Origin of the sequence: Psychrobacter sp. SCQQ22 (assembly GCF_015864605.1) — a bacterium.
In the GTDB taxonomy this organism is placed as follows: Bacteria; Pseudomonadota; Gammaproteobacteria; order Pseudomonadales; family Moraxellaceae; genus Psychrobacter; species Psychrobacter fozii.
In genome coordinates this window covers 1-57671 of record NZ_JADYWZ010000010.1, presented here as the reverse complement: position 1 = coordinate 57671, position 57671 = coordinate 1, and the positions used below count along the sequence as shown (strand labels likewise).

The 57671-nt window shown below is 43.0% G+C and carries 45 protein-coding genes, 2 tRNA genes, 1 rRNA gene and 2 pseudogenes (1 of these 50 running past the window's edge); 18 read left to right on the top strand and 32 right to left on the bottom strand.

The genetic code is table 11. The features are described 5' to 3' along the window. Positions 1-694: the 5' portion of an FAD-dependent monooxygenase gene (locus tag I6E84_RS12510; RefSeq protein WP_197218301.1), read on the bottom strand. 575 nt of this gene lie to the left of the window's left edge; 694 of the gene's 1269 nt are visible here — the first part of the coding sequence; it begins with the start codon at positions 692-694; the stop codon falls past the left edge of the window. A gap of 98 nt (positions 695-792) precedes the next feature. Then, the gene (locus I6E84_RS12505) at positions 793-2127 is read right to left on the bottom strand and encodes an FAD-dependent monooxygenase (protein WP_197218300.1); all 1335 of its coding nucleotides are present in this window, start codon (positions 2125-2127) and stop codon (positions 793-795) included. A 567-nt stretch (positions 2128-2694) separates the two neighbouring features. On the opposite strand from I6E84_RS12505, the gene I6E84_RS12500 reads away from it, so the two are divergent. Together I6E84_RS12500 and ybeY are read left to right on the top strand one after the other, a co-directional pair. Continuing rightward, positions 2695-3786 (top strand): PhoH family protein, encoded by a 1092-nt coding sequence (locus tag I6E84_RS12500; RefSeq protein WP_194197127.1) that lies wholly within the window; start codon positions 2695-2697, stop codon positions 3784-3786. A gap of 190 nt (positions 3787-3976) precedes the next feature. After that, positions 3977-4591 (top strand): rRNA maturation RNase YbeY, encoded by a 615-nt coding sequence (ybeY, locus tag I6E84_RS12495; RefSeq protein ID WP_197218299.1) that lies wholly within the window; start codon positions 3977-3979, stop codon positions 4589-4591. A 26-nt stretch (positions 4592-4617) separates the two neighbouring features. On the opposite strand, the gene I6E84_RS12490 is transcribed toward ybeY, so the two are convergent. Beyond that, positions 4618-5502 carry a mechanosensitive ion channel family protein gene (locus I6E84_RS12490; RefSeq protein ID WP_110922273.1) on the bottom strand — a complete coding sequence of 295 codons (885 nt, stop codon included), beginning with the start codon at positions 5500-5502 and terminating at the stop codon, positions 4618-4620. A 122-nt stretch (positions 5503-5624) separates the two neighbouring features. Beyond that, positions 5625-6512, bottom strand: coding sequence for an energy transducer TonB (locus I6E84_RS12485; RefSeq protein WP_197218298.1), 888 nt, complete (start codon positions 6510-6512; stop codon positions 5625-5627). A gap of 533 nt (positions 6513-7045) precedes the next feature. Between I6E84_RS12485 and I6E84_RS12480 the strand changes: the two genes are divergently transcribed. Beyond that, a complete protein-coding gene (locus tag I6E84_RS12480; RefSeq protein WP_110922271.1) occupies positions 7046-7843 on the top strand; it encodes a hypothetical protein in 798 nt (265 codons plus the stop codon). 108 nt (positions 7844-7951) lie between these two features. On the opposite strand, the gene I6E84_RS12475 is transcribed toward I6E84_RS12480, so the two are convergent. The 14 genes from I6E84_RS12475 to ndhC form a co-directional block, all read right to left on the bottom strand. Then, positions 7952-8785, bottom strand: a complete 834-nt coding sequence (locus I6E84_RS12475) for a ferredoxin--NADP reductase (RefSeq protein ID WP_197218296.1) — start codon at positions 8783-8785, stop codon at positions 7952-7954. Between the two features lie 271 nt (positions 8786-9056). Then, entirely contained in the window at positions 9057-10535 is a 1479-nt protein-coding gene (gene nuoN / locus I6E84_RS12470; protein WP_110922269.1) for an NADH-quinone oxidoreductase subunit NuoN, read from the bottom strand. 3 nt (positions 10536-10538) lie between these two features. Further along, the gene (gene nuoM, locus I6E84_RS12465; RefSeq protein ID WP_197218294.1) at positions 10539-12164 is read right to left on the bottom strand and encodes an NADH-quinone oxidoreductase subunit M; all 1626 of its coding nucleotides are present in this window, start codon (positions 12162-12164) and stop codon (positions 10539-10541) included. A 1-nt stretch (position 12165) separates the two neighbouring features. Then, positions 12166-14040: an NADH-quinone oxidoreductase subunit L gene (gene nuoL / locus I6E84_RS12460; protein WP_197100601.1), complete on the bottom strand. Its 1875-nt coding sequence runs from the start codon at positions 14038-14040 to the stop codon at positions 12166-12168. Between the two features lie 4 nt (positions 14041-14044). Beyond that, positions 14045-14353: an NADH-quinone oxidoreductase subunit NuoK gene (gene nuoK, locus I6E84_RS12455; protein ID WP_197218377.1), complete on the bottom strand. Its 309-nt coding sequence runs from the start codon at positions 14351-14353 to the stop codon at positions 14045-14047. Between the two features lie 98 nt (positions 14354-14451). Further along, positions 14452-15189: an NADH-quinone oxidoreductase subunit J gene (gene nuoJ, locus I6E84_RS12450; protein ID WP_197218292.1), complete on the bottom strand. Its 738-nt coding sequence runs from the start codon at positions 15187-15189 to the stop codon at positions 14452-14454. Further along, positions 15186-15734, bottom strand: coding sequence for an NADH-quinone oxidoreductase subunit NuoI (nuoI, locus tag I6E84_RS12445; protein WP_110922265.1), 549 nt, complete (start codon positions 15732-15734; stop codon positions 15186-15188). Before nuoI ends, nuoJ begins: the two co-directional genes overlap by 4 nt. 55 nt (positions 15735-15789) lie before the next feature. Further along, on the bottom strand, positions 15790-16833 hold the full coding sequence (nuoH, locus tag I6E84_RS12440) for an NADH-quinone oxidoreductase subunit NuoH (protein WP_194196871.1): 1044 nt from the start codon (positions 16831-16833) through the stop codon (positions 15790-15792). Position 16834: 1 nt separating this feature from the next. Next, complete coding sequence (nuoG, locus tag I6E84_RS12435) at positions 16835-19924, bottom strand: NADH-quinone oxidoreductase subunit NuoG (RefSeq protein ID WP_197218290.1); 3090 nt, start codon at positions 19922-19924, stop codon at positions 16835-16837. A gap of 10 nt (positions 19925-19934) precedes the next feature. After that, positions 19935-21359: an NADH-quinone oxidoreductase subunit NuoF gene (gene nuoF, locus I6E84_RS12430; protein ID WP_227681504.1), complete on the bottom strand. Its 1425-nt coding sequence runs from the start codon at positions 21357-21359 to the stop codon at positions 19935-19937. Further along, complete coding sequence (nuoE, locus tag I6E84_RS12425; protein ID WP_197218288.1) at positions 21356-21865, bottom strand: NADH-quinone oxidoreductase subunit NuoE; 510 nt, start codon at positions 21863-21865, stop codon at positions 21356-21358. The genes nuoF and nuoE overlap by 4 nt, the downstream gene beginning before the upstream one ends. 174 nt (positions 21866-22039) lie before the next feature. Next, the gene (gene nuoC / locus I6E84_RS12420) at positions 22040-23815 is read right to left on the bottom strand and encodes an NADH-quinone oxidoreductase subunit C/D (protein ID WP_102092975.1); all 1776 of its coding nucleotides are present in this window, start codon (positions 23813-23815) and stop codon (positions 22040-22042) included. 106 nt (positions 23816-23921) lie between these two features. After that, positions 23922-24590, bottom strand: coding sequence for a NuoB/complex I 20 kDa subunit family protein (locus I6E84_RS12415; RefSeq protein ID WP_110922259.1), 669 nt, complete (start codon positions 24588-24590; stop codon positions 23922-23924). A gap of 164 nt (positions 24591-24754) precedes the next feature. Further along, positions 24755-25378, bottom strand: coding sequence for an NADH-quinone oxidoreductase subunit A (gene ndhC / locus I6E84_RS12410; RefSeq protein WP_110922258.1), 624 nt, complete (start codon positions 25376-25378; stop codon positions 24755-24757). A gap of 773 nt (positions 25379-26151) precedes the next feature. Here ndhC and I6E84_RS12405 point away from each other — a divergent pair. The 5 genes from I6E84_RS12405 to argB all read left to right on the top strand — a co-directional run bounded on the left by I6E84_RS12405 (position 26152) and on the right by argB (position 33282). Next, on the top strand, positions 26152-28185 hold the full coding sequence (locus I6E84_RS12405) for a UvrD-helicase domain-containing protein (protein ID WP_197218286.1): 2034 nt from the start codon (positions 26152-26154) through the stop codon (positions 28183-28185). Between the two features lie 115 nt (positions 28186-28300). After that, a complete protein-coding gene (gene mgtE / locus I6E84_RS12400) occupies positions 28301-29704 on the top strand; it encodes a magnesium transporter (protein ID WP_197218284.1) in 1404 nt (467 codons plus the stop codon). A gap of 105 nt (positions 29705-29809) precedes the next feature. After that, positions 29810-30274, top strand: coding sequence for a dUTP diphosphatase (gene dut / locus I6E84_RS12395; RefSeq protein WP_197218282.1), 465 nt, complete (start codon positions 29810-29812; stop codon positions 30272-30274). Positions 30275-30400: 126 nt separating this feature from the next. Then, positions 30401-32161: a phosphomannomutase gene (locus tag I6E84_RS12390; protein ID WP_197218280.1), complete on the top strand. Its 1761-nt coding sequence runs from the start codon at positions 30401-30403 to the stop codon at positions 32159-32161. Between the two features lie 218 nt (positions 32162-32379). Further along, positions 32380-33282, top strand: coding sequence for an acetylglutamate kinase (argB, locus tag I6E84_RS12385; protein ID WP_197218278.1), 903 nt, complete (start codon positions 32380-32382; stop codon positions 33280-33282). A 102-nt stretch (positions 33283-33384) separates the two neighbouring features. Here the strand turns inward: argB and I6E84_RS12380 are convergent, their stop codons facing one another. From I6E84_RS12380 to I6E84_RS12370, 3 genes are all read right to left on the bottom strand, one after another. After that, positions 33385-33744 carry a hypothetical protein gene (locus tag I6E84_RS12380; RefSeq protein ID WP_197218276.1) on the bottom strand — a complete coding sequence of 120 codons (360 nt, stop codon included), beginning with the start codon at positions 33742-33744 and terminating at the stop codon, positions 33385-33387. Between the two features lie 85 nt (positions 33745-33829). Next, positions 33830-34207 (bottom strand): arsenate reductase, encoded by a 378-nt coding sequence (locus tag I6E84_RS12375; RefSeq protein ID WP_197218274.1) that lies wholly within the window; start codon positions 34205-34207, stop codon positions 33830-33832. A gap of 2 nt (positions 34208-34209) precedes the next feature. After that, on the bottom strand, positions 34210-36960 hold the full coding sequence (locus tag I6E84_RS12370; protein WP_197218272.1) for a pentapeptide repeat-containing protein: 2751 nt from the start codon (positions 36958-36960) through the stop codon (positions 34210-34212). Positions 36961-37133: 173 nt separating this feature from the next. Between I6E84_RS12370 and leuS the strand changes: the two genes are divergently transcribed. The 3 genes from leuS to holA are packed head-to-tail and all read left to right on the top strand — an operon-like array spanning position 37134 to position 41713. After that, on the top strand, positions 37134-39821 hold the full coding sequence (leuS, locus tag I6E84_RS12365) for a leucine--tRNA ligase (protein ID WP_197218270.1): 2688 nt from the start codon (positions 37134-37136) through the stop codon (positions 39819-39821). A 59-nt stretch (positions 39822-39880) separates the two neighbouring features. Further along, a complete protein-coding gene (gene lptE / locus I6E84_RS12360; RefSeq protein ID WP_227669249.1) occupies positions 39881-40582 on the top strand; it encodes an LPS assembly lipoprotein LptE in 702 nt (233 codons plus the stop codon). Positions 40583-40642: 60 nt separating this feature from the next. Beyond that, positions 40643-41713: a DNA polymerase III subunit delta gene (gene holA, locus I6E84_RS12355; RefSeq protein WP_197218269.1), complete on the top strand. Its 1071-nt coding sequence runs from the start codon at positions 40643-40645 to the stop codon at positions 41711-41713. A 359-nt stretch (positions 41714-42072) separates the two neighbouring features. Here holA and I6E84_RS12350 read toward each other — a convergent pair whose 3' ends face one another. Next, complete coding sequence (locus I6E84_RS12350) at positions 42073-43011, bottom strand: 3-hydroxyacyl-CoA dehydrogenase family protein (RefSeq protein WP_197218268.1); 939 nt, start codon at positions 43009-43011, stop codon at positions 42073-42075. A 182-nt stretch (positions 43012-43193) separates the two neighbouring features. Here I6E84_RS12350 and I6E84_RS12345 point away from each other — a divergent pair. The 6 genes and pseudogenes from I6E84_RS12345 to I6E84_RS12320 form a co-directional block, all read left to right on the top strand. Then, positions 43194-43370 (top strand): annotated as a pseudogene (locus I6E84_RS12345) (IS5/IS1182 family transposase); the annotation flags it as partial. A 61-nt stretch (positions 43371-43431) separates the two neighbouring features. Then, positions 43432-43548: pseudogene (locus tag I6E84_RS14295) on the top strand (DNA polymerase III subunit delta); the annotation flags it as partial. Positions 43549-43814: 266 nt separating this feature from the next. Next, positions 43815-45152 (top strand): efflux RND transporter periplasmic adaptor subunit, encoded by a 1338-nt coding sequence (locus I6E84_RS12335; protein WP_197218267.1) that lies wholly within the window; start codon positions 43815-43817, stop codon positions 45150-45152. Positions 45153-45350: 198 nt separating this feature from the next. Next, the gene (locus tag I6E84_RS12330) at positions 45351-47300 is read left to right on the top strand and encodes a MacB family efflux pump subunit (protein ID WP_227681517.1); all 1950 of its coding nucleotides are present in this window, start codon (positions 45351-45353) and stop codon (positions 47298-47300) included. A 357-nt stretch (positions 47301-47657) separates the two neighbouring features. Then, a tRNA-Lys gene (locus I6E84_RS12325) sits at positions 47658-47733 on the top strand. 160 nt (positions 47734-47893) lie between these two features. Beyond that, positions 47894-47969 (top strand) — tRNA-Lys (locus I6E84_RS12320). Between the two features lie 64 nt (positions 47970-48033). Here I6E84_RS12320 and I6E84_RS12315 read toward each other — a convergent pair. Together I6E84_RS12315 and I6E84_RS12310 are read right to left on the bottom strand one after the other, a co-directional pair. Next, positions 48034-48822, bottom strand: coding sequence for an MBL fold metallo-hydrolase (locus I6E84_RS12315; RefSeq protein ID WP_197218265.1), 789 nt, complete (start codon positions 48820-48822; stop codon positions 48034-48036). A gap of 270 nt (positions 48823-49092) precedes the next feature. Beyond that, entirely contained in the window at positions 49093-51180 is a 2088-nt protein-coding gene (locus tag I6E84_RS12310) for a catalase (RefSeq protein WP_197218263.1), read from the bottom strand. A 430-nt stretch (positions 51181-51610) separates the two neighbouring features. Here I6E84_RS12310 and I6E84_RS12305 point away from each other — a divergent pair, with 430 nt between their 5' ends. Continuing rightward, positions 51611-52402: a dienelactone hydrolase family protein gene (locus I6E84_RS12305; protein ID WP_197218261.1), complete on the top strand. Its 792-nt coding sequence runs from the start codon at positions 51611-51613 to the stop codon at positions 52400-52402. Between the two features lie 111 nt (positions 52403-52513). Here I6E84_RS12305 and I6E84_RS12300 read toward each other — a convergent pair whose 3' ends face one another. From I6E84_RS12300 to I6E84_RS12265, 8 genes are all read right to left on the bottom strand, one after another. Continuing rightward, positions 52514-53161, bottom strand: a complete 648-nt coding sequence (locus I6E84_RS12300) for a DUF938 domain-containing protein (RefSeq protein ID WP_197218259.1) — start codon at positions 53159-53161, stop codon at positions 52514-52516. A 78-nt stretch (positions 53162-53239) separates the two neighbouring features. Then, entirely contained in the window at positions 53240-53704 is a 465-nt protein-coding gene (locus I6E84_RS12295) for a flavodoxin family protein (RefSeq protein ID WP_197218258.1), read from the bottom strand. A gap of 1 nt (position 53705) precedes the next feature. Further along, on the bottom strand, positions 53706-54119 hold the full coding sequence (locus tag I6E84_RS12290; RefSeq protein ID WP_197218257.1) for an OsmC family protein: 414 nt from the start codon (positions 54117-54119) through the stop codon (positions 53706-53708). Positions 54120-54149: 30 nt separating this feature from the next. Next, positions 54150-54686, bottom strand: a complete 537-nt coding sequence (locus I6E84_RS12285) for a hypothetical protein (RefSeq protein WP_197218256.1) — start codon at positions 54684-54686, stop codon at positions 54150-54152. Positions 54687-54724: 38 nt separating this feature from the next. Next, positions 54725-55600 (bottom strand): toll/interleukin-1 receptor domain-containing protein, encoded by an 876-nt coding sequence (locus I6E84_RS12280; protein ID WP_197218255.1) that lies wholly within the window; start codon positions 55598-55600, stop codon positions 54725-54727. A 210-nt stretch (positions 55601-55810) separates the two neighbouring features. Then, positions 55811-55925 (bottom strand): 5S ribosomal RNA (gene rrf / locus I6E84_RS12275). Positions 55926-56007: 82 nt separating this feature from the next. Further along, complete coding sequence (locus I6E84_RS12270; RefSeq protein ID WP_197218254.1) at positions 56008-56463, bottom strand: type II toxin-antitoxin system RatA family toxin; 456 nt, start codon at positions 56461-56463, stop codon at positions 56008-56010. Between the two features lie 649 nt (positions 56464-57112). Next, the gene (locus I6E84_RS12265; RefSeq protein WP_227681502.1) at positions 57113-57520 is read right to left on the bottom strand and encodes a hypothetical protein; all 408 of its coding nucleotides are present in this window, start codon (positions 57518-57520) and stop codon (positions 57113-57115) included. Positions 57521-57671: the final 151 nt, after the last annotated feature.

The following is a 57671-nucleotide window of genomic DNA, read 5'->3' as shown; positions in this document are numbered from 1 at the left end:
GCAATAAAGCCAGTGTGCCAGTCGGTAACATCGCCTGTCGCGCCGTCGCCTGATGCGGTTTTTCGGTGTGAATCGCACAGCAAATCGCGGTTTGATTGTAATCGAGCGTGTCCAGTCCAATCGCCGCCTGTTTACGCACAAATGAGCCGCGACCATCCGCGCCCACTAATAATTGAGCGTCAATCACAGTACCATCATCAACGGTAACACGGTATCCTAATGCCGTGCCTAGCCAATCCATGTTTGTGACTTTTTGTCCCGCGATGATGGTCAAATAATCACTGACATCATCCTCACACAGACGTTGCCACAATGCATGCTCAATGACGGCTGGCTCGACCATGCTACCGAGCATTTGCGGCACGACAGAATTAGACGGATCATCGCTACTCTCACCAAATAGCAGCTCGCCCATGCCGTTCAGTTGCCATACCTGCATTTGCGAATAATCAGCCTTACGCTCAGAGCTCACAATCTTTTGCCAAGCACCCACGTCTTTCAGCAAATTAATACTGGCCAAACTCAGCGCATACACTCGAGCATCACGTTTGCTCAGTACACCTTGCCAAGCTAAGGCATCACGAGCCGGACGAGCATCAATCAATGTCACGGGCATTTTTGCTTGAGCCAGTTTTAGCGCAAGCGTTGCACCAACGATACCACTACCGATAATCAGCGTATGGTTGTTTTTCATAAGGTGTCTCTCAATACTGGTCAATATTAGAATACTTGTTATCAATCTTACTTCAAGCAAGATTAACGCTGTCACTCTTTTATAGAGGATTGGCTATACTATGATTTTAAGCCCATCGCGTAGGTCGCAACCAACGGCTTGATATTTGGCAGTTTATCAAAGGCAACTAGAGCCACATTTCTTGCTAGCTTTATGACTGGATTAGGATGGGTAAATCCATGTACCACAGCATCGCAAAAACGAATGACTCGTTTTTGATCGCTTAGACGTGCTTTTTCATAGCGTTTGAGTAGCGTTGGATCACCAATATCTGCGCCCTTCAGTACTTGCGCATTCATCATCTGCGCCAATACATGCGCGTCACGCATACACAGGTTAAAACCTTGCCCTGCTACGGGATGCAGTGTGTGAGCAGCATTGCCCATGACCACGCAGCGACCATCTACTTGCTTGTCTGCTAGCACACGTGTCAATGGATAAGCACCGCGACGACCAGCAGCGATGAATTTGCCAGCTCGTTGACCAAAGGCTTGCTGTAACGTCTGTAAAAAATGCGCATCGTCTTCTAGATAGCGTTTCTCTTCGCCCTTTGGACATACCCAAACGACCGAGCGTCTATAGCCATTCTGATACTCATCATTGCCATCGCCATTTGGATCTGTCAGTGGTAGTACGGCAAGTGGACCTGCTGGGCTAAAGCGCTCAATCGCGACATGCTCATGCGCCTTGTCAGTTTCTACCACACCCACAATAGCTGTTTGTTGATAGTCATAAGTGGTTGTGCCGATATCCAATAGCTGACGCACGGTAGAATCACGTCCATCACAAGCGACCAACACACTGCCCTGCAATTGCTGCGCTTGTTCCTCTTCACCGTAATAACTAAAGCTCAGCGTGACACCATCCGCTTTTTGTGCCACTGCGCTGACATTGGCATTATCAATCAAGGTAATCAACGGCTCATGTTGCGCGGCCAATAAAAGCTTGCGTCCGAGCCATGCATTTTCTATTACTTGACCAAATGACTCTACTTTTTCCTCGGCTTTATTGAGCTGCGCACGGCCAAAGCTGCCTTGTTCGCTAACCTGTACTGCATCGATACGGCAGGCATGGCTTTGTAACTCATCCCATAGGCCAATCTCTTGGTAAATCTGTACAGTGCGGCGTGATAATGCGGTATTGCGACTGTCCAAATAATGGCTGCGATTGTTGTCATCATTTGGACTGATGGTCGGATAGCTGTTTTTTTCTAATAACGTGCTCGCAATGCCATGATTCGCTAGCAGCAGTGCAAAGGATAAACCGACATGCCCGCCACCTGCGATAAGTACTTGCTGCGCCGTGATTGCCTTACTGTTATCAGCTGTGATTCCAACTACATTCTCAACTTTGCTTTGAGCATTCGATAAGTTTACATCAGTATTTTGTATCATTATTATTCCTACTTTATTGTATGGGAAGTGCTTTCTATAATTGATGAATGGGCTATTAATTGCCACTAGCAGCCACTTAAATTTTATAATCCTGCTCATTTTATTCGTGTTTTAAATTTAATTATAAGCGCTATGATATCACTCATAGATTACCACAAATTATCTATCGCTCCGTGCCCTTAACAGTAGACAAAGCGTGTACTAAAAATTCGTGATATCTTGTATTACTGAAGACTAATTTAATATCAGATTGACATGCAAAAGCCATTAACCTCATAAAAGCATTCAATAAAGCATGACCGTTGCAATCACCATACAAAAACAACGTCACGTATATGATGTATGGCTTGAAATTTAAAAACTATCTACCATAATAAAGGCAAGACCGTTACTTATCACCACTCCTAAAACAAACAACAAAACCAACAGCATTGCTACCGTCATTTCTATCTCTATAATTTGAAGCCAAGACAATAACGACCGACTACTTTATCTCTTAAGTCCAAAGCTTAATAAAACAACATCACTTTGGGCACACAATAAAAGGATAATCGCTTGACTGATTCCATGAGCCGCCGTATAAAGTTTGAATCATTGACGCCAGCACAGCTTAAAATCGTGCTAGGTGAATACAACAATCACATGAAATATATCCAAAAACGCCTCGATATCAAAATCATGCAGCGTCAAGGTGACTTTTGCCTGAGCGGTGATGTGACCGGTGTTGAGCGTGGTGAACGTATTATTTACAAGATGGTGGATGAAGCTCAAAACAAAAAAGACATCAGTGCAGAAGAGTTGCATCTCATCATCCAATCCAGCATCTCTCGTGACGAAGACATGGCAGCCGATGCACAACAGGCAGAAGAAGCTGCCAAAGAAGAAGATTTCGATATTGCTAGTGAATTTACGCCCGTTAGCTTGCGCACCCGTAAGGGTCGTATTATTCCTCGCGGTGGCAATCAGCAGACCTATGTCCAAAGTGTGCTGAACTCTGACGTCTCATTTGGTATTGGTCCTGCTGGCACTGGTAAAACGTATCTAGCCGTTGCTTGCGCCGTGGATATGCTCGAGCGTAATGAGATTGAGCGGATTTTACTCGTGCGTCCGGCCGTAGAAGCTGGTGAAAAACTGGGATTCTTGCCTGGTGATTTAACGCAAAAAATCGATCCTTACTTGCGTCCATTGTACGATGCGTTATATGAGATGATCGGTGTTGAAAAAGTAGGCAAGCTGATTGAAAAACAAGTCATCGAAATCGCACCCCTTGCCTATATGCGCGGTCGTACATTAAACAACTCGTTTGTCATCTTGGATGAAGCGCAAAACACCACGCCTGAGCAAATGAAAATGTTTTTGACCCGTCTGGGTTTTGGCTCGCGAGCCGTGATCACTGGTGACGTGACCCAAGTGGATTTACCCCGTGGTCATAAGTCTGGCTTGGCACAAGCGATGGAAATCTTAAGCGGTATTGAAGAGATTCATATCACTAAGTTTGACTCAAAAGACGTGGTACGTCATCAACTGGTGCAAAAAATCGTTGAAGCCTATGATGTGTTTGATGAAGAACAAATCATATTAGAAGAAAAGCGTAAGTTTGAGCGCATCAAAGAGCAAGAGCGTAGACAAGCCATCGCTAATGCCGCAGCCAAGCTATAAGGTGGTAGGTTTGATATTTGCCACCTTAAAAGCGCAAATATAAAAACGCAAAACCGGATTACTGACTAGTAGTCCGGTTTTTTGCTGCTAGACTGATAATTAGCGTCGTAGATTGGGGTTGGTAAGTTAACCTTGGGCAGTTTTAGTAAGTTAGACAAACGACATGACAATATAGTAAGGAGAGAACAACATGAGCCAGTATAATAACGATGACAGTTTTAACCAAAACAAGGCAACGGATGTCACTAATAATGATGAAAGCTTTGAGGTATTAGACATCAGTGCAACGAGTAGTATTGATGACACACTACTCGATACTTTTTATCATCGTGACACGCTACTACCTGTGATGATGGCAACTTTAGATTACATAGATGAGCAAATTAATAGTGGTTTAGTACTGCCTTATTTTGCAGATATTGATGTTGAATTATGGCAAGAAAAAGCCAAATCACTCGATATATATATCACTGATGAGACTGAAGGTCGTGAGTTGAATTTGGAAGCACGAGGCAAGGATTATGCGACCAACATTCTGTCTTATCCTAGTGACTTGCCAGCCGCTATCATCGAGCTGATGCCAACCCTAGCGCTTGGTGAGCTGATTATTTGTCATGATGTGATAGTGCGTGAAGCCGCAGAACAAGAGAAAACAGTCGCACAGCACATTAGCCATCTATTAACACATGGTGTGCTGCACTTGCTTGGATTTGATCATGAGCTTGGACAAGCTGAACAAGATGAGATGGAGCAGTTTGAAATTGAGGTTTTGGCAGGCCTAAACCTACCAAATCCCTATTTATAGTGAATGCGATTTAAACATCTTTATCTTTAGAGGTTTTGATCTTTGTCTAAAGATGGCAATGGCGATTCGTTTTTGTTGCCCATCAACATCTCCAAACCCTTAACATGTACACTGCGCTGCGGGAATGGAATGTCGATTTTATTGTCATCAAGCGCGTATTTAAACTGCTCAAGCAAATCACATTGCATGCTCCACCAATCCGCATTGGTGGTCCAAACGTTTAAGGTCAAATCAACCGAATTATCCCCTAAGTTGGTCACACGGACGATAGGTGCAGGATCAGTAAATGCCAACGGATTATCGGTGGCCAGCTTTATCATGATATCTTTTGCTGTCTTAATATCGGCATCATAGCCAATACCGATAGTGATATCCACGCGGCGATTGGGTAACGACGAATAGTTGATAGTCGCGGTTGTGGTGATGTCACCGTTAGGGATAATAATATCGTGATTGGTGGTCGTGGTCAGATGCGTATTAATCAAACTGATCTCTGTCACCGTGCCTGTGTGACCCAGTATTTGCACGTAATCACCGCGTACAAATGGGCGAAACGTCACAATCATAATACCAGCGGCAAAGTTAGACAGTTGATCCTTTAGTGACAGACCAATCGCAACGGCAGCACCACCTAATATGGCGACAACTGAAGTCGTCTGCACACCAACTTTGCTAAGTGCTGCTAGTGCAACTACTACCAATAGCACGCCGTAGATTAAACGACCCAAAAAGCTAGCAACCGTGTCATCTAAGTGACTACGCAGCATAATTTTTTGTGCGATAGCGACGGCTTTTTTGGCAAGCCAACGTCCTACGACGAATATCAATATCGCTAGTGCTACTTTTATAACCAAACTTACTGCATTACTGGTTAAGGCCGCAATATCTATGGTAAAACCTAAAAATTCCATACTGACTCTTTATTTTATAGCTGTGTTTTATGAATTTGGGTATCTGTCATATAAAAACTAGGGCGTGAATTGTTATGCTAGTTTTCATCATTGATTACATTCGAACCATCTTAAGAAATACCTTAATAAGTCACATTCACTTTATCGCTGTATTGATAAGTACGAATCAAACGTAACTCGACAATATCACTCATATCTTTGGTGAATGCACCAAAAGGCGCGGCTTGTCTAACCGACTGTTTGGCCGCTTCGTCTAGTATCGTTGAGTTTGAGCTCTCAAGTAAGCGAATGGCTTTAATATTACCATCGCTACTAATGATGACCATCAGACGTACTTCACCAGTGATCCCTTGCGCGCGCGCTTGCACCGGATAATGTAGATTGCCGATGCGCTCGACATGCTCACGAAACGTATTGATATAGTCCGCTGCTGCACCGCGTGTCGTTGAATTACTATCGACAGTCACCACTTTCGATTTGGTGGCATACACTTGCTGGCGCTGAGACAACTGAGCTTCCAAGGTAGCGACTTGTTTTCGCAGACGCTCTTCTTGTGCAATCATATCGTCTTGTGCTTCTTTGCTATCATTATCCGACTCTACATTGGCCTGGCGCCAACTTAATGTCGTGCGTAGATAGCTCTCTTGATACTGCTGCTGTCGAACTTGCCGTTGCAAGCTAATCACATCTTGTGTCTCACTCATTTGCTCAGCGGACAACGGGCTAATCTGATCCGTTTCTTGTCTCAGTTGCTCTTGTACCGTACCACCACCTTCTTGGGAGGCATCAGCAATAAAGTGCGCATCCTCATTTGGCTTCATATTGTCAGTCAGTGCTTTTGCGACATCTTGCATCATCGCAGCAGGGTCTTTCCCCATAGAAAAGCTAATGCCAAAAATAATAAGCGCATGTACACCAACTGCGATAACGATAGCAACAGGTAAGCTAATATCTCGCTTAGGTACTTGTGCGGAAAAGTGATAGCTTTGTGAATCTTTAATATAGGCCACAGTCGATCTCAACTTATGGGTACGAGCTTATAAATACAAAACAGCAAATAATAAGCATCATAATGGTATGTATGATTTATTCTGGCGCTATCATACCATGACATAGAATTATGTCGCCACGAGAACCTGTGCGTTAGCAATCTAACCCACCCACGCAAGCTTTACAATTCTTTAGGCAAACGCTTAAAAAAATACCGTCAAACTTAATACAAAACCCATACGCCAGATGAAAGAACATTGACGATTGGGCTGCAAGCACCCTAGATATCAGCATCTATATAGTGAACATAGATAAACCAAATAGGCTTTGTTATTATCCGCGATTCATATTTTCTAAAACATAATCGCTGTCAGTGCTGTCTTCTGATATTCAATATCGACCAAATGAATGACTACAAAGTACATGTGTGCATTTTGAAGCCATCATATTTAATATATACTGTTTAATAAGCATCGTATTATCAAATAAACGTTCATCGACCATTTTTGATTAGCGATTCTGAGCGCGCGCTATACGATGATGCACCCCTATAATGATAAGGATAAGAAGTTTGAGTGATTTTGATAACATGGATACTTCAGACAATTTTGACGAATTCTTTGACAATTTAGGCTATCGATTCGATGAGTCGTTTAGCGGTGGCTGGGAGCGCCTTACCCAATCTATCAGACAGATATATGATAGAACAACGGATAAATTTGAAGATGAACTTGCGCTGCCAGTGACACAAGAGTACGTCAATGACTCGCTACAGAAGTTCGTCACTGATAACGTAAAGGCTATCTTAGAATTGCGTGTTGAGATGCATGACGACTGGTTTCGCTTATACTGTACGATTAACGTGGCAGGCATTTATGTGGAAATCGCGAGTAACTTTGGCTTGATTCATGTTCAGCTCGATCGTAATGTCCAACGTTTTGTATTTGGTCAGCAGACATATACTGACGTACTCAACTTACGCTGCGAGTCTTTTCTCAAACGCCAAGGTGTCAAACTGTTCGTCTGGTTTTATCACAGTATCCTTAAAAAAGATCCATTAGGGTTTCTGCTCTCTTATATCAATATTGCCCGTGCAAAAGATGAAGTCATCTACATTGATATTAATCGCTGGCTAAAAAAGAATAAAAAAATCATGAGTACCTTGCATAAGGTACAAGTGAATTATGGCGAACTTGAAGAAGAGCAAATGATTTTAAAGACTCAGATTAATTATCGTGACTTACTAGCCGCAAGTAGCAACGAAGATATCATTAGTGACGATGATGAACCTGAGTTGATGCAAGGTCCTGTCAATCCCGTAGATGATGCGACTGAACCAAGCCAAGTTTAACTATTTCACCGTATAAAAAACGCTGACCTTCAAAAACAATAGTCTTTGAAGCTCAGCGTTTTTATTTTGTCACAGCAAGTCTATAGAATACTCAAACCAGTTATATGGCTACCAATAGTTCTCTACGGCAATATTACCCTCGCCTCGTCGATTCATCACCAGTCCTAGCGACTTTAATGCTTCTTTGGTGTCATCCACCATATCTGGGTTGCCACACAGCATGACATGGGTAGTATCGATATCTAAATCGATGCCTGCACGCCCTTGTAACGTACCATCCAGTAACAGCTTTGGCAGACGTTCTGTTAATGCGCCTTCAACAGGCTCACGGGTCACGATAGGAATAAATATTAACTTTGCTGGATTCTCAACCAACGAACCAAAATCTTCTTGTAAGCTTTCAATCTTTTCAACATAAGCGAGCTCTTCTATCGAGCGCGCGCTATAAGCCAATACAATGTGCTCATAATCTTCCCATGTCTTCAAATCCTGTAACATGGATAAAAATGGTGCCAGACCCGTACCTGTTGCGAGCAACCATAGATCTTTTGGCAATGGTTTTTGGTAACGCGCCAATGTCAAAAATCCAAATGGCAAGGTATTAAGAAGTAACTCATCCCCTACTTGTAGATGTTGCAACTGTGAGGTAAATCCCCCTTCAGGGATGACGATAGAGAAAAACTCTAGTACTTCATCGAATGGCGAAGAAATAATCGAATAAGCGCGAAAGATATCTTCATCCAAGGCCTCATCAGATATATCAGCATCAGACATACCACTTTGCTCTGTATAGTACTTCAGTCGACTGGGATTGACACCCAAGCGCACGAACTGACCGGCAGTAAACTTAAAGCTGTCAGGACGGCTGACCGTAAAACTAAATAGGTTGGGCGTCCACGTGGTTTTGCTAAGCACGGTTACCGTTTGAATATTGTCACTCATAAGAATTAGCCACTCGCTTTTTATTGTTATAGTCAGAGAACCACTAAATAGCTACGGCGTTACCCTCCTTAGATGTACGACTTGTACTATCTGCAGTCGGCTGCCTTGTAGCTGTTTTAGACTTCTTTGACTATAGTTATTTTTATAAAAATTTTAAACGATACAAAATAAAAGATGCGCCAAGCTTATCACAAAGCTGGCGCATCTTGGTTTTCTAACCGTAATAGCAGATAAGTCACATGCAGTGACTTATCTCACCTTTCTCTCAAGACTACCAGATACGTGCCAAACTTGACCATTCAATCATATTGCTCGGCAAGATACCGAAGAAGATAATCATTGCTGTCACCGCAATAATCATGATACCGCCTGTGCGCATCGCCCACTGTCCAGAGACGTCAAACTCGATAAACTGCTTAGGACGTTTGAACAGCGTAAGCATCACGCGCAAATAATAGAATAGACCAATCGAGCTACCTAAAATAATCATTGCTGCTAAGAACCAGTTGGTTCCTTGTACCGCAGCCAATATGGCAAATAGCTTAGTAATAAAGCCAGCCGTCAACGGAATACCCGCCAGTGACAACATCATGATAGTCATGACAGCAGTCAGCACTGGACGACGCCAGAACAGCCCTTGATAATGAGTCAACTCATCAGCTTCACCAGATAGACGATAAGGACTCGACATGAGAGTCACTACGCCAAAGGCACCGATAGAGGTCAACGCATAAACGGCCATATACATACTAGAGATGCTATCCGCTGCCGTACCAATACTGACAATCACGATCATCACATAACCCATATGGGAAATAGAAGAATAACCCAGTAGGCGTTTCAGACTGGTCTGACGTACGGCTAACAAGTTACCGACCAAGATCGATAAAGTCGCCATTACCATCAATAGCATTTGCACAGATGGCAGTGCTAGCAAAGCGGTATCAATTAAGAAGCGAACCGCAAGCGCCATCATTGCAACTTTTGATACGGATGCCAAGAAGGTCGCGATAGGTGCTGGTGCGCCCTCGTACACATCTGGCGTCCACATATGAAAAGGCGCAGCAGACAATTTAAACGCAATGCCAAACATCATCATCGCCGCGCCCAATATCAACAGTGGCGATTCAAAAAGATTGCTCAATTCTACACTAATAGGCTTAAAGGCCAGTGACCCTACTTCTGCATAAATAAACGCCATACCCATCAATAAAGTGGCCGAGGCCGTTGCAGATAGCACTAGGTACTTTAGACCAGACTCTAGCGAGTTTTTGCGCATATAGGTGTATGACAGCATACCGTACAGTGGTATAGACAGCATCTCTAAGCTCATAAAGAATGACGCTAAATGCTGAGCACTGACCATCAGCAAAGCACCAATCGTCGATAACAACATGAGCAAATACAGCTCTTCTTTATTATCCTTGAGGTTTGCTAAGTACGCATAAGACAGCGTACAACAAGCCAATGCACAGATAAAAATGATTACCATATTAAACTGAGCAAAGTTATCAATCACAAATAACTGTTCAGCACTTGGTATCATGGTTCCACTATTCACGATGCCAGTCATTTGACCAAGCAAAGTAAATAAACCAATGTTTAAGCCAACGACCGTAACTGTACCCGTCACCATATGGGAGCGTTTAACTGCGATGGCAATCATAACCACCAGTACCGTAATCACTACAGTAATGATTGGCGCATAAGGCAACAATCCCATCAAATCATTCATCGTAATATCATTCATGACTTAACGTGCCTCCATTGCATCAAGCAGGTGCGACGCATCTACTTGTGTTACTTGACTATAGGTATATGCATTGTTAATCCACTGCATTGCGTGACTTGAGGTATCAAGGAAAGGCTGTGGATATAGACCCAACCAGACCAGTCCAGCAGCTAACATCAGTAGTAATGACAACTCACGCTTGCCCAAATCTTTGAGTTTGCGCGGTGGCAAACCATGTGATTTGGTTTCTTGCATTGCGACTTCTTCGATGTTGTTTTTACCAAATAACGCGCGATGAATAAGAATCAGCGAGTATAGCCCTGCTAGTACCAAACTGAATGTCGCAAAGACGACAAACACAGGATATTGAGCAAATGAGCCAAATAAAATCATGAACTCGCCAATGAAGTTACCTGTACCTGGGATACCCAGTAACGCTGCGCAGAAGAACATCAATATCGGCGCATAATAACGGAACTGCCCCCACATACCACCCATCAAGGTCAAATCACGTGTGTGCAAGCGCTCATATAACTGACCAGCCATAATGAACAATGCCGCTGAACTCAGACCGTGTGCCAACATCTGAATCATCAAACCTTGTAAGCTGAGTAATGTACCAGCATAGATTGCCAATACCACAAAACCCATGTGCGAGATGCTGGTATAAGCCAACAAGCGCTTCATATCGGTCTGCATAAAGGCTAGCCATGCACCATAGAAGATACCAATCGTACCTAAGGTAATGGCAATCGGCGCAAACTCTTGTGACGCTACTGGGAATAATGGTAAGACAAAACGAATCAGACCATATGCCGCAGTTTTAATCAGTACACCCGCCAAATCCACTGAACCTGCTGTTGGTGCCTGTGCATGCGCATCTGGCAACCAGCCATGGAAAGGGATAATTGGCAACTTCACCGCAAAACCGATAAAGAAACACAGCATGATTGGATATTCCCAACCACCCAACGACGTACCGAGCAAGTCATTATAGTTAAAGCTTACGACACCTTTTTGGGCATAGCTAATAATGACCAACATTAAGATACCAATGAGCATGATAAGCCCAGAAGCTTGGGTATAAATAAAGAACTTGGTTGCTGCATACTCTTTGGTTTTGCCAACCACATCATGACCCCAAATAGCGATCAAGAAGTAGATAGGAACCAGCATCATCTCCCAAAAGAAGAAGAATAAGAACAAATCAATGGCTAAGAAAACACCAATGACGCCGCCTAAGCTCCATAGCAAGTTCAGGTGAAAGAAACCAACTCGGCGTTGAATCTCATTCCACGAACAGGCAACCGCTGCAATACCGAGCAGTCCTGTCAATGCCACCATCATCAGTGACAAACCATCTAACGCTAAATGAAAGCTAATACCAAAGCTCGGTATCCATGGCACACTGAATTCAGCGACCCAAGGCACGTTTGCGCTTGGGGCAATCACTTGCTTACTCATTCCGCTAAAGTCACCGTAATGCCACAATACTAGTGACAATACAAAGGTCAGCGTCATGCCGATTAAGGCAATCCAGCGCGGTAGACGTTTATTAAACCGTTCGACCAACCAACATAGCAATCCTGCAATAAAAGGAATTGCGATTAATGCTGGTAGCATCCACGTTTGTTGTAACTCAATCATCTTATACCACCGTCATCATTACCAGCACCAGCAATACAGCCATACCCAAGCCAAAGCTTGCAGCATAACCTCGAAGTGACCCTGTTTGCGTCGCAGACAACACCTTATTACCTGCTGAAGCCAGCTTAGGTAGGATGAGCCACGTTTTATCAATAGGGTCGGCTTTAAGTAAGCGGCCGATGAACAAAAAGGGTTTTACAAAAATTACATCGTATAGCGCATCAAAACCTAGGCCGTGATAGCACCAGTGATATAGCGCCCCGCCAATACGTGAGCGCTTAAAGCTGGTAAGCATTCTACCTTTATCTACGACGTATAATAATGCTGCCAATATCAAGCCCGCGCCCATTGCACCCATCGCGATATACTCTGCAGTATGCTTAGCATGTGCTTGACCCGCGACTTCTAATAAGTGACCAACACTCTCTGGTAAGACACCATCTAATGGCGGTGTAATCCATGCACCAACGGCGGTAGATAATACTAGCAATACCGTCAAAGGCAACCAATACGACATACCTGATAATTTGTGTGCAGGCGTTTTTTCTTCACCAAAGAAGATAATCCAAATCATACGGAATGTATAAATCGCGGTTAAGAAAGCGCCGAACACACCCATATAAAACAATACTAGATGACCTGTGGCATAAGTCTCCCAAAGAATCGCTTCTTTAGAATAAAAGCCAACGGTGACCCAAGGTATGGCTGCAAGTGCACCACCACCGACGACATAGCACCAAAATACCAATGGTATCTTTTTGCGTAGACCGCCCATCTTGAAGATATCTTGCTCATGGTGTACTGCAAGGATGACCGCACCTGATGATAAGAACAGCAGCGCTTTAAAGAAAGCATGCGTCATCAGATGGAAGATAGCCCCTTGCCATGCCCCCACACCGAGTGCTAGGAACATATAGCCGATCTGACTCATCGTTGAATAAGCAAGGATGCGTTTGATATCCGTCTGTGCCAGTGCACAGAAACCTGCAACGATAAGCGTCAATGCACCGACACCACCGACCCAATACAATAAGATACCAGGCGTTAGCTCAAACAATGGATGTAGACGGGCGATTAAGTAAACACCCGCTGTTACCATCGTCGCGGCGTGAATCAATGCCGATACAGGTGTTGGACCAGCCATCGCATCAGCAAGCCACGTATGTAGTGGTAGCTGGGCTGATTTACCCATCGCGCCGCCAACCAACATCATCGTAGTCAGCATCATCGTTGGATTATTGATATCGAATACTTCTGGGGCGCGCGTAATAATCTCTTGGATATTAAGCGTGCCAAATTCTCGAAATAATAAAAACAAACCAAACGCTAGGAATACGTCACCTACACGCGTGACGGTAAAGGCTTTCATCGCCGCAATACCATTGGCTCGGTCATGGTAATAAAAACCAATCAACAGGTAAGAACAGATACCGACGCCTTCCCAACCGAGATATAGCAAGAACAAGTTATCTGCCAATACCAGCAATAGCATGCTGGCGACGAACAAATTCATATAGCTAAAGAAACGGGCAAATCCAGTGTCGCCTTTCATGTACCAAGCGGCAAACAAATGGATTAAAAAGCCAATACCCGTAATGACACCCGTCATCGTTAGTGCCAAGCCATCAAAACTAAGACCAAAGCTTGGCGCAAAATCACCAACTTGGAACCATGTCCAAAGTGGAATCTCGACCACAGTACCTGCTGGGTTACTGGTTAAAAAAGTATAGCTAACGAATAGCGTACATAGTGCTGATAACAGCATGCTACCCACACCGACAATCGCTGCCACCTGCTCTGTTAGCTTGTCGCGCATAAAGGCTAAAATCAAAAAGCCAACGAGCGGGAATATAAAGGTTAATGGTAATAAACTCATGACATCATCCTTTCATCTCATTGGCGCTATCGACATCTAAATGCCCACGCTGATGATAAAACCGCAATAATATTGCCAAACCAATGGCGGCCTCTGCTGCTGCTAACGTCAAAATAAAGATAAAAATAATCTGTCCATCTGGATCGACCCAGCGACTACCTGCCACCACAAATGCTAGTGCTGCCGCGTTCATCATGATCTCAAGGCTCATAAGCATAAAGAGAAAATTGCGACGTACCATGACACCACATAGACCGATAGCAAATAAAATACCTGCCAAAATCAATCCATGGCTCATGGGTATCAGGCCCAATACCTGTTGCACCTCAACAGCTGGCTGTACTAAGCCTGCTACTTCATGGGCAAACGGCACATTCGCGACCTCTTGTGCCACGCTCGCTGCTAGTACCATTAGTCTGACTCCTTGCGCGTGACTTTCTTCGTACTCATCTGCGTGCCTACATTCATACTTACGTAGTCATGCGGATCTACTTCTTTATATTCGTAGGGCTCAGCTGTTTTCACGGCATCGTTATCTGTGTGTGTACTGTCTGGATGAATGTTATCGTATTGCTTAACACGACTGTTCGAGCGTGCTGTTTGGCTATCATGACTGATAACCTCATCATCTACAGACTCTTTGCCCAAATGATAAGCGGCGACCAGAGCAGCTAGTAATAATAATGCAGCCACTTCTATCAGCATCACGTATTTAGTAAATAATACCGTGCCGACTTCTTTCGCCGAAATTGACGTCACACCAATCATTGCTGCTTCGTCATGATTGAGACCAATCATCGCATATAGCACAACCGCGATAATAATCGTCAATCCTGTCGGTATCGCCCAAGTGCCCGCATCAAGCCAGCGTTCTTCACGCTCATCATTGCTCATGCCCAAGTTCAGCATCATAATGACAAAGACAAATAGCACCATAATGGCGCCAGCGTAAACAACGATTTCTAGTGCCCCTGCAAATGGCGCACCGAGCACAAAGAATATGCCAGCAATCGCTAACAATGACACAATCATCGACAAAATAGCATGCACTGGATTGGCTTGGGTCACCACGCGCAAACTGGCAAATACTGCCACTGCTGCGAGCGAATAAAACCCTGCCAACTCAGGATGGTTCAAAATGTTCATCATGGCAGCAAACTCCTTAGGTCAATAGGTGCAGCTTCATTTTGCGCTGCCCCTTTTGGTTTGTCCGCTACCGCCATACCCGTCACACGATAATAGTTATAATCGGGATATTTACCTGGTCCTGAAATAAGCAAATGCTCTTTTTCATAAACCAAATCTTGGCGCTTATATTCACCCAACTCAAAGTCAGGTGTCATTTGAATGGCTGTCGTTGGACATGCCTCTTCACACAATCCGCAAAAAATACAGCGCGAAAAGTTAATTCTAAAAAACTCTGGATACCAGCGGCCGTCTTCACGTTCAGCTTTCTGTAATGAGATACAGCCAACTGGACATGCCACAGCACATAAGTTACAGGCAACACAACGCTCATCACCATCAGGGTCACGCGTCAGCACAATGCGCCCACGAAAACGCGGTGGTACTGGTACGGGCTCTTCAGGATAAAGAATGGTGTCGCGTGGCCTGAGCGCATGACTATTGACCATCCACATACTGCGAACAATGGTAAATATACCAATGACGGTCTTTTTTATGGTAGTAAACATGGGATTATTATCCTTATCAGCTTTACCCTAGTTCATCAATGATGGCTAGTAATGATTATAACGTTGGGGAAAAGATCAAAATGACTGCAGCAGTAACCAATAGATTAATCAGTGTTACTGGCAGACAGACTTTCCAACCAAAATTCATTACCTGATCATAGCGCGGACGCATAAGTGAGCCACGAGCCAAAACAAACATCGTCATAAAAAACAGTGTTTTAATCATGAACCAAAAAGCTGGTGGAATAAATGGAATATCTAAATTAAAAGGTGCCAGCCAACCGCCAAAAAACAAGCAGGTCATCAAGGCAGAAATCAAGACAACGTTGACATATTCTCCGATAAAGAACATACCAAACTTCATGCCAGAATATTCAACATGATACCCTTCGGCCAGCTCTTGCTCTGCTTCTGGTTGATCAAATGGATGTCTATGCGTAACGGCAACACCGGCAACCACAAAAGTCAAAAAGCCAAAAAACTGCGGAATGATATACCAACCGTCTGCTTGTGCTTCAACAATGGCACGTAAGTTAAATGAGCCTGTCAGTGCAACCACACCCATCAAAGATAAGCCTAAAAAGACTTCGTAACTGATAGTTTGTGCCGCTGAACGTAAGCCACCCAATAACGAGAACTTGTTGGCAGAAGCCCAACCACCGAACATCACTGCATAGACAGCAATACCTGCCATAGCAAAGAAGAACAAAATACCAATATCCCAATCAACCACGCCAAGCGTTGGCGAGATAGGAATGATGGCAAATGAGGCCAAGGCAGTAAACATTGCAACCGCAGGTGCCAACGTAAACATAAACTTATCAGTAAAGTTCGGCGTCCAATCTTCTTTAAAGAAGATTTTGAGCATATCAGCGACCAGCTGCAGTGAGCCAAATGGACCCACACGGTTTGGACCATAACGATCTTGCCATAAGGCCAACATACGGCGCTCATAGATAATCATCATAGCCGCAACCAATACCACGACTAAGAAGATAACCAGTGACTGCCCAACCAGAAATAAGATAGACCAAGCATCAAAGCTCAGGCTACCAGTCAAAAAGCTTGGCACATCAGGGATAATACGGGTAACTTGCATATTACACCTCCTGTGTGGTGATCGGCGCTGTGTTCATTTGCGCAGTATCGTTAATCATGTCATTATTGTTCATCATATCGTTAGCCATACTGCCCATCATCGTCACTGGTGCATCAACTTTACGTACCGACGCTGGCATCGACGGGTGAATGATACTCACCTGCCCAACTGGGTAACCGATACAACCTTCCGCTAAGTAACCGACAATCTGTACTGGCAAGGTGATTTGTTGCTTATCAATCTCAATCGCCAAGTAATCACCAGCAGCAATATTCCAGTCCTTAGCATCATCCATACCGATACGCCATGCAGCAACAGGCAGTTGCTCAGCGACGACTGGACTACGAGAGGCCATCATTGAGCTGGCGTAGATATTATAGATAGGTACTAGTTTCGCTTGGCCTTGCTGCATATCTGTTGTAGTCGCAGACATCGCCTCTGGTGCAACATACTGACGAATAGCTAAACGTTCTAAGTGATCAAATAAGCGTACGCCTGGATCACCATTTTTGAGATGACCGCCGACTTTGTCTTGGTATTTGTTCCACGCTTGCGGTGAGTTCCAGCCTGCCGCATTGGCAAAAGGAATCATTGAGCTTGGCGTTTCTTTACCGCTATAGCCTTCCATTGAGAAAGTTAAACCGGTATCTAAATCTTTTGGTTGCATCGGCTCATGAACTGATATCGGGGCACGCATAGCGGTACGACCTGAATAGCGGCGTGGCTGACGAGCAATTTTCAGACCAGTCATACGGTAAGCAGCATCAGGTGCAGCGCCTTTAATCCCAGCAAGCTTAGGATGCGTAGCGATTAGTGCATTGATGACATCATCTAGCTGCGTCCAATCGACATCACGACCCTCGATGCTGCTATGCACTGCATGTAGCCAGCGCCAGCCTTCTTTAATGCTGCTCATCGGATGGTAATATTCATTATCATAAACTTGGAAGAAACGCTGGGCACGACCTTCAGCCGATACCAATGTGCCGTCTGCTTCTGCAAAACTAGCCGCTGGCAATACAATATCGACATCTTTATGCCAATCAAGTAGCTGATGATCCAATGCAATGACGGTTTTATCAGATAATAACTGCGTCAATTTATTGGCATCGATGGCATCAGTCAGCTGATTTTCAGCGACGATAACCACATCGAAATCAGTCGCCAGTAATTCTTCGACTGACTGTCCGCCCAGCATGCAAACACCCATGCTATTAGCATCGGTAACCGTTAAGTAGATACCTGCTTGTGCCTGATATTTATTGTTCACTTCTTTTAATTCAAGCGGTTCGGCAGGAGCGCGTTCTACATTATCTTGCGCTTCTGTATTCACGCCCGTTTCAGGTTTGTTTGGCTTAGCAGATAAATCTTGGTCTTCTTCAGGCTGGTCATTAGCAGACTGTGATTGAGCTTTTACTTTGGCGTTATGCGCTTCAACTTGCTGCTGCTCAGTGGTTTTGATAGCCGAGCGTTTTTGCGTCAATGCTTGAGTAATCTGCGCCGCTGCTTCAATCAACGCGGTAGACGACAAACTACTGCCCGAAACAACTAACGGCTTATCAGCTTGAATCAAGTCATAAGCGATTTGCTTCGCTAATACTTGCATACCGTCAGTCTCAGTACTGGCATCAGCATTTTGTTCAACTGCTTGTGGATCTGCAATTTCTGCTAAATCATCAGCGAAACTAGCAATCTCATCAGCGACTTTAAAGCCAAGTTTAGTGATGTCTTCAGGTGTCGCTACCACACTCACTTTACTGATGTCTTCTAACTTAGTTTGCGTTACATCAATGACATAGACTGGGCTTAGCGCATCTTGAGCAATACGTTTAACCGGTTCTGCAAGCCAAGGTTGCGTTTGCAATGCCGCTGCCATTTTCAGGCCTTCGTTTTTTGCGGCTTGGCGTACTGACAGCGCGACACGTGATGAGGTTTGCGTGATGTCTTCACCCAATACCAATACCGCATCATGACTTTCAATATCCGTCATACTTGGGTTATAAATGCCATCAGTACTTAATACTTCGATGCATTTATTAACCAGTGCTTGCTGCTGATGGTTCAAACCTGTTGAAAACTTATCAAAGCCAACGAGATTTTTTAGCGCAAAGTTGGTCTCTAAACTGGCACGAGGTGAGCCAATACCAATGACTTTTTTGTCTTTGATACGTTTGATGGTTTCATCGAGTGCATAATCAATATTGATTTTGACATGCTTATCATTGATACGTTCAAGCGCTTGTGTTGGACGATCATCACGATTGACATAGCCGTAACCGAAGCGACCACGGTCACACAAGAAATAGCGGTTTACTTCACCGTTATAACGGTTTTCGATACGGCGCAATTCACCATAACGCTCACCTGGTGAGATATTACAGCCAGCCGAGCAGCCATGACAGATGCTTGGTGCATACTGCATGTCCCATTTACGGTTATAACGTTCAGAATGTGTTTTGTCAGTAAATACACCGGTTGGGCATACTTCCGTTAAGTTGCCTGAGAATTCGCTTTCGAACTGACCATCTTTATCACGACCAAAATAGACGCGATTGTTTGAGCCATAAACACCCAAATCTTCGCCGCCTGCATAGTCTTTATAAAAACGTACACAACGATAGCAAGCGATACAGCGGTTCATCTCATGCGCGATGAATGGGCCAAGCTCTTGGTTGTGATGCGTGCGTTTGGTAAAGCGGTAGCGACGGCGGCTATGACCTGACATATAGGTCATGTCTTGCAGGTGGCAATGTCCGCCCTCTTCACAAGTTGGGCAATCATGTGGATGGTTGGTCATGAGTAACTCAATCATCGACTTGCGAAATGCTTTGGCTTCATCGTCAGTGACCGAGATGTACATGTCATCGCCAGGGGCGACCATACATGACATCACGAGACGACCGCGACCTGCTTCCATATCTTCTTTATTTTGGAATTGCTTGACCGCGCACTGACGGCACGAGCCTACTGAGCCAAGGGCTGGATGATAACAAAAATACGGCACATCAATGCCGAGGGATAAACAAGCCTGTAGCAAGTTATCCGCGCTATCTACTTCGACAGTGGTTCCATCAATATGTATGACTGCCATGCCGCTCTCCTTATTTCACTACTGGCTGTTGATTGGCTGCAGCATCAATGATATCTACACCAACCGCCTGAGTGATTTTTTGATCAAACTCTGGACGGAAATATTTAATCGCACTCATTAGTGGCTCCATCGCACCTGGGGCATGCGCACAGAATGTTTTACCAATCCATAAATCACGCGTGAGGCCCTCTAATTTTTCTACATCGCCCACTTGCCCTTCGCCATCATTGATAGCAGTAAGCAGTTTGACGCCCCACGGTAGGCCGTCACGGCATGGTGTACACCAACCGCAGGATTCGCGTTGAAAGAAAATTTCGAGATTGCGAACGAGTGGCACCATATCTTGCGCTTCATCCACCACCATAATCAGCCCAGTACCCATACGGCTACCTGCTTTTTGAATGGTGTCAAAATCCACTACCACATCTAAATGCTCAGTGGTTAAAAAGTCAGTAGAAGCACCGCCCGGTAGCCAAGCTTTGAGGGTTTTGCCTGCTTGCATACCACCCGCTAAATCTTCAATGATTTCGCGTGCCGTATAACCAAATGGTAATTCCCACAGACCTGGGTCATTGACCAAGCCTGAGCAGCCAAACAGTTTGGTACCTGGCGTTTGACTCTTACCTTTAATAGTAGATAACGACTGATACCATTCGACGCCATGGTTCAAGATAGCTGGCATATTGCACAAAGTCTCAACGTTATTGACAACCGTTGGACGACCCCATGCACCAGAAATTTGCGGGAAAGGCGGTTTGGTACGTGGGTTAGCACGGCGACCTTCTAGACAATTAATCAGTGCTGTTTCTTCACCGCAGATATAGCGTCCAGCACCCGTATGCACATGCAGATTAAAACTAAAGTCTGAGCCTAAAATGTTAGCGCCCATTAGATTGTTGGCCAAGCATTCTTCAATGGCAGCGACCAAACGTTCAGCGGCCAAGATATACTCACCACGGATAAAAATATAACCGTCAGTTGCGCCAATCGCATGCGCGGTAATCAACATACCTTCAATTAACTGAAACGGTAGGCGCTCCATCAATAGACGGTCTTTGAAGGTGCCCGGCTCCATCTCATCTGCATTACAAATGAGATAGCGCGGTAAACCATCTGGCGGTGACATAAATGTCCACTTCAAGCCAGCATTAAAACCTGCACCACCGCGACCTCTGACGTTGGCAGCTTTGATCATATTGCCGACTTCTTTAGGCGATTGACTCAAAGCTTGCTTTAAACCAGTGAAACCTTTTAGAGATTCATAGGTGGCCAAATCAAGCACCGCATCATGATGTGCTAGACGCCATGTTAACGGCTTGGTTTCGCTAGTCGCTGTGGCTTTATCACCATAAATTGGAATGCGCTGCTCATTGAGCTGGCTTGGTGCTTTGCCTTGGCTACGTTGAGCAATTTGCTCTGAAAGTGTTAATCTCATGCGTATAGCTCCAATAATTGCGTTACCTCTTCAGGCTGGACAGGACCATACGTGTCTTCGTCAATCAACACAGCAGGACCCTTATCACAGTTACCTAAGCAGCAAATTGGCAATAGCGTAAAGCGACCATCGGCCGTCGTCTGACCATACTCAATATCCAGCTGCGATCTGATTTCAGCTGATAACGCCTCATAACCTGTCAAAAAACAAGCCACTGAATCACAAATAAGGATGACATGGCGACCAACAGGCTGACGATAAATACGGTTAAAGAAAGTAGCGACCCCATCCATATCTGACATCGGAATGTCTAGAATATTGGCAATGGCATTCACTTGTGCATCATCGACCCAGCCATTGCGCTTTTGCACAATTTTTAGCGCATCTAACGAGGCAGCACGCGCCTGTGGATAATGGTGCATAAACTCATGAATAGCCGCAATTTCCTCGCTAGTGAGGATGCTTGCCACATCTACTTTTGGCATTTTGTCGGAAACAATTTTCATAGTCTTCTATCTGTCCTCACTCATCACGCTTTATCAGCTAATAGCGACAGTCTTACGAGTGTCGCTACATGGCAAGATATCAGCATTTTGGTGTGCCATTTGGCAATGATATATTGATAAACGTATTTCTTTAATAACAATAATTTTCTGATCAAAGCATCAACGATCAAAGTATTAGCGATCACAATCAGCCATCACAATATCAATCGATGCCAGATACATAATGGCATCAGAGACGAGCGAACCATTAATCACTGATGGCATCTGCTGCAAATGCGCAAATGTCGGTGTACGGATACGGGTACGATAGCTCATCGTCGCCTTATCTGAGGTGATGTAATAGCTGTTGAGACCTTTGGTCGCTTCTACAATCGTCGTACACTCGCCCGCTGGCATCACAGGACCCCAAGATACTGAGATAAAGTGATTAATCAACGTCTCAATATCGTTTAAGGTACGGTCTTTCGGCGGTGGTACCGCTAGAGGATGATCCGCTTTATAAGGGCCTTGCGGCATATTGTCCATGCACTGGCGAATGATACGTAACGACTGACGCATTTCTTCGACTTTTACCATACAACGGTCATAAGCATCACCGTTGTAACCGACTGGCACTTCAAAATCGTAATTTTCATAGCCCATGTATGGACGCGCTTTACGCAAATCAAAGTCAACGCCTGTCGCGCGTAGACCTGCACCAGTGACGCCCCAAGCCAATGCTTGCTTGGCATTATATTGAGCAACACCTTGAGTACGGCCTTTGAGCACGCTGTTCTGTAATGCTGCTTTGACATACTCGTCCAAGCGTTTTGGCATCCAATCTAGGAACTCACGAACCAGACGCTGCCAGCCACGTGGTAGATCAGCAGCTGTACCACCGATACGGAACCAAGCGGGATGCATACGATAGCCAGTCACGGCTTCGATGACGTCATAGGCTTTTTGGCGATCGGTAAACATATAGAACACAGGGGTCATACCGCCCGCATCCTGAATGAACGTACCGACGAATAGTAAGTTATTGGTAATACGGAAAAACTCGCTCATCATCACACGGATGGTCTCAGCGCGCGGTGGAATGGTGATTCCAGCCAGCTTTTCGACCGACATGATGTACGGCAGCTCATTCATCACACCGCCGAGATAATCGATACGGTCGGTATAAGGGATAAATGAGTGCCATGTTTGACGCTCAGCCATTTTCTCTGCGCCGCGATGGTGATAGCCAATATCAGGGATACAGTCGACGACTTCTTCGCCATCAAGCTGTAGCACCAAACGGAACGCACCGTGAGCAGAGGGATGGTTAGGACCGATGTTCAAGAACATAAAGTCTTCATCGCGACCCGAACGCTTCATGCCCCATTCTTCTGGGACAAAACGCAAGTTTTCTTGCTCGTATTGTTGCTTGGCGGTATTCAAGAAATACGGGGTAAATTCCGTCGCACGCGCATGATACTCTTTACGCAGTGGATGACCTTCCCAGTATTTCGGCAATAGGATACGGGTCAAATGCGGATGGCCCGTAAAGACGATACCGAACATGTCCCATACTTCACGCTCATACCAGTTGGCGTTTGGCCAAATATTGGTGGCGCTCGGTACGTTGACGTCGTCTTCGCTCAGCGCGACCTTGATACGTACGTCACTATTGCGCTCAAGCGACATTAGGTGATAAAACACCGTAAAGTCACTGTCAGGTAAGCCTTGACGATGCTGGCGCAAACGCTCATCTATCGCTGACAAGTCAAATAGCATGACGTATGGCTGTGGCAATTTACGCAGGAATAAGAGAACATCGAGCAAATCCGCACGCGCAACCCAAACCGTTGGAATCTCATCAACAGTGTGCTGCACGACAAACTTACCGGCATACTTCTGCTCCAGCTCTTTGATAACCGCTGGGACAGGCTTAATCTTAGGATCTATGTTTTCGACTACCGTGACCATGAATGATGTATTCCTTCATTAATCATAACTGATTCATCATAACTACACTGTGATGAGCGTATAAAACGTTGAGGTTGTTACTGTGAATCTAAATGCTATCTAGAATCTAAATACTGTCTGGGCTACGCAAGTTTTTAACAGCAATACGATCTGCTTGCTTACGGTCACGCTCAGGCGTCATTTGTGGCTTATAAACACCCTGCTCATTGACATGGATACCTAATGGACGACGCTCTTTAGTGATAGATTCTTGCAATAACATCAAACCTTGAATCAAAGCTTCTGGACGCGGTGGACAACCCGGCACATAGACATCGACTGGAATGATTTTATCTACGCCTTGTACCACAGAGTAGATATCATACATACCACCAGAGTTGGCACAGGCACCCATTGAGATGACCCATTTTGGCTCAAGCATTTGCTCATATAGACGCTGAATAACAGGCGCCATTTTGACAAAACAAGTGCCGGCAACGATCATGACATCTGCTTGACGAGGCGAGGCACGAATAACCTCAGCACCAAAGCGTGATAAATCATGAACGGCTGTCAGGGTGGTGGCGTATTCTACATAGCAGCAAGAAGTACCAAAGTTAAATGGCCATAGTGAGTGCTTGCGCCCCCAGTTTGCTGTCGAATGGACGAGGTCTTCGAGACGACCCATAAAGACGTTTTTATTCACTTCGTCTTCGATAGGGTCATTGACCGTTTGACTGGTCTGTGCAGGATAGGTATCTGCATCAGGGTTGGCTTTTGTTAATGTGTATTTCATAACATACAACCTTTATATTAGACGTCGCGTGGCAATCGTCTTGCCCTCGCTAGCGCCTTAACTTCTATTATTAACAAGTGATCATTAATCCAAACATACTCGCGTCGTCGTAATCTTACTACTAGCCTTTATAGACTATCGAAAACTAAGACCGTTTAACAAGACTAACGCTTACCGTTATCTTGTCGAGCAGACGTCGCAAAATCTACAGAAGTAACATTACCTGTAGTATTAATATGATCGATATTTTCTAAATGATGACGATTGACTTCAATATTGTTCGAGACGTTGATTTGTCCTGAGGACTGTGCGGGTACTTTGCCTGTCGGATCGACCATCAGCTCGTGAGCACCATCGAATTTGGTGATGTCTGCTAGGTTGAAACCAGCAGGTGCGGCATATAAACGTACTTTTTTGCGCAGTTTATCAGCAGGTGCCCAGTTCATCGCGCCCAAACTTAGCTCATAGATCAAACCGATGATTAAGATGGTGATAAATATAGCAGCAGCGGCAAAACCTAACCAGCCAGCCTCACGTACTGAAACGGCGTAAGCATACAAATACAGCGCTTCTAGATCAAAGATGACGAAGAAGATTGCCACCAAATAGAATTTGGCAGACAAACGAATACGGGCGTTGCCAGATCCGACAACACCCGCTTCAAATACTTCTTCTTTTTGTGAGCCATGAGAGCGACCGCCAAGCAAACGCGGCACGACCAGCATGAAGACAACTAGCCCAATGGCGGCTAAGATAAAAGCGATTGCTGACCAATTAAAAGCAGACATGATAATACGTGCTCCTCACCCAATCGAGTGTTTAGCACAGCGCAAGTACCGACCTATCAAGGTCGTCTAGCCACAGGCATCACACAAACGAAAACACAAAGCGACTGTCATTCAGTCGCTTTATTTAAGCAACTGTTATTAAGTCACATTTTAGGTATTTTGCTAGTAACAACCAATTATCAAGTGTATTGACGACGATGTCAGACATAACCAACGGCAGGGATTCCGATATACGCACGGAAAGATGGCTGGTCGTCTAACGCATCTTCTAAAAACGTAAGATCAACTTATTAAATCAATATCATATTCGATAGTTTACTTAATTGATTTAATAGCTCATTACACGTAGTCAATAATGACGAGACAACTGGCATAAATTATGTACGTACTATACGCATTTCGGTGTCCAAAAGCTAGTTTTTAACTGTATTGGACGGTCATTTTATATGTAATAAAACATGTTTTTTTTATCAAAAATTATGATAGGGGTCTTACCTTATATTAACATCAAATCCATCTTATGAATTATCATAGGCCGTAATTGTAAATATGGTCAAAAATTCAGCCTTTAAACCCCTGCTCTTCACCCAACTCATTCCCCAAAGTTCATGTTTTTGCTTTATAATAACCCACTTAATTTTATTGCCTTTATTGGGTGTTTTTTGATTAAAACATCATCATGACACTCATATTAATAAGGCAATCGGCGTATATTTAATGATGCCGCCATCAGTGCCACTCTCTTTTTTTGCTTTTGTCTTACAGGTTACGTTATGAGTCAACTCAATCCCAAACAACAAGAAGCCATGCTCTACGTATCTGGTCCGTTACTTGTCCTCGCAGGTGCAGGCTCCGGTAAGACGTCCGTAATTACCCGAAAAATTGCCTACCTGATCGAAGAATGCGACATGCCTGCTGAGCGCATCACGGCGGTGACTTTCACCAATAAAGCTGCCCGTGAAATGAAAGCCCGTGTCAGTAAACTGCTACCAAGTGAAAAAATGCGTGGTCTGACCGTGTCGACCTTTCACCAATTCGGCCTACAGTTTTTGCGCTACGAGCTGATTCATACCCCGCTAAAGGGTAACTTCTCTATCATGGACAGCGACGACAGCAAGCGACTGCTGATGGAGCTGATGATGCGTGACAACCTAAGTGGCGCTGAAAGTCGTGAGTTGGTTGGTAAAGCAATCAAAATGATTTCCGACTGGAAAAACGATCTGATTGATCCTGACAAAGCAATGGAAACGTTAGACGATCCAGAAGATATGATTTTTGCCACGTTGTATGCATTATACGAGCGTAATCTGCGTGCTTATAACGCTGTCGATTTTGATGACTTGATTGTCTTACCAACGAAAATATTGCGCGAAAATAGAGAGCTACGTGATAAATGGCAAAACCGCATTCGTTATCTCTTGGTCGATGAGTATCAAGATACCAATACGGCCCAGTATGAAATGATTAAGTATTTGGTTGGCCCGCAAGGTCGCTTTACCGTGGTTGGCGATGATGACCAATCTATCTATGCGTGGCGCGGGGCAAAGCCTGAAAACATGGCACTGCTGAAGGAAGATTTTCCAAAGTTAAAGATCGTCATGCTAGAGCAAAATTACCGCTCAACCACTCGTATTTTGACCTCAGCCAACGCAGTCATTATGAATAATGAGCATTTATTTGAAAAGAAACTGTGGTCAGATAAAGGTCAAGGCGAAAAAATTCGTATTATCAACTGCCGTAATGATGACGATGAGTCCGAACGCGTGGCAAAAGAAATCGTCACTCATAAACTGCGCTTCGGTAATGAGTGGGAGCAATATGCTGTCCTTTATCGCAGTAACTTTCAGGCGCGGATGTTAGAAGCGCAACTGCGTCAGCTACAAGTCCCTTATAAACTGTCTGGCGGCCAGTCTTTCTTTGCACGTAGTGAAATCAAAGATATCATGGGGTATCTGCGTCTGATTTTGAACCCTGAAGATGACAGCGCGTTTTTGCGTATTATCAATACGCCTAAGCGTGGTATGGGACCAGCAACGCTTGAAAAACTTGGTCTGTTTGCGCAAGAGCACAGCATATCGCTGTTGGCCTCTTGTACGCATGCTGGCTTAACCCATGTGTTACCGTCTAAATCTTATGGCACCATAAAAGAGTTTGGTGAATTTATCGAGCACTATACTCGTGAGTTAGACCAACACCCCGACCCTGTGCCAATCGTACGTCAAATGATCGATGAGACAGGTTATATTGACTTTGTGCGCAGTGATGCCAAAACACCGCAGCAAGAAAAAAATCGTATTGATAATATCGATATGCTCTACACCAGTATTCAATCTTTGATTAATCGCGCCGAAGAAGACGAGGATCGCACGATTGATACCATCATTCGTAAGCTGGTATTGCTTGATATGCTCGAGCAGCAGCAAGAAGAAGAAAATACCAACAAGGTCAACTTAATGACTTTGCATGCGGCAAAAGGCTTGGAGTTTGATTTCGTTTATATCATGGGACTTGAGGAAGAGATGCTACCGCACCGCAACTCTATTCTCAGCGAAACCGTAGAAGAAGAACGACGATTGATGTACGTAGGTATCACTCGCGCTCGTCGTGAGCTGACATTGACGCTAGCCACACAGCGCCGTGCAGGTGGTCAGATGCGCGTTACGTCAGAGTCGCGATTTTTAGATGAGTTACCAGAAGATCATATCGACTGGCCAGCCAAAGCGAAAAAGAAAAAAGCCACCAAAGACCCAGAAGCTGTTGCTGATGAGTATTTGGCAAATATTAGAGCGTTATTAGGCAATCGCTAGTCTTAATGAAAATGCCTACATAAGAATGCTTGAAAACACACGCCTGAGACTGGGCGAAAAATGACTATTTTAGTCGTTATTGTTATTTATATTTTTTGAAAACCTTGGAAATTTTATGCCTACCCCTATGCCGAATCAAGAACGACCATCTACGCTACAGGGAGATTACAATCCAGCTGAATATAATGCTGAATATAAGCTGCTGTATCTGCAGGGGCTGGTGGCTGATAAGGCATATGAAGCCATTACCGAGTTTTTAACAAAGCAGTCTGAATATGAGATCGCCAACTTACTAGAGTCTTTTCCGACTCAAAACCGGCTCTTAATTTGGGCGCAGGTTCCAGAGAGTATTAAAGGTGAAGTTCTCGCTGAGCTAGATGTCGATACTCGCCAGCCGTTGATGGAAAACATCTCTTCAAAAGAGATTTCTTTATTTACCCAAGACCTCGATGCACAAGACATCTCTGAGATTTTGGATACTGTGACCGAGAGCGTACGTACCTCCGTCATGGCAACGCTAGACGAAGAGACCCGTGTTCAAGTCAACAAACTCGATACTTATGAGGATTGGGAAGTTGGTAGCTATATGGATCCTGATATTATTCAGGTGCGAGAAGACATTACGCTAGAAAAAGTGCAACACTGGCTACGAGAGAATGACGACTTGCTTGATGATGAGAGTCAGGAGCTGTTGGTCGTTGATCAAAGCCAGCAACTACTCGGTCTACTAAGTTTGGTTGATTTGATTAAACACCATCAAACCACTTTAGTATCCGAATTGATTGACACCGCCATTACGATCAATGATCGCTTAGATATCCAAGATGCCGCTGCGATTTTCCGTTCAGAAGATATTCGCTTCGCCCCTGTAATCAATAGCCATGGCGAGCTGGTCGGTCAGCTAAATGGTGAGGACATCATGGAGATTATCCAAGATGATGTCGACAGCACCATGAAAAATTTGGCGGGTGTTAGTCAAGATGAAGAGCTATTTGCCCCTATTCTAACCAGCGCCAAAAGCCGTAGTGTTTGGCTAGGTATTAACTTGTGTACCGCCCTATTGGCTGCAGCAGTGATTGGACAGTTTGAAGAAGTATTGGCACAAGTCGTGGCGCTAGCGATACTCATGCCTGTGGTTGCCAGTATGGGTGGTATCGCCGGATCTCAGACCCTTACCGTTGTCATTCGCGGTATGGCTATGGGTCAAATAGGTGGTTCTAACCGCGTGTGGCTATTAAACAAAGAGCTGTGGGTCGGCGCGATAAACGGCATCATATGGGCTATAATCATGGCATTTATTGCCCAGCTGTGGTTTCATGATATTAAGATTAGTGCGGTCATAGGCTTTGCCATTGCGATTAATATGACGGCCGCAAACGTTTCTGGCATCAGTATACCGCTGATGCTCAAACGTATGAATATCGACCCTGCGCTATCTGCTTCCGTTATTTTGACCACCGTAACTGATATCGTCGGTTTTATGTCATTCTTAGGCTTAGCCAGCGTATTAATACTATAATCAAATACTGAGCTCTAAAAAACATCGTCATTATTTCAATAATATTGAATAAGCTTTGTTCAAAACCATAATTTAAAAACCATCAAATCGTTAAGTGAGTTCGTTATGCAAGCTGTACAAGTTAAAGTTATCAACCCTAAAATTACTGAAGACGCAGCATTTTCTCTTCCGACTCGTGCCACCGATGGCAGTGCGGGTATCGACTTGCGCGCTTGCATAGATGAGCCATTAACCATTAAAGCAGGTAAAACACACTTAATCGGCACAGGTCTCGCCGTTTATATCCAAGATCCTAATTATGCAGGTATGATTTTACCGCGTTCAGGTCTCGGTCATAAACACGGTATCGTTTTAGGTAATTTGGTCGGGCTGATTGATGCTGATTATCAAGGTGAGCTGATGGTTAGTATTTGGAATCGCAGTAACGAAGACTTTGTGCTTAATCCAGCAGAGCGTATGGCACAATATATCGTTGTACCTGTTGCCCGCCCTGAGTTTTCAGTGGTAACAGAGTTCAGTGATGAAAGCGAACGCGGTGCTGGTGGATTTGGACATTCAGGTCGCCAGTAGTCAATCAGTAACTATTACTGATTTACCGTTTTAACTATTTATTGTTACTCATCACGATAATAACAATTACGATATTAACAATAATAGCCACAACCATCATAACCACGATTATAAGGAGAGTAAGCGATGCCATCTTTTGCTGCGCAGCAATCCTTATTTCGTGCTTATGATATTCGTGGTTCACGCCAGCATTTCACCACTGACTTTATACAAGCACTCGGCCATGCTTTTGCTAACCTTTATAGTGATTTACTCTGCACATCAGAAGATAGCGATTCAAAAGACAGCCTGCTAACGCAATCGTTAACTTCTTTAGAAACCATTATTGTTATTGGTTATGATGTGCGTAATGGTAGTAATGCTATTGCACAGAAACTCGCTGATATATTGGCTCAACGTGGTTTGCAAGTGGTGCAACTAGGTCTCGTTACGACGCCAATGATGGTCTTTTGGGCAGAGCAATATCAGGGGCATGGCATCATTGTGACGGCCAGTCATTCTGCTAAAGAGATTTTAGGCATCAAATGGTTGGTAAACCACCAATCCCCTAGTAGCTCAGAGATTCAATTGCTTTATCATCAGTTGACTAAAAGCAATTCAAAAAATAATAGCGTCATTCAAGCGAATACTCTCAAGCAAAATACTCAGGATACAGGCTTATCTACTGAGGACATAGCAACGGCTTATATTGAAGCAATCGCTCAAGTTTTTCAGCAGATCTATCAATCCAGTAAGCCACATTCAAATAGACCACATTCAAAAGTTACTCAGCAACCCTTATCTAAACTTGATTTTCGAGTCGTTATTGACTGTATGCATGGCGCGACCAGCGCTATTGCGCAGCGTTTATTTGGCCATTTTTGCCAAGATGTCATCATGATGAATGACATAGCAGATGGCAACTTTCCCTCTGGCAATCCTGATCCTACTGAACCTCACCGTCTCACGCAATTACAGCACAACGTAATTCATCATCAAGCAGATATAGGCATTGCCTTTGACGGTGATGGCGATCGATTAATGATTGTCGATACTAATGGTAAAGTCGTCTCGCCTGACCATTTGCTATATCTATTAGCGCAAGTGGCAATCGCGGAACGTCCTGACACTTTATACGATGCAGAGTCAATAAGCTCACAACGCTCACCTCAAGTCCTTTTTGATATTAAGTGTTCACATCATTTACCAAAGCTGTTATCTGACCTTGATGCAACACCCGTAATGAGTAGAACGGGTAGCAGTTTTATGCGCCAACAGATACAGCTCTCTGATTATCAAATTGTCTTTGCTGGAGAGTTATCAGGGCACTTTATCTTTAATGACAGCCGCTTCATTGTTTATGATGATGCGATGTACGCAGCATTACGGCTGTTGCACTGGTTGGCTACTGACAATCTGGTCGATAGTAAACGAGCACTCACAGACATTACGGAAAGTCTACCTGCAATGGTAAGTACAGCGGATCATTATTTACCGATGCCAACAACTTTTGGGGCAGAGTACTCACTCGTAGAACAGTTGGCCAGATTCTGTCGTTACTTACGCCAAATTTTGGAAGCGACAGCAGCAGATTCTGACCATCATTTGATAAATACTGACCTGCTATTAGATTGTCACTGCTCAGTGGTAGAGCCTCACTTAACACTCAAGCAAGCCAGAGATTTAATGCCAGTAGGGACTACGCTGAGCTGTATCGATGGCGTTCGTTTGGATTTTCCACATGGATTTGGGGTGCTGCGCCAATCAAACACCAGTCACCATCTGACGGCACGCTTTGCTGGTAATAGCATCGATGACCTAGCAGATATTCAGGCAAAGTTTGCCGCATTATGTCACCCATTCGATGAAGAGCTGGCCGCCAAAATTGTCGCTATTCCTGCCGAATAATTGTATTAAACACATTGTGACCTTATCAATAATATTGACGATATTGATCTAGTCGATTCAATTTAAAAGTAGTACAAGGCAACCGAGTGCAGATGTATATGTGATACCTCAAGCGAGGTTAACGCTGTAATGCTTTTATAGTGGAATGACTATAGTGGCGATAGATTTGTATCGCAAAAATAACCAACCCGCTCAAAACCGTACTTTAGGAGTTTGTAATGACGCTTAACTTAGATGATGCCAAAAACACCGCTGAAGTATTGACCACGGCACTGCCTTATATCCAGCGCTTTGTCGATAAGATCATCGTCGTCAAATACGGCGGCAATGCGATGACTGATCCTGCGCTAGAAAGCTCATTTGCCCGCGATATCGTCTTGTTAAAAACCGTTGGCATGCATCCTGTCGTCGTACATGGCGGTGGCCCGCAAGTGGATAACTTGTTAAAAGAGCTTGGTCGTCAGTCTGACCGTATCGATGGTATGCGTGTCACTGATAAAAGCACCATGGATATCGTCGAGATGGTGTTAGGCGGCGGCGTCAATAAATCGATTGTTAGCTTAATCAATAAGCATGGTGGACGCGCGATTGGTTTAACGGGTAAAGATGCCAACTTAATCCTAGCCAAAAAGTTAAAGATGGAAAAAATCGGCGAAGATGGCATCGCTGTTCCTATAGATCTAGGGTTTGTCGGTGATGTGGTCAGTGTCAATAAAGACGTGATTAACATGCTCATTGCGTCTGACTTTATCCCTGTCATCGCCCCACTCGGCGTCGATAGCGAAGGCAACACCTATAATATCAATGCTGATCTAGTCGCAGGTAAAGTCGCAGAGTTTTTGCAAGCAGAAAAGTTAATGCTGCTGACCAACATCAAAGGCGTATTGGGTCGTGATGGCGAAGTTGTGACTGGACTGACACCAAAGAAAGTCGACAGCTTAATCGAAGATGGCACCATCTCAGGTGGCATGATTCCTAAAATTCAGTGTGCGCTTGATGCCGTACGTAGCGGCGTAAAAAGCGCTGTTATCGTTGATGGCCGTGTGCCTCATGCTACTTTGCTTGAAATTTTCACCAATGAAGGTGTCGGCACATTAATCAGTCGTGAATTGGATTCATAATTGCGCTAGCAGCCTATAATTATGATCATAAAAAAGCCCGAGCTTGGTATCCAAGCTCGGGCTTTTTAACTAGCTATCAATGCTCATTTAAACGAAAGAAGTTTAATAAGCACAGAACTCAACAGAACTATGGCTACTATTGCCATAAACCTTCATATAATGATTGCCTTTAGTCTCAGTAATGTAAGACGTTTCATTGTCATAGCGGTCACCATCCAAACGACCACTTGGCCCTGAGACATAAGCCATATTGATGCGGTCATCACCGACGTTACGAATCACTAGATTCTGATCTGACGCAAGCCATAGACGAAACACTTTTCCGTTTTTAATATTACCTGTAAAGCTACCACAATAGCTGTCTTTTGCGAAGGTAACCTTAGTAGAGGTTTCCGCCGCTTGCACACTTGTGACCATTAAAGGCGCTACTGCAAGGGTGGCCATTAGTAATAAATTTTTCATGATTTTATCCTTGAACATTATAAACGAGCAAACTTAATTCCATTAATGAAATCATAGTTTATAACGTATCAAAGTGACAGCTTTTTTATGAAAAAGTTGTATCGAATACAGCCTCATCAAAACCGCAAAGCAATATTGGCTGACCTTGGTTTTTCTCGTTGATCTGACTTTCTACAATCGGACGCTTAATCATACTGGTATTTTCTACTATCAGGTCAATCGCGTTATCTATATTGGCATCAGCTGATTGCTTTTGCTCGTCAGTCAACTTGCGCCATGTGGTACCACGCTTGTTCAGTACTTTATCAATACCTAGCCCATCTACCCAACGCTGTACTGTTTCTTTGTCGATGCCTTGTTTTTTATAGTCATGGAAATCGTAACTTATATTCAATTCATCCAACTTGGTAAATGCTTTTTTCATGGTGCTACAAGATTTGATACCGTAAATGGTAATGGTCATTATTATTCCTTTACTTCTTCTTTTGATGGATATAAATTTTCTAAAATAGTACCCTTTAGATTCGCACCTGTGAAAATAGCTTTTTCATGGTTAGTTCCTTCAAGATTAGCACCTTCAAGGTCAGCGTTAGTAAAGTTTGTCCCATTAAGATTAGCATTTTTGAGATTAGCTTCTATAAAGTTAGACCCTCTAAAGTTAGCTGCTTCTAAGTCAGCATTTTTGAGATTAGCATTTTGAAAAGATGCACTTTCAGCTTTAACTTCTGTTAGGTTTGCACGCTCAAAGCTTGCATTCTTAAAATTTGCTACAAAAAAGTCAGAAAATAACAAAATAGCATTATTAAACACTGACGACTCAAAATCACCACCAATAAATATTGAGGACATTTCTATATTTGAAAAACATAAGTGATTTAACTTAGGCATAACCCTATAATCTAATAAATTTAACCATTTAGCAAAAATTTCTTTGTTTTCGAATTTGGTTTTTTCAATTACTTCATTAGTACTCTTAGCACATGATGAATGAATTTTAAGTAGTGCTGTTTCAGCGTTACGGATGTATATCAAATCTTCAGAGAAAGTGGCTAAATTTAGCTTTTTAACAGGCGACTGACCATTCACTGCCATTTGTATCAATTCAATCATTAGCTTCTGATACCGCTTTATTATTAGTAAACCATCCTCTCTTTCAGCTAGTACTTTCATTTCCCCTTCTAAGAAGTTGCTTAAATATCCATCTATTGGTTGTTGACCACAAAGCCTGATCCACTTTTCAAAAGCATCTTCTAACGTCCACCCAGAACCTGGACGCTTTCGACCTCGCTCAACCTCTTCTAACATTATTTCTAGTTCAAGCATGATTCGCCTTGCTGTCAAATACTCACCAAAGCTTTTATGAGTAAACTCAAAGCTTTTATTCCCTTGACTACCATCAAACTCCCTAAAGTAAAATGCCATTAGCAGCCTAACAACTCCTGACTCTGCATCCCCTTTAAACTTTTCAAAGTAACTACCAAGTCCTGCTTCTTTACAGCGTTCCATAATCTTATCGATACTAGCTGTTCGTCCACTTTCATGCCAAACAACCAGTGCGATTTCCTCAAGAATTCTTATAAAGGTTTCTTTTTCAATATTATTAATTCCTGTATGGGTACGACTATCTGTATATTTACGTTCATGTACTGAATCTAGTAGATCTGCATATATTTGATTGAGATTGGTATCTGCTGTGAACGTTATATCTTGTCTTAGATAACTCAGTGATAAAAGATAGTTGAGCAAAGGCTCTTTTGTTATGGGTTCTAAATGCTCTGTTGCTAGTATTTGAGGCAATCCGTTAAAGCTTTTACCTTGTAAACTACCAAATTTATACCACCATTCATCACGTTGATCCTCTAATAATAAGTTGTTTACATCGTAAAAATCGTCTCTATCACTTTCATTTATAAAATATGGAAGTAAATGCAAAATAGTTTTCTGCTTCTTCAACTTAGTTTTCTGCTGCTGTATAGATAATTCACGACCTGTGACAATTGCTTTCCAGTTCAAACTTCTTTTTTCTCTCAATACTTCTTTCAGTTCTTCTGTGAAATTATTTGCCACTTCTTTTGAATTAGATCCTTGCATTGATAGCTCATCCAAGCCGTCAAATATGAGAAGTAATTTTGATTCACCTAATAAATTATCTCGAGTCAAAATACTGTGATTATCAAGAAACTTCTTAATGGCTTCAGGCAAATAATCACTTATTTTAAAACGATGTAGAGGTATAAATAATACAGGCATACCAGACTTCTCAGCCAACTCTGAGGCTAGAATTTTAGCAAAGGACGACTTACCTGAACCAGGTCCCCCACTAATGACTTTCAGGTTGTCATCTGTATCATTTTGGTCGATCCAACTATTAATTTCTTCATGTAGATTGCAAACTGTTTTGACAATATTTTCATTACGATTAGATCTAAAGACATTGCTACTTCCAGCTTCTATCACATCATCATTAAGTGTCTTATCACTACTATCCTCTTCTGTTTGTATATAATAAGCTCTTAGGGGCACGTATATTTGCTTAAGCCCAAACGCTTCTTCAAAGACACGCTCACTAACTTGTTGTTGTAGCCAATAGCGATATTCGGACGCCTGTCTTTGAAGTCTATTCACCGTATTAAACGGTGTATCCAGCTTTTCAACAATTAGAGCATAGTAAGCTGGATTCGTACCCCACTCATGGTGTAACGACATTGGAAATTGTGATTTAAACTGGTAAATAAAGGAACTGGCTTGACTATCATTCAGCCCAAGTTGTTGTAGCCATTCATTTAGGAGGGGCGATAGATCATTTAAAAAAGATAATTGATGCGGATTGTTAAAAAACTCATTCGTTAATGTAATCTCTATTTCATTAACTTGGTTAGTAAGTTGTTCACTAACTGTATTCAGTTGAGACTCTTCAATATTATTGTCAAATAAGTCATTAAAATCTTCTAATACCTTAGCGATAGCATGCGTTAAAGAAGTCACAACAAGCAGCCAAGCTCTCTGCTCTACTGGCACATCCTCCAATGATATTGATTTAGAAGTACTGGATAAGCCTCTAACTATACTCGTTAACGCTCCAATAGGATTAGCAGTAGCAACCTGAATGGCAGTACCTGCCACAGTAGAAGACGCTTGGATAAAGAACTCTTTTAAATCAAACTTAACATTACGATTGAGCATGCTGACAGGTTGCTTAAGAATAATTTCACTCATGTTATATCTACTGTATTAGGTGATTAATAGAACATCTGTCTATAAAAACTAAGCACCTATCTTCAACTATAACAACGTCACAATCAATCGCAATTTTCGCCAAATTACGCTATGCTATGGCATTGTCGAATTCCACCTATTTTTTATCTGTATTAACCAATTTCGAGCCCACTATGAGTAATACTGTGACATCTGACCAAGCAGAAAACAATTATTATAACCCACAAGCTATCGAAGCTGCGCAACAAGCCAAATGGGCAACTGACAAGCGCTATGAAGTAGGTAATGAGCCTAGCGACAAGCCAAGTCGTTATATGCTGTCTATGTTCCCTTACCCAAGTGGCAAGCTGCATATGGGCCATGTGCGTAACTATACCATCTCGGACGTACTGAGCCGTTACTACCGCCTCAAAGGCTATGAAGTCATGCAGCCAATGGGTTGGGATGGTTTTGGCCTGCCAGCAGAAAACGCTGCTATTGCCAATCAAACACCACCTGCCAAATGGACGTTTGCCAATATTGACAACATGCGTGCACAGCTTAAATTACTAGGCTTATCTATTGACTGGTCACGTGAATTTGCCACTTGTAGCCCTGAGTATTATCAGTGGGAACAGTGGTTATTTTTGCAGTTATACAAAAAAGGCTTAGTCTACAAAAAGCTAGCAACAGTCAACTGGGATCCGATTGACAATACTGTCTTGGCCAATGAGCAAGTCATCGATGGCAAAGGTTGGCGTAGTGGCGCTGCAGTCGAAAAGCGCGACATCCCAATGTACTACTTTAATATCACTGATTATGCCGATGAGCTATTGGATGATTTGGATGATTTGGAAGGTCATTGGCCATCTGAAGTATTGACCATGCAGCGCAACTGGATTGGTCGTAGTGCTGGTATGGAAGTGCATTTCCCATATGAGTTGGCTGGTGAAACCAACACTTTAGACGTGTTCACTACCCGCCCTGATACCTTGATGGGTGTGACTTATGTTGCTGTTGCCGCTGAGCATCCACTCGCACAGTATGCATCTGAGAGTAATAAAGCCATTGCAGATTTTTGTGCCCTATGCAAAAAAGGCTCAGTCGCTGAAGCAGATTTGGCCAAAGCTGAAAAAATCGGCATGGACACAGGTCTAACCGTAACGCATCCATTGACGGGTGAAGAAGTGCCTGTTTGGGTGGCCAACTATGTCCTAATGAGCTACGGTTCAGGCGCGGTCATGGCAGTACCGGCACATGATGAGCGCGATTATGAGTTTGCGACCAAATACAGTCTGCCTATTAAGCAAGTCATCGATGTACCTGCTGGTTATTTTGATGAAGCAGAAGCAGATGCCAAAGCGAATGATACTAAAATCAATCTTGCCTATACTGAGCGCAATACCTTAGTCAATTCAGGCGAATTTGATGGTCTAGATTTTGAGCAAGCGTTCGAAGCAATGCTTGCCAAGCTTGAGCCACAAGAATTGGCCAAGAAAAAAATTCAGTATCGCTTACGTGATTGGGGTGTATCGCGTCAACGCTATTGGGGCTGCCCTATCCCAATGATCAATTGCGAACATTGCGGTACGATACCTGTCGAAGAGCAAGATTTGCCAGTCATTCTACCGACTGATGTCGTCCCTGATGGACGCGGTAACCCACTCAAAAACATTCCAGAATTTGTAAATACCACCTGCCCTAAATGTGGTAACCCTGCTGAGCGTGAAACCGACACCTTTGACACCTTTGTTGAGTCAAGCTGGTACTATGCGCGTTTTGCTAGCCCGAATGATGCACAAAGCATGGTCAACAAATCTGCTGCAAACAAATGGCTACCTGTCGACCAATATATCGGCGGTGTTGAGCACGCGGTTATGCATTTACTTTACGCACGCTTCTTCCATAAGCTTATGCGTGACGAAAACCTAGTCTCAGGAAACGAACCGTTTGCCAACTTGATGACCCAAGGTATGGTACTTGCAGGTACTTTCTATCGTGTCAACGCTGATGGCAGTACCACTTATTACTTTACCGAAGATGTTGATATCGATTATGACGAGCGTGGTCAGCCAATCAAAGCCATCTTAAAGACCGATGGACAGCCAGTGACCATTGGCAAAATTGAAAAAATGTCTAAGTCAAAAAACAATGGTGTCGATCCACAAATCACCATCGACAAATATGGTGCTGATACGGTTCGCCTGTACACGCTATTTACTGCGCCGGCTGATCAAACGCTAGAATGGTCAGACGATGCGCTAAAAGGCCCTTATAATTTCGTCAAAAAAGTCTGGCGTTTGGCGACAGAACACACGCAAGCGCTTAGTGCAGCGAACTTAGATCTTGCGACGCTGAATAGTGAAGCATTGAATACTGATGACTTGAGCAAAGCAGCCAAAAATCTACGTCGCAAAACTCATGAAACCATTGCCAAAATTGATAATGATTTGGGTGATCGTTTGGCATTGAACACACCAGTATCAAGCCTCATGGAGCTTGCCAATGAGCTTACGAGCTTTAAGGCGGCTAATGAGCAAGACCTAAAAGTACAGCATGAGGCTGTGACTGACTTGCTTATCATGTTATCAGTGTATGCACCGCACGTTGGTGAGCACTTACTTGAGCAGTTAGGCTTAGACACAGTCACGCTAAACTACCCAGCCGTGGATGAAGCTGCACTGGTGCAGGATATGATCACGATGGTCGTACAGGTCAATGGTAAAATGCGCGGTAAGATGGATGTGGCGCCGAATAGCGATCCAGAGCAACTAAAAGCACAAGCTCGAACCATGGAAAGCGTGGCAAAATTCATCACTGGCGAAATCAAAAAAGAAATCGTCGTCCCGAATAAACTCGTGAATATCGTGGTTGTAGGTTAGATATTTTAGGCTTAGTAGATACTCTATCTAAGCCTTCTTATCATTTGAGGATAGCGATTATGTCGTATAAGCAGCAAGCCCTATCAAGTAGCAAAAGCCCTATTGCAAAAAAGTCCGGCGGACAAAAGCTAGTAACTGCATTACTTACTGCACTGCCGATGTTTACAGTGCTCGGTGCAACGGCTGCGCTTAGTGGTTGCGGCTTTCAGCTACGTGGTTATGATGCGCCGATGCTCCTCGATGTTGCCAAAACAGCGGTCATTATCGAAGACAATCGCACCGCTTTCCCGCTTAAGCTACCATTAACGCGACGTCTAGAAACATTAGGTGTCGATGTTATTAGTAACATGACAGCCGCAGACGTTGCGCTTAATAATAAACAAGCCAGTGCTGATCCTGTTTCTGTTATCAGCGTCAATAACCTGCGCTTTAGACAGTATGAATTAGTCGGTGTATTAACAGAGATTCGCTTGATCATATCAGCAGATGTTAGCTATCAAACCACTGAAAATGGTAAGCCCGTTACACTGAGCAATCCTATTCAAATCGAGCGTAGCTATCAGTACAATGACGCCTCGGTGAGTACGGATGATCAGCAAGGCGATCAAATTCGCGAATGGCTCTATGACAGTTTGGCACGCCGTATCACTGATCAGTATGTTGCTATCTCTCTGCCTAAAGTACCGTCCACTGGCACTAAAACACCAGTGAAAATCGGTAACGGCTCAGCATCGACAGCCGTGGTCGTACCAACGCCTTAACGTCTCATTACGATACGCTCCATACTTATTTCCATCAACCTGTGTATAACCCATCTATTTATGCAAGATACCTTTATACAAGCCTATCCAAAACTACTACAACCCTCCGTTGCAGTAGCGGGCTTGTGGCTGGCGCACGGTGATGAGCCATTGCTGAGTCAATGGCTTATCGATGCGATGCGTCCACATTGGCGCGCGCAAAACTACGCCATCAAGCGCATAGAACTAATATCAGTTAAAAGCTGGCAAGAAGTACTGTCGGAGCTGGGTAGCCAATCATTGTTTGATGATGCCAGTGCCTTAATCGTGACTGGCAATCATAAGCCCGATAAAACTGTCATTGCTGAGCTCGAACGCTTTGCGATTGAAGCACAAGCAGGTACACACGGTCATAGTGTATTATGGCTTACGCCTAAGCAAGACAAACGTAGCCAAAGCAGCAAGTGGTTTGCCCCTTTTGCGCAATATGGTAATGTCATTGACTGTAATTTATACAACGAGCAGCAGCGCCAGCAGCTCTTGCAGATCCAGGCTCAAAAGTTTGGGTTACGGCTGTCTCAAGAAGCATGGCAACTGCTCATGTCACATACTGAGCATCATCTATTAAGTGCTTATCAAACCTTGTGGCGACTGTCTTATCTGTTTGCGCCGCAGTTAATGGCTCCTCATGAAGATACCGAAACCGCTGGCGATTTTGCACAGCCTACAAATACTGTGGCACTCGATATCACAGATTTACAAGCAGCATTGGTCAGTGACGCTCAATTTAGCGTGTTTGATTTGTCAGATGCGATGCTGGCAGGTAATAGCGCACAAGTGGCAAAAATCATCTTTCAACTCAAAGCGACTGATGAGCCGACGACCTTAGTATTATGGGCAATTAGCAAAGACATGCGTCAGATTATACAACTGATGGATGGACAAGATCCGCAAGCACTTGGCATTTGGCGCAGCAAACAGGGGTTATATCAACAAGCCTGCCGTCGCCAATCAAAAACGCAAACGGCTGAATGGCCTGCACTCTTATACCGCTGTGACCAAGCAATCAAAGGACTGGTTCGTCAGCCAGCATGGGAGTTACTATTGCAAGCTGCGCTAGAGCTAGCAGGAAAGCGTCTGTTTACCGTTTGATTGGTTGGAAAAATTCAATAACTTAGTGTTTGATATTCGATCATGGCACTGGCAGATATTACTTTTTAGACAGCTCGACTTTGAAAATAGTAAGTTTAGTCATTCTAAGCGTCTATGCTTGTCTCATACCGAACGCCAGAGCTTGATACCACTGACACATTAATTATTCAAAAGAGTATTTCCATCTATTTTGAATAATTAATGTGATAGGCGCTTTAACTACTGTGACCCAAAACGTCAATTACATCAGCTAAAACTATGGGTCACGCAGGAACTGAACTGGTTATCTAGGGCGTGTCCTCAATCTGAACGAAATCGCCTCAATGGGCTAAAAATGAGGACAGCTCCTACTTTAATTTTTATATTCCTGCCTTCAAATCATTTTTGAGGAAATAAATCAGTGTCTTTTCCCGTTCTTCATTCATTTTCGCCGACACATCTGGTTCCCACGAATAAAATCCCTCTCCTGTTTTATCTCCCAGCTTATTTTCATTCGCAAGTTGAGACAGCACTTTACCTGAACGTTGATCTGTCGACAAATCTTCGAATAAATAATTGGAAATAGACGAGCAGACATCTAGCCCACCCATATCCGCAGACATCAGTGGCCCTGTCACAGGCAGCCGGCGGCCTATGCTGTAGGTCACAGCAGCATCGATATCTTCTTTTGAAGCAGCTCCAGCATCTAATAATGCCTGTGCTTCCCGAAACAGTGCATACTGCAAACGATTCCCAATAAACCCTGGGATTTCTTTATTAAGTACTATTGCCTTTTTGTTCATCAACGTTAAAACATCCATTGCTCGCTGGACTGTAACTGCATCTGTATGCTCGCCTTTTACCACCTCCACCAAAGGAATGAGATGAGCTGGGTTCCAGAAATGGGTTACAACAAAACGTGCAGGATGCAGCATATCCGCCGCTAATATACTCGGTGTAAATCCTGAGGTATTACTGGCAATCACTACATCGTCTTCAACTAACGCTTCCAACCTGCTATATAGCTCTTTTTTTAAATCTAAAACCTCAGGGATAACTTCAATAATAAAAGTTGCCTCCGACACTGCTTCTTCTAGGGAAGTAGTAAATTGGATACGTTGTCTAATTTCGTTCATTTGTTCGGATGTAAACAGCTCGTTTTCAGTCATTACCTTGAGCTTATTGTTCAAGCCTTTAACAGCGTTTTCAAGATCATATTCATCGATGCCGTATATGTTTACGGTTTGGTTGGCCCATGCTGCTGATAAAGCAATTGAATGCCCCATCGTCCCAGCACCAAGAATTGTAATATTTTCCATTTTCTATATTCCTTTATATCTGGATTGTATGACGCAGACTACCCAACAAACCTTTAGGGCGTGTTGAACATTGGTCATAATGTGATGATAAAAATAGCAAATCGTTAATCTTTAAGTTCTTACACCAAAAGACCTCGTTTCCTATGCCTTGCATAATACTCAAAGATGAACACTGAACCAGACTGAAACTTATATTACTGGAACTTAATGTTTATAACAAAGGGAATGTGAGACAAACGGTTGGAGGCATCTTTATCATATGCGCGTTGGCTGTCCTTGGCGTGATCTACCGATTACTTCAACAGACCCTAATCACAGATTCAGACCTTGAGCGGGTATTTATAAATGGTACTTATATTAATGAAGTTTGTGCCATGGACGGATAAGAAGGCCGTAGTATCTGATCCAAAAGTATCTACGGCGCTCCTATACCGTTGTGACCAAGCAATCAAAGGACTGGTTCGTCAGCCAGCATGGGAGTTATTATTACAAGCTGCGCTAGAGCTAGCAGGAAAGCGTCTGTTTACTGCGCGATAAATATCTATCACTATCGCCATTCCTGTCTTGCAGCAAATGCGACGCTTTAGACAGTGACACCTATCACCATCTCTAGCACAGCTTCTACCCTTTCTATCATTCTCAGACTCACCCGTTTTTACTATTCATCACTCAACTTCTATTATTTCTCTATTCCCACCACGTTCAAAAACACCTTAACCTTTCTTAAACTAATTGCCATTCCCTTTTAGGGATGAAGCATCTACTATAACCATACTTGAGTTTACTGTCATTGGATTGTTGTTATGCGCAAAATAAGCAAAAAATCTGCTATCAAATGGGGCGTCATTGTCCTGATTATTGCAGCATTGGCGGCGTTGGCTTATGCCACGTTGAAACCAGAAGAAGAAAAACCTAACTTCCTGACAGCGGCTGTTGAAGTGGGTGATATTGAACAAAATGTCATGGCATCTGGTAAAGTCAAAGCCTTAAATACCGTTGATGTCGGTGCACAGGTCTCTGGTGAAGTAAAAAAACTCTATGTGGAAGTGGGTGATGAAGTAAAACAAGGCGATCTAATCGCTCAAATTGACCAAGTCACGCAAAAGAATACGCTGAGTAACCAACAAGCCACGCTTAAGCAAAGTGAAGCCGCACTTCAAAGTGCACAAGCAGAAGCGCTAAGTAAGCAAGCTAGCCTAAAAAGTGCTTATGCCGACCTTGCTAGCCGTCAGTCTGAGCTCAAACAAGCAAAGTCTGACTTTGCCCGCTTGCAGTCTTTGGTTGCCATCGATGCAATCTCTCAGCAGGAGTATGATACGCAAGCGACTACTGTTGAGACAGCCGAAGCAGCGGTTGCCAATGCGAGTGCTGCCATTGATACAGCAAAAGCAGCCATCGCTACTACAACCGCTAATATTAATAGTCAACAGGCGGCCATACGCATATCTGAGACGAATGTAGGCACAGCAGAGGAAGATCTCAGCTATACCACTATTCGTGCGCCCATATCCGGTACGGTAGTCTCTATCACGACTGAGCAAGGCACGACCGTCAACGCCAGTCAAACTGCGCCAACATTGGTCACACTCGCTGACTTATCTACAGTTCGTATCAACGCACAAATCTCCGAAGCTGATGTTATCAATGTCAATGCTGGTATGTCCGCCTACTTTAATATCATCGGTAATCCAGACAAGCAGTATGATGCGACATTGACAGCTATTGAACCGGCACCCGAGGAAATTAGCGAGACCAGTTCAACCGATGCTGCAATCTACTATGTAGGCTATGTAGAAGTGCCAAACCCTGAGCGATTATTTCGTATTGATATGACCGCCCAGATTTATATCATCATCGATCAAGCCAAAGACGCGTTGCTTGTGCCATCAGCAGCCATACAAGAAAGACCCGCGAAAGACCAAACTGAAGGTGAAGCAAAAACCAGCAAGATTGTACGCGTACTAAATGATGACGGCACAGTAGAACCTCGCACAGTAGAAGTGGGCATTGATAACCGAGTAAATGCGCAAATCTTAAGCGGATTGGAAGAAGGTGAGAAAGTCATTATTGGTGAAGCTAGTGCCAATGCTTCAGAGAAGCGTGGTAGTGGTACTCGTATACCTGGTACTCCAAGGATGTAATTAATTCTTTGACTATGTTAACGATGAAAGGGCTTGAGCAACTTGGTCCTTTCATCACGACACTCACTATCTTTGATTAAAGACATTGCTATGACTATATCTCAATCTACTAAACAGCCGACTGACAGCAGTAGCGCTTCGATAGAAAATGACTCACCGAATAATATCAATACTGCAGCTACCGCTGACAAGCCAATTATGGAGCTGTCGGGTATTATTCGAGAGTTTGCTGCCGGCGAGCAAACCATTCGCGTATTGCACGAGGTTAATTTAACGATTAATCAAGGTGAAATGGTCGCGATTATCGGGCAATCTGGCTCTGGTAAGTCTACACTAATGAATATCTTGGGTTGCTTAGATCAGGCGACAGCAGGTGACTATAAGATTTATGGCCAATCAGCAAACAAGCTAGAGGCAGATGAATTGGCTGAGTTACGCCGAGAGCATTTTGGCTTTATCTTTCAGCGCTACCACCTGCTTGGTGACATTAGCGCTAAAGATAACGTTGCCGTCCCTGCCGTATATGCTGGTATGAACACTGAGGCACGAATCAATCGCGCAGAAAAGCTCTTGACCGATCTAGGTCTTGGTGAAAAGGTAAATAATCGTCCTAGCCAGCTCTCAGGCGGCCAACAGCAGCGTGTTTCTGTTGCTCGCGCTCTGATGAATGGTGGCGATGTCATCTTAGCTGATGAGCCAACTGGCGCACTAGATAGCAAATCTGGCGAAGATGTGATGGCGATCTTACATGACCTAAATGATCAAGGTCATACCATCATCATGGTTACCCATGATCCCAAGCTTGCTGCCCAAGCCGAACGGGTTATTGAACTAAAAGACGGCTACGTTATAGCAGATTATAAAACGGAGCACTACAAACCAACCGAAAAACAGCCAGAACCTATTCTTAGTCAACACCGAAAAAGTGCGTTTGCTAGCTTTATCGATCGCTTTTTTGAAGCATTAAAGATGTCATTACTTGCCATGCGTGCACACAAGATGCGCACCCTGCTGACCATGTTAGGTATTATCATCGGTATCGCTGCGGTTGTCTCTATCGTTGGTCTTGGTCAAGGCTCTCAGCAGCAAATTCTCTCAAATATCAGCTCGCTAGGAACCAATACCATCACCGTCAATGATGGATACCCTAGAGGCGACCCGCGACGTAAATATAATGACGACAACCTCACACCAGAAGATGCAGATGCGATCAGCAGTCAACCGTATGTTACCAATGTGAGCCCTCAAGTCAATGCCAGCTCTAGTGTACGCTATCGCAGCGTGCAGGAAGACTCGACCATTAATGGTGTTGGTGAGTATTATCTAGAAGTTACTGGTGAGACGCTAGCACTTGGTCAAGGTTTCGATTCGCAAAGTATTAAGCTGCGCAGTCAAGATATCATTCTCGATGACAATGCTAAGAATGCATTTTTTGCAGACATTGATAATCCTATTGGTGAAGTGATACTCATCGGCAGTGTACCTGGACGCGTGATTGGCGTACTCGAAGAAAATGATAGCGGTTTTGGTCCAGATATTTCGACACCCACTATATATATGCCCTATACCACGGTGATGTCACGTATCACCGGCAGTGCAAATATTGATAGCTTTGTGGCTTTATTAGATGACAGTATCTCATCCAGTGCAGCTGAGTCAGCTATCTCTGACATCATAGAGGGTCGCCATGGCAAAGATGATTTTGAGCTTCGCAACTCAGACTCTATCCGTCAGACCATTGAATCGACGACAGGCACGATGACACTGCTTATCTCATCCGTTGCTGTTATCTCATTAATAGTTGGTGGTATTGGCGTGATGAATATCATGCTGGTGTCTGTCACTGAGCGTACCAATGAGATTGGTGTACGAATGGCTGTTGGCGCACGGCAAAGCGATATCATGCAGCAGTTTTTAATAGAAGCCGTACTGGTCTGTATTTTAGGTGGTCTGCTAGGCATTGGACTCGCGTTCGCTATCGGTGAGCTCATTAATAATTTTGCTGGTGATAGCTTTAAAGTTATTTACTCATCCACCTCTATTATTGCGGCATTTATATGTTCAACACTGATTGGTGTCGTATTTGGCTTCTTACCAGCACGCAATGCAGCCAAACTTGACCCTGTTGACGCTCTATCTAGAGACTAATCGTTAATAATTAACGCACTAAATCAGAATATTTAGAGCCTAAAATGGCTCTAATGGCAAAATTCTGAAAAAATATGACTTTTTTCCTAATATTTGCACTTTCTTTGTCATTTAGGGTTGTAATTGTCATAATTATATATATAATGTGCTCTCACGTTTAGGGATACAAAATCTTTAAACGTTGAAACAAACTTAATGTGCTTATTAAAATTAAGTTTGATTAACAAAGTTTTTATTTAAAGAACTTTGACTTGCAGTTAAATGCAAACCTAGTGTTGATATCGAGTTTTTAGAATTTACGAAAATGTAAATCCTCTTGCACTCGGATGAAGTAATACTTCATTTTATCCTCGCTCAGGGCCGATAGCTCAGTTGGTAGAGCAGTTGACTTTTAATCAATTGGTCCCGCGTTCGAGTCGCGGTCGGCCCACCATATTTAGTATTACGCTTGTTGTGTACCTTATCCTATCAGGTAGCGGCATAATAAGTCACAAAGTTTAAGAAGGTTTCTTTTAGAAAACTTCACCGAATTTACGAAACTGTAAATTCACTTGTAGAGTTAAAAAAGCAGTGCTTTTTTTATACACTCTTCAGGGCCGATAGCTCAGTTGGTAGAGCAGTTGACTTTTAATCAATTGGTCCCGCGTTCGAGTCGCGGTCGGCCCACCATATTTAGAGAGCCCAGTTACTATATCGCATAGTAACTGGGCTTTTTTTCGTTTAAATTTCTATTTCACTTTTTATGTTTTTTCTTAAAGACAGTAAAGTCGCTATTTTTCCGCCACAGCAGTTTATGCTTGATCGTGTCTTTAATCGTACGTGGATGCTTGGGTGCTTGCGTAATCAACATATCAAAAGTAGCCTCATCTATCTCCAGCTCACACCCATGTGCCATCATGACCACAGAAGGTTTTAACGCTTTTATTTTTTGGAGTGATTGAATATAGACTTTAGGATCATAGATAGGAAATGGTGCGACAAACTTGTGACGCAGCTTAATAATCAAATCAGCGGTATATACCTGTCGACTGGGCATGTGAAATAAAGACAAATCACGGTCTGTATGACCTGGGGTCTCTAACACCTGCCATTCATCAAACCCAGGCACGCAGTCGCCTTCACCAACGGTGATATCGGCCTTGAGATGCGCTGGATAATATAGATTTTTTGGAGAGCGACCTTGACGTCTCGCCACATAGTGCGCCAGATTCATATCGACAAGATGCATAGTACGCCCAGCGATACGGCTATACCACTGTGTATCTTTGTCCGCTGAGACAATCAGGCAACCCGTCTGCTCTCGGAATTTGTGTGCGCCACCTGCATGATCTGGATGCATATGAGTGACGACGACAACTTTTAGATCAGTTATTGGTCGCTGCAACGTTGTTTTGATATACTCTAATACCATCGGCACATCAGGGCGACACGCCCCATCTAACAGCATAATCTTATCTGGATACACCGCCAAATACGTACTTTGAATATATCCTTCTAAACGCACAATTTCACATAAACTCATTTGCATTCCCTGCTACATGATTGGTCACTTTTATAGTATCCCTACTATAGGGGACGCTTTTAACGCACCTTAATAGAATTTAGTATAACCCTCGCCATGTAGATTGTAATGACTTTGAGTGAACGCTTGTGACTATAAACCATTCTTCTTCATAAAAACAAAAACTCAGCACATAGGCTGAGTTTGAGATAAAACATGGAATAGTCAAAATTATAGTAAGTACGGTCTATATTTAGACTCACCCTTACTCAATTCGTTTTAATAAGTTAACTAAGCCAAATCACGAACCTTTGGCTCACGCTCCCACAGACGAGACTTAGCATTTTCAATGAAGCTATCTAATTCGGCAAGTGGCGTGACAAAGCTGTCTTTTTCAACTGGCAGTTTACTTAGGATAAATTCATCGGTCGCTCCGCAATACGCAATCGCTTTGCAATGATTATACGCATCATTGAACCAGTCTAATGCTGAGATGTCTTTAGCGAGCTTCTTCGCTTGGTCAGGCATGATGATACTCACGACAGCATCAAACATCACTGAGGGCCCGCCAGCAAGACGCTCATCTGCTTGTATCCGTGTACCATCGTGTAATACCACTTCTTTATTGGGCGCGACGATTTTTACGCTAGCACCCTGCTCCGTCGCTGCTGCTTCAAACTTCCTGATTTCGCTACTGTTAGACCCTTCTGCTACCAATATACCGATCATACGACCCTTTAGGCTGTCAGGTGTCAGACCGATGGTTTGTACGGCTTTAGACGTTGCCATATCTTGGACAGGTGCAGCAGCATCTGCAGGCTCTGGCAATTCCATACCGAGCGCGGTTGCCACACGATTGGCCAAGTCTTCATCGATATGAATCAGATGACTGAGCGTACGGGCACGCACATGAGCGGTATCAACTTTACCCAGCTCAAAGGCATACGCAGTTGCAATATGTGCTTGCTCAGTTGGCGTCTGACTGCGATAGAACATACGCGGCTGACTGTAATGATCGGCGAAGCTCTCTGCACGTACGCGACCTTTTACCCCATCATCCAACTGCTCATGGAATGACTCAAAACCACGCTTGGCGCTTTCACGAGGTCTCGTTGGATCTAAACTTTGTGGCTCATACAGTGTGCGGGTTTTAGGCACTTGCATCTGCATATGACCATCTTGCTGATTGTTCGCAAACGGACATTTAGGCGCATTGATTGGAATCTGCGCAAAGTTAGGAGAGCCTAAACGAGATAGCTGTGTGTCTAGATAACTGAATAGACGACCTTGTAATAATGGATCGTTACTGAAGTCGATACCCGGTGGTAGATGCGATGGGCAAAATGCAACTTGCTCCGTTTCCGCAAAGAAATTATCTGGATAACGATTGAGCACCATTTTACCGACGACTTTCACTGGTACCATTTCTTCTGGAATCAGTTTGGTCGCATCTAAATGATCAAATGGGAACTCATTGGCTTCTTCTTCGGTAAATAACTGAACACCAAACTCCCATTCAGGATAATCGCCATTGTTAATTGATTCAAACAAATCACGACGATGATAATCAGGATCGGCACCCGATATTTTCACTGCTTCATCCCATGTGGTTGACTGCACACCCAATACTGGCTTCCAATGGAAACGTACAAAGGTGCTCTTGCCCGCTTCATTGATGAGACGATAACTATGAATACCAAAGCCTTCCATCATCCGTAAGCTACGTGGCAAACCGCGATCACTCATTAGCCAAATCAAATTGTGCATGGTTTCAGGACTCAATGATACAAAATCCCAAAAGGTATCATGCGCAGATGCTGCTTGCGGGAAGCCGCGATCAGGCTCTGGTTTTACCGCATGAATCAAATCTGGAAACTTCATCGCATCTTGGATAAAGAAAATCGGCATGTTGTTACCGACGATATCCCAGTTGCCTTCTTCGGTATAAATTTTCACGGCAAAACCACGGACATCTCGTGGCGTATCTTTTGAGCCCTTGTTACCAGCAACGGTAGAAAAACGCGTAAATAAAGGCGTTTGCTTACCCGTCTCGGTCAAAATTTTCGCCGTGGTATATTCTTCTAGTGATTCTGTCAGCTCAAAATAACCGTGTGCAGCACTACCGCGCGCATGGACGATACGCTCAGGAATACGCTCATGGTCAAAATGATGAATCTTTTCACGCAGTACAAAATCCTCTAGCAATGTAGGGCCACGACTGCCAGATTTTAGAGAGTTTTGATTATCAGAGATGGCAACGCCTTGTTGCGTCGTCAAAACTTTAGTGTCATCACCAGCACGCTGATGGGTTTCGCCCCCATTGCCACGTTCGGTATTCATATCTTTAGCGGGGTCGGTATGATCAATATTATTTTTCATTATGCATCCTAGCTAGTAATTAAAAGTAGGCTCTATGCTGAGCTGTATATAATATTAGCCAAAAGATATGACTAATTCATGGCACTCCTTGTTGATATTTGGTTAAAGTTTGCAGCCGTGATAAAACAGCCTTTTTAGCATATTTAAAGAGAGCGTCAACACTGATAATAGATTCTTGTAATGTAGTGATTCTTTAAGGTATGCTTTTATGAAGCACTAAAAACGGTTGATAAATGCATTGGCATGGTTTTAGGCTATGTCCTCATTTCAAAATATTTATCTTTTTTATATCGTTGGATTCAAATAATTCCGATACAAGGAAACCGAGCGCAAGTTATACATTAGTATGGTTAGCGAGGATGACGATGTAGCGGGTTTGTATGGATTTGACGATGCGACTATTTTTTATATGACTATAAGGCGACCTACCATGTTACCAACTTTAAATCCCTCATCCAAAAAACCTTATCACTCATTGCTAATGGGTGCATCAGTCGGTCTAATGGCACTGACTTTCAGCCAAACTGCCGCCGCCATTACGACTAAAAATGTTACTTACACGGTGGATGATCAAGCATACGAAGGCTATTACGCCAAAGCGGATAAGCCCAATGCACCTTTTATTTTGCTCATTCACGATTGGGATGGTCTGACCGATTATGAGCGTAAACGTGCTGATATGTTGGCAACTGAAGGCTACAACGTGCTAGCAGCAGACATGTTTGGTCAAGGCGTTCGCCCTACTTCTATTGAAGAAAACAAAAGTTTAACGGGGGAGCTATATGATGACCGTAATAAAATGCGTCGCATATTGGCAGGGGCATTAACGGCAGGACAACTACAAGGTAACGATGTGCGTAAAGGCACGACTATGGGGTATTGTTTTGGCGGTACAGTCGCGCTAGAACTGGCACGTTCAGGGTTTGAACAAAAAGCCTTTGTACCCTTCCATGGAGCTTTTGAGGTTCCAACCGGTCAGAGTTATGATAAGACCACAGGCGAGATACTGGTGTTCCATGGCTCAGCGGATGAGGTGGTGTCTCTTGAAAGCTTTGCGACACTGGGTAAAACATTAGAAGCGGCTAAGATACCACACGAAATGGTCACCTATAGCGGCGCACCACACGCCTTTAGTGTGTTTGATAGCAATAACTATGATGAGCGTGCGGATGAACGCTCTTGGAAGCGTTACTTAGACTTCTTGGCAGAAGAATATAAATAGTCTAACAGCGTAAAAAATAAGAAAGCCCAAATAAAAAGCCACTTCAATCGATCATCTTCTGATCTTAATTGAGGTGGCTTTTTTATTATAAAATTTTTGCTAAAGCTTTAACTATTTAGCTTTTTGAAATACCAATAATTGATTGTTGGCAGGCATCGCATAAGTAGTGACAAGTTGCAGATGATGTTCACTGGCTAAACTGACAACCTCTTCTTTATGACGAATCCCGCTGTCAGAATTACCTGCCCTCAACATCGCATCAAATCGCTGATTGCCCTCATTGGTATAGTCACCATCTTCATTAAATGGGCCATACACAATCAGCTTATTATCCTTTTGCAAAGTATCTCCTGCCAATGCAAATAAATTTTTGACCAAATTCCAACCAATAATATGTAAGGTATTGGCCGTAAACATCACATCATAAGGTGTATTTAATTGGCCGTTAATAGGTCTTAAGTTAATGGTTAAATCAAAAGTCAGAGGTGGATATAGATTTGGCGCAGGATAAGCATCATGCCAAGCTACTATGTGACGATGATTACTAGTGACATCGCTGGTTTGCCATTTTAAATGTGCTAAATGAGGCGCAAAATACACACTATGCTGACCAGTTCCAGAACCAATCTCCAATACATGATTAGAGCCTTGTAGCTCTGTTTGCAGTACTTCTAAAATAGGCTGTTTATTATTCTCACACGCTTGGGAAAATGGCAACGCAGAAACATCCATTTTATTATTCAAATCATCATTGTTCATTACGGCTCTCTCCAAACTGTCTATGGTATTTTTGGCAGTAGTTGCATATATCAACAAGCATTGCCAAACAACTCACTATCAGTAAATACCTGCCTCGACCCCAGCTGCCAATGTCATGGCTAGCTCTTCTACTTGCGCAGCAAAGCTGTCTTGCCAATCACCTTGTAGTATCAACGCCTCTTGACTCCACGACCAGCGCAGTCCCGTCGTAATGGTCTGTATGGCAAGTTTAGTACCTGTCCCATCATGTCCTGCTCGAATATATACCGCAAATGGCATACCTTGCTTCTTCTCTAACACTGGATAGTAGCAACGATCAAAGAAGTCTTTGGTCAGCCCTGCCATATACGCTAGATTTTCAGTCGTGCCCAACAGTAATGCATCAGCAGCTAATATATCTTCAGGCTGCGTGTCCTGCGGTGATTTCAAAATCACAGTGATATCTATATCAGGATGATTGGCACCGTCATAAGCTGCCTGTGCCAATTTCTGAGTATTGGGCGATGGTACATGAGCGACGATGAGTAAGGTCTTATTAGCCATGTTAGGCGTCTTTGCCATTATTAAACACTAAGTTTTGAGTAATGGCAGGATCTAAGCTATTGCCTACTGGACACGTCAACGCAGTTTTATAAAATCGTTTTAAGGTGCTCTCATCCAATGCCTTTGAGAAATTGACTATAACGTGTATTTCACTCACACGCCTTGGTTTGGCAGCCATGACTTTGGTGACTTCTGCAGTCGTACCTGAGATATCGATGTCCATCGCTTCGGCTTTAATACCGATAATCGTTAAGATACAACTGCCCAAACTGGTCGCTAGCAAATCAGTCGGAGAAAACGCCTCACCTTTACCATGATTGTCCGTAGGGGCATCAGTGATGATTTGATTGTTAGACTGTAAATGGATGGCTTGAGTACGTAAATTGCCTTGATAGGTTACTTTTGAGGTGGTCATAGTAGTCCCTTCTGTAATTCTATTTAATATTTATAATGTATTTGCACCTTTTAATGCCCACACAATTACACCATCTCTCTCTAGCTTGAGTTGACGACCTAACTCAAAATTAGGACACATAAAAAGCACAAATTTTAATTTGGCTTCAGTCTCTAACACTTTATTTATATCTTTTTTTAACTTTTGATTACTTGTTGGAGCCACTGCAGCAAAAACCTCAGCAGCCAGTTCACCACATTCAGATTCTATGTCAGAGCCTGGAGCAGTTCCAAGATTAAGCCGAAATGGAGCAAACTTTGGATATTCAGTAAAAAGAACTTCCAGCGCATAAAATGACGCTAGGTAAGTAAAAGACTGGTTAATCTGCTCAATTATATTAAGTTCGCATTTAGAATTTAAAGGATCAAAACCTACACCACCAAATTTCATCTTCGAAAAAAGTGCTTGTGAAGTGTGTGTATTAATCTCATTGTTAATCTGCAATAGAGTTTTATCCATTGATTCAAACAATTTTCGCTCATATTGTTTGAGCTCTTCGATATCATTTACTGTGAACGATTTAAGCATGCATTTCCTTCGAATTAGAAAAACTTACTAATAATGTTTTATTCAATATCGATCACATGTTCTGGCAAGAATATTACTTCGTCGTCTATGGAGAGACTTCCTTTTTCGTCTGAGGTCATGGGAAAACTGCTTAGTACTCCAGTATAGTATGGACCATTACGTCCAGTAACCATGACCCACATTCTTTCACAGAAGAAACCATCATTTTCTGGATCACTAGGATCTTCATCAATCTTGATGTTAAACATTAATTTGACAAAATTACCTTCATTCAAAACTTGCCGATCGTTTTCATTTGGCATATAGAATGTATTAGGAGTGCGATGATGTTGAGCCAAACCACTTAAAAGTTCATACTCATCTAAATCTATTGTTGGTAGCCGAAGAGATTTAAACTCTTTTTCTAGCTCTTTCCAGTTTGGTTTTTCTCCAATTTCTGGAACTACGTGCACTGATTCTCCGTATATGTTCCTTAGTAGTAGTTCAATAGAGTCATCTATAGCATCTTCATTTCTCATGTCTATTGCGAAAATACCTGAGAAATGAGGTGGTATAGCACAAGCTAAACCAGGTTCAAATTCTCCTCCCCGCACGACTGGGATAAATTTTTCTCTAGAAACACCAGCTGCAATATGTCCTGAAATAATTTGTTGCTCATAACCAACTCCACCTTGACGGTTAAGTGATTTTTTATAGTAGTTAGGAGTACAGATGATTATGACATAATCGCATTCGACGATTTCTTTCTCCATGAACTGAGTAAGACTTTGCCCAGGTTTTACATGCCATTGATCTAGCTTAACATCTACTCCATTTAATCTAAGACGAGTAGCAATTTCGCGAACCCATGTTTTATGTACTTCTGAATCCCAGGAATAAGAAATTATAGCACTAGGTATCTCACTCTTATTCAATAGTATATTCCTCGAAATTTAAAATTTATTATTAATATTGTAGGTAAATAATATAACAATAAAAGTCGCATCATGCACTTTTTCGAACCTGTAAATAATGTAATAGCAAAATAGTATTAAATATATAGATTTAGTTAAAAACTTAAAAATCACAGCGCAAAGAAAACCCCCTTACACTTTCGCGTAAGGGGGTTTAGCTTTTGAATAGAGAGCTGACGATGACCTACTCTCACATGGACGAATCCACATTACCATTGGCGCAACGATGTTTCACTTCTGAGTTCGGGAAGGGATCAGGTGATGCCATCGCGCTATTGTCATCAGCAAAGAAGGTCAGATATGATTTTATTATTTGACTATAAATATTACTTTTCGGCTAAAACGATAACTAGTGCGCATTGAACAACTTATGGCACATTATTCCGTTCACAATATTTTTTCAAATTATTCAACCGAACCTTCATTTCCCATCCAAAAACAAAAGCACTAATAGGACCAAATAGTTTGTTAAATATTTTACCTTTTAATTCATAATTATACGTAAAAATAACCAAAGACCCTCCGATACCAGTGCTCTTTACATTCCAAGCACCACTAAATTTTTTAAGAATTCTTGGACCTTTTATCATTTTTACTGCTGCCACATCTGGACTTTTGTAAGATATATACTTAGAAATCATAACCATCCCCAATTTATTTTTACAATATGACTCTTCGCCAATATCAGCATTCTGTGAGTTGCCTAAAAGTCTAGCTTCATCCAAATAAGGGTCCCACTCTAATCTTACGTGATAGTCTTGAGTAATTTCAAACACATAAATCTGACTTGAACTAATTTTAATAGAGCGTTTTATTGTTTTCATTTCTTAAGAAAATACCGTAGTAAGTAGGTAAGTAACCCCTAATAAAACAGAGGTTTAAAATGTATAGCAGAAAGAAAAATGATTTTTTAGCTAAATCTTACTGAAATATAGGTCCAATAACCTAACAGCAGTATGAACAGGCCCCAAGACAACGAAAAGCATATATAGTATGACTCGCTATCAAGTGCAGCATAATAGTAAATGGCCAGCCCAGTACTTACTAACAGAGAGACTGAATATACGATGAGTAAAGTAAACAGAGCCGTATTTTCAAATTTGGATAAAGTTGGGCTATTTTCTGCACAAATATGAAAGAGGAAACCAAGTGAAAAAGCCCCACCAATCGTAATATGCAAAAATGATATTAGAACCAGTGACCAAATTGACATGAATTATCCTTTATCAGCGTAACGCTTTCCTACCAGATCTATAGTCAAAGAACTCTAAAATGGGTACAAGGCAGCCGACTGCAGAATGTACAAGTAGTACATCTAAGGATGGGTAACGCCGTAGCGGTTTAGTAGTTCACCGACTATATATAAGCAGTGTGTTGTAAATCTCGTTAAAGACAAGCACTATCATCGTTTTACGCCTTGTCTGAAACCATTTTAGCGATCAGCAGTGCCCATTTATGAGTACTCAATACGCCTTAGTTATTAAATCTACTTTTAATAGCAGGTTTATCATTATTGATACTTTCTAGCGTCTCAAATCCTTTCTTAGTACCAAAGTATAGAGCGTCTGTTTTTTCCTCTCTATAAAAACGCATTTCATCGCCTTTATTATCAGTCAACGTAAATTCATTAAACACTTTTTCCCAGTGTGCTTTCTTTTCAGATTCGTTATGATCAGCTTTAAATGTTGGCTTTAAAATATAAGAAATATCTTTACCTTCTTCAGTGGTTATCAAAGGCAATAACTCTTTGTGCGTTGTTAAATATAGACATATTTTCTCAATATCATCTAGGGTTTCTCTTCTATCAGTCAGTTTGATAATTAACATCGGTTTATATCCTAATTTGCTTTCTAGCTTGGTTTTGTTGATTGTTTTACTCATCTACTTTAAACCGATATGACAGATAATACTACACTGCATTTTTACTATACTACAGTCCCCAAACTATAGGCAAAAGAAAACCCCCTCTGACATAAGTCAAAGGGGGTTTATCTTTAGAATAGAGAGCTGACGATGACCTACTCTCACATGG

Excerpts from the sequence above, each read along its gene's own strand:
- nuoE (WP_197218288.1), bottom strand. The coding sequence starts at position 21,865 with ATGAAAATTGTTTCCGACAAAATGCCAAAAGTAGATGTGGCAAGCATC.
- I6E84_RS12475 (WP_197218296.1), bottom strand. The coding sequence starts at position 8,785 with ATGAGTGACAATATTCAAACGGTAACCGTGCTTAGCAAAACCACGTGG.
- I6E84_RS12505 (WP_197218300.1), bottom strand. The coding sequence starts at position 2,127 with ATGATACAAAATACTGATGTAAACTTATCGAATGCTCAAAGCAAAGTT.
- I6E84_RS12415 (WP_110922259.1), bottom strand. The coding sequence starts at position 24,590 with ATGAAATACACATTAACAAAAGCCAACCCTGATGCAGATACCTATCCT.
- I6E84_RS12285 (WP_197218256.1), bottom strand. The coding sequence starts at position 54,686 with ATGCTTAAATCGTTCACAGTAAATGATATCGAAGAGCTCAAACAATAT.
- I6E84_RS12295 (WP_197218258.1), bottom strand. The coding sequence starts at position 53,704 with ATGGCTAATAAGACCTTACTCATCGTCGCTCATGTACCATCGCCCAAT.
- I6E84_RS12405 (WP_197218286.1), top strand. The coding sequence starts at position 26,152 with ATGAGTCAACTCAATCCCAAACAACAAGAAGCCATGCTCTACGTATCT.
- holA (WP_197218269.1), top strand. The coding sequence starts at position 40,643 with ATGCAAGATACCTTTATACAAGCCTATCCAAAACTACTACAACCCTCC.
- I6E84_RS12390 (WP_197218280.1), top strand. The coding sequence starts at position 30,401 with ATGCCATCTTTTGCTGCGCAGCAATCCTTATTTCGTGCTTATGATATT.
- I6E84_RS12375 (WP_197218274.1), bottom strand. The coding sequence starts at position 34,207 with ATGACCATTACCATTTACGGTATCAAATCTTGTAGCACCATGAAAAAA.
- nuoC (WP_102092975.1), bottom strand. The coding sequence starts at position 23,815 with ATGGTCACGGTAGTCGAAAACATAGATCCTAAGATTAAGCCTGTCCCA.
- nuoM (WP_197218294.1), bottom strand. The coding sequence starts at position 12,164 with ATGATTGAGTTACAACAAACGTGGATGCTACCAGCATTAATCGCAATT.
- nuoF (WP_227681504.1), bottom strand. The coding sequence starts at position 21,359 with ATGAGATTAACACTTTCAGAGCAAATTGCTCAACGTAGCCAAGGCAAA.
- I6E84_RS12335 (WP_197218267.1), top strand. The coding sequence starts at position 43,815 with ATGCGCAAAATAAGCAAAAAATCTGCTATCAAATGGGGCGTCATTGTC.
- I6E84_RS12315 (WP_197218265.1), bottom strand. The coding sequence starts at position 48,822 with ATGAGTTTATGTGAAATTGTGCGTTTAGAAGGATATATTCAAAGTACG.
- I6E84_RS12310 (WP_197218263.1), bottom strand. The coding sequence starts at position 51,180 with ATGAAAAATAATATTGATCATACCGACCCCGCTAAAGATATGAATACC.
- argB (WP_197218278.1), top strand. The coding sequence starts at position 32,380 with ATGACGCTTAACTTAGATGATGCCAAAAACACCGCTGAAGTATTGACC.
- I6E84_RS12290 (WP_197218257.1), bottom strand. The coding sequence starts at position 54,119 with ATGACCACCTCAAAAGTAACCTATCAAGGCAATTTACGTACTCAAGCC.
- I6E84_RS12500 (WP_194197127.1), top strand. The coding sequence starts at position 2,695 with ATGAGCCGCCGTATAAAGTTTGAATCATTGACGCCAGCACAGCTTAAA.
- I6E84_RS12330 (WP_227681517.1), top strand. The coding sequence starts at position 45,351 with ATGGAGCTGTCGGGTATTATTCGAGAGTTTGCTGCCGGCGAGCAAACC.
- dut (WP_197218282.1), top strand. The coding sequence starts at position 29,810 with ATGCAAGCTGTACAAGTTAAAGTTATCAACCCTAAAATTACTGAAGAC.
- I6E84_RS12270 (WP_197218254.1), bottom strand. The coding sequence starts at position 56,463 with ATGAAAACAATAAAACGCTCTATTAAAATTAGTTCAAGTCAGATTTAT.
- nuoG (WP_197218290.1), bottom strand. The coding sequence starts at position 19,924 with ATGGCAGTCATACATATTGATGGAACCACTGTCGAAGTAGATAGCGCG.
- leuS (WP_197218270.1), top strand. The coding sequence starts at position 37,134 with ATGAGTAATACTGTGACATCTGACCAAGCAGAAAACAATTATTATAAC.
- mgtE (WP_197218284.1), top strand. The coding sequence starts at position 28,301 with ATGCCTACCCCTATGCCGAATCAAGAACGACCATCTACGCTACAGGGA.
- ndhC (WP_110922258.1), bottom strand. The coding sequence starts at position 25,378 with ATGTCTGCTTTTAATTGGTCAGCAATCGCTTTTATCTTAGCCGCCATT.
- I6E84_RS12300 (WP_197218259.1), bottom strand. The coding sequence starts at position 53,161 with ATGAACAATGATGATTTGAATAATAAAATGGATGTTTCTGCGTTGCCA.
- I6E84_RS12305 (WP_197218261.1), top strand. The coding sequence starts at position 51,611 with ATGTTACCAACTTTAAATCCCTCATCCAAAAAACCTTATCACTCATTG.
- I6E84_RS12350 (WP_197218268.1), bottom strand. The coding sequence starts at position 43,011 with ATGGAAAATATTACAATTCTTGGTGCTGGGACGATGGGGCATTCAATT.
- I6E84_RS12265 (WP_227681502.1), bottom strand. The coding sequence starts at position 57,520 with ATGAGTAAAACAATCAACAAAACCAAGCTAGAAAGCAAATTAGGATAT.
- ybeY (WP_197218299.1), top strand. The coding sequence starts at position 3,977 with ATGAGCCAGTATAATAACGATGACAGTTTTAACCAAAACAAGGCAACG.
- nuoJ (WP_197218292.1), bottom strand. The coding sequence starts at position 15,189 with ATGATGAACATTTTGAACCATCCTGAGTTGGCAGGGTTTTATTCGCTC.
- nuoI (WP_110922265.1), bottom strand. The coding sequence starts at position 15,734 with ATGTTTACTACCATAAAAAAGACCGTCATTGGTATATTTACCATTGTT.
- nuoH (WP_194196871.1), bottom strand. The coding sequence starts at position 16,833 with ATGCAAGTTACCCGTATTATCCCTGATGTGCCAAGCTTTTTGACTGGT.
- nuoL (WP_197100601.1), bottom strand. The coding sequence starts at position 14,040 with ATGAGTTTATTACCATTAACCTTTATATTCCCGCTCGTTGGCTTTTTG.
- lptE (WP_227669249.1), top strand. The coding sequence starts at position 39,881 with ATGTCGTATAAGCAGCAAGCCCTATCAAGTAGCAAAAGCCCTATTGCA.
- nuoN (WP_110922269.1), bottom strand. The coding sequence starts at position 10,535 with ATGAATGATATTACGATGAATGATTTGATGGGATTGTTGCCTTATGCG.
- I6E84_RS12490 (WP_110922273.1), bottom strand. The coding sequence starts at position 5,502 with ATGGAATTTTTAGGTTTTACCATAGATATTGCGGCCTTAACCAGTAAT.
- I6E84_RS12380 (WP_197218276.1), bottom strand. The coding sequence starts at position 33,744 with ATGAAAAATTTATTACTAATGGCCACCCTTGCAGTAGCGCCTTTAATG.
- I6E84_RS12480 (WP_110922271.1), top strand. The coding sequence starts at position 7,046 with ATGATAAGGATAAGAAGTTTGAGTGATTTTGATAACATGGATACTTCA.
- I6E84_RS12370 (WP_197218272.1), bottom strand. The coding sequence starts at position 36,960 with ATGAGTGAAATTATTCTTAAGCAACCTGTCAGCATGCTCAATCGTAAT.